This window comes from Bradyrhizobium sp. 186, from assembly GCF_023101685.1.
Lineage (GTDB): Bacteria > Pseudomonadota > Alphaproteobacteria > Rhizobiales > Xanthobacteraceae > Bradyrhizobium.
In genome coordinates this window covers 5,186,064-5,243,002 of sequence record NZ_CP082164.1, presented here as the reverse complement: position 1 = coordinate 5,243,002, position 56,939 = coordinate 5,186,064, and the positions used below count along the sequence as shown (strand labels likewise).

The 56,939-nt window shown below is 63.7% G+C and carries 50 protein-coding genes and 3 tRNA genes (1 of these 53 only partly in view); 14 read left to right on the top strand and 39 right to left on the bottom strand.

What is annotated here, in order from left to right:
• Positions 1-127: 127 nt before the first annotated feature.
• From IVB18_RS25140 to IVB18_RS25095, 10 genes are all read right to left on the bottom strand, one after another.
• Positions 128-790: a protein-L-isoaspartate O-methyltransferase gene (locus IVB18_RS25140; RefSeq protein ID WP_247983123.1), complete on the bottom strand. Its 663-nt coding sequence runs from the start codon at positions 788-790 to the stop codon at positions 128-130.
• A gap of 134 nt (positions 791-924) precedes the next feature.
• A complete protein-coding gene (locus IVB18_RS25135; protein WP_247983122.1) occupies positions 925-1,104 on the bottom strand; it encodes a hypothetical protein in 180 nt (59 codons plus the stop codon).
• 213 nt (positions 1,105-1,317) lie between these two features.
• A tRNA-Asn gene (locus IVB18_RS25130) sits at positions 1,318-1,392 on the bottom strand.
• 299 nt (positions 1,393-1,691) lie between these two features.
• Positions 1,692-1,895 carry a hypothetical protein gene (locus IVB18_RS25125; protein WP_247983121.1) on the bottom strand — a complete coding sequence of 68 codons (204 nt, stop codon included), beginning with the start codon at positions 1,893-1,895 and terminating at the stop codon, positions 1,692-1,694.
• Between the two features lie 263 nt (positions 1,896-2,158).
• Complete coding sequence (locus IVB18_RS25120) at positions 2,159-2,542, bottom strand: RidA family protein (protein WP_247983120.1); 384 nt, start codon at positions 2,540-2,542, stop codon at positions 2,159-2,161.
• 17 nt (positions 2,543-2,559) lie between these two features.
• A complete protein-coding gene (locus IVB18_RS25115; RefSeq protein ID WP_247991727.1) occupies positions 2,560-4,893 on the bottom strand; it encodes an acetamidase/formamidase family protein in 2,334 nt (777 codons plus the stop codon).
• Between the two features lie 134 nt (positions 4,894-5,027).
• Positions 5,028-6,269: an acetamidase/formamidase family protein gene (locus IVB18_RS25110; protein WP_247983119.1), complete on the bottom strand. Its 1,242-nt coding sequence runs from the start codon at positions 6,267-6,269 to the stop codon at positions 5,028-5,030.
• Between the two features lie 78 nt (positions 6,270-6,347).
• Positions 6,348-7,970 (bottom strand): amino acid ABC transporter permease/ATP-binding protein, encoded by a 1,623-nt coding sequence (locus tag IVB18_RS25105; protein ID WP_247983118.1) that lies wholly within the window; start codon positions 7,968-7,970, stop codon positions 6,348-6,350.
• Entirely contained in the window at positions 7,970-8,887 is a 918-nt protein-coding gene (locus tag IVB18_RS25100) for an ABC transporter substrate-binding protein (RefSeq protein WP_247983117.1), read from the bottom strand. Before IVB18_RS25100 ends, IVB18_RS25105 begins: the two co-directional genes overlap by 1 nt.
• 416 nt (positions 8,888-9,303) lie before the next feature.
• Complete coding sequence (locus IVB18_RS25095; RefSeq protein WP_247983116.1) at positions 9,304-9,564, bottom strand: hypothetical protein; 261 nt, start codon at positions 9,562-9,564, stop codon at positions 9,304-9,306.
• 260 nt (positions 9,565-9,824) lie between these two features.
• On the opposite strand from IVB18_RS25095, the gene IVB18_RS25090 reads away from it, so the two are divergent.
• On the top strand, positions 9,825-10,019 hold the full coding sequence (locus tag IVB18_RS25090) for a hypothetical protein (protein WP_247983115.1): 195 nt from the start codon (positions 9,825-9,827) through the stop codon (positions 10,017-10,019).
• Positions 10,020-10,444: 425 nt separating this feature from the next.
• On the opposite strand, the gene IVB18_RS25085 is transcribed toward IVB18_RS25090, so the two are convergent.
• From IVB18_RS25085 to IVB18_RS25050, 8 genes are all read right to left on the bottom strand, one after another.
• Positions 10,445-10,518, bottom strand: a tRNA-Cys gene (locus tag IVB18_RS25085).
• A gap of 53 nt (positions 10,519-10,571) precedes the next feature.
• The gene (locus tag IVB18_RS25080) at positions 10,572-11,333 is read right to left on the bottom strand and encodes an ABC transporter ATP-binding protein (protein WP_247983114.1); all 762 of its coding nucleotides are present in this window, start codon (positions 11,331-11,333) and stop codon (positions 10,572-10,574) included.
• Positions 11,334-11,343: 10 nt separating this feature from the next.
• Positions 11,344-12,060 (bottom strand): ABC transporter permease, encoded by a 717-nt coding sequence (locus IVB18_RS25075; protein WP_346732676.1) that lies wholly within the window; start codon positions 12,058-12,060, stop codon positions 11,344-11,346.
• A 199-nt stretch (positions 12,061-12,259) separates the two neighbouring features.
• Entirely contained in the window at positions 12,260-12,997 is a 738-nt protein-coding gene (locus IVB18_RS25070) for a tRNA-uridine aminocarboxypropyltransferase (RefSeq protein ID WP_247983112.1), read from the bottom strand.
• Between the two features lie 41 nt (positions 12,998-13,038).
• Positions 13,039-16,143, bottom strand: a complete 3,105-nt coding sequence (locus IVB18_RS25065) for an efflux RND transporter permease subunit (RefSeq protein ID WP_247983111.1) — start codon at positions 16,141-16,143, stop codon at positions 13,039-13,041.
• Positions 16,143-19,292, bottom strand: coding sequence for an efflux RND transporter permease subunit (locus IVB18_RS25060; RefSeq protein WP_247983110.1), 3,150 nt, complete (start codon positions 19,290-19,292; stop codon positions 16,143-16,145). Before IVB18_RS25060 ends, IVB18_RS25065 begins: the two co-directional genes overlap by 1 nt.
• Positions 19,293-19,328: 36 nt before the next feature.
• The gene (locus IVB18_RS25055) at positions 19,329-20,756 is read right to left on the bottom strand and encodes an efflux RND transporter periplasmic adaptor subunit (protein WP_247983109.1); all 1,428 of its coding nucleotides are present in this window, start codon (positions 20,754-20,756) and stop codon (positions 19,329-19,331) included.
• Positions 20,746-22,230 carry an efflux transporter outer membrane subunit gene (locus IVB18_RS25050; protein ID WP_247983108.1) on the bottom strand — a complete coding sequence of 495 codons (1,485 nt, stop codon included), beginning with the start codon at positions 22,228-22,230 and terminating at the stop codon, positions 20,746-20,748. Before IVB18_RS25050 ends, IVB18_RS25055 begins: the two co-directional genes overlap by 11 nt.
• Before the next feature lie 707 nt (positions 22,231-22,937).
• Between IVB18_RS25050 and IVB18_RS25045 the strand changes: the two genes are divergently transcribed.
• Both IVB18_RS25045 and IVB18_RS25040 read left to right on the top strand, forming a co-directional pair.
• Positions 22,938-24,167 carry a cyclopropane-fatty-acyl-phospholipid synthase family protein gene (locus IVB18_RS25045; RefSeq protein WP_247983107.1) on the top strand — a complete coding sequence of 410 codons (1,230 nt, stop codon included), beginning with the start codon at positions 22,938-22,940 and terminating at the stop codon, positions 24,165-24,167.
• An 83-nt stretch (positions 24,168-24,250) separates the two neighbouring features.
• Positions 24,251-25,285 carry a cysteine synthase A gene (locus IVB18_RS25040; protein ID WP_247983106.1) on the top strand — a complete coding sequence of 345 codons (1,035 nt, stop codon included), beginning with the start codon at positions 24,251-24,253 and terminating at the stop codon, positions 25,283-25,285.
• Positions 25,286-25,313: 28 nt separating this feature from the next.
• Here the strand turns inward: IVB18_RS25040 and IVB18_RS25035 are convergent, their stop codons facing one another.
• The 5 genes from IVB18_RS25035 to IVB18_RS25015 form a co-directional block, all read right to left on the bottom strand.
• On the bottom strand, positions 25,314-25,844 hold the full coding sequence (locus tag IVB18_RS25035) for a DUF805 domain-containing protein (protein WP_247983105.1): 531 nt from the start codon (positions 25,842-25,844) through the stop codon (positions 25,314-25,316).
• 98 nt (positions 25,845-25,942) lie between these two features.
• Positions 25,943-26,683, bottom strand: a complete 741-nt coding sequence (locus IVB18_RS25030; RefSeq protein ID WP_247983104.1) for an amino acid ABC transporter ATP-binding protein — start codon at positions 26,681-26,683, stop codon at positions 25,943-25,945.
• Positions 26,684-26,694: 11 nt separating this feature from the next.
• Positions 26,695-28,215, bottom strand: coding sequence for an amino acid ABC transporter permease (locus IVB18_RS25025; protein ID WP_247983103.1), 1,521 nt, complete (start codon positions 28,213-28,215; stop codon positions 26,695-26,697).
• Positions 28,212-29,417: an ABC transporter permease subunit gene (locus tag IVB18_RS25020; RefSeq protein WP_247983102.1), complete on the bottom strand. Its 1,206-nt coding sequence runs from the start codon at positions 29,415-29,417 to the stop codon at positions 28,212-28,214. The genes IVB18_RS25025 and IVB18_RS25020 overlap by 4 nt, the downstream gene beginning before the upstream one ends.
• Positions 29,418-29,440: 23 nt before the next feature.
• Complete coding sequence (locus IVB18_RS25015) at positions 29,441-30,457, bottom strand: amino acid ABC transporter substrate-binding protein (protein ID WP_247983101.1); 1,017 nt, start codon at positions 30,455-30,457, stop codon at positions 29,441-29,443.
• Between the two features lie 394 nt (positions 30,458-30,851).
• On the opposite strand from IVB18_RS25015, the gene metC reads away from it, so the two are divergent.
• Positions 30,852-32,036, top strand: coding sequence for a cystathionine beta-lyase (gene metC / locus IVB18_RS25010; RefSeq protein WP_247983100.1), 1,185 nt, complete (start codon positions 30,852-30,854; stop codon positions 32,034-32,036).
• A 134-nt stretch (positions 32,037-32,170) separates the two neighbouring features.
• Positions 32,171-33,862: a Na/Pi cotransporter family protein gene (locus IVB18_RS25005; protein ID WP_247983099.1), complete on the top strand. Its 1,692-nt coding sequence runs from the start codon at positions 32,171-32,173 to the stop codon at positions 33,860-33,862.
• 176 nt (positions 33,863-34,038) lie between these two features.
• Here IVB18_RS25005 and IVB18_RS25000 read toward each other — a convergent pair whose 3' ends face one another.
• The 6 genes from IVB18_RS25000 to IVB18_RS24975 all read right to left on the bottom strand — a co-directional run bounded on the left by IVB18_RS25000 (position 34,039) and on the right by IVB18_RS24975 (position 45,229).
• Complete coding sequence (locus IVB18_RS25000; protein ID WP_247983098.1) at positions 34,039-34,377, bottom strand: lipid-A-disaccharide synthase N-terminal domain-containing protein; 339 nt, start codon at positions 34,375-34,377, stop codon at positions 34,039-34,041.
• A complete protein-coding gene (locus IVB18_RS24995; RefSeq protein WP_247983097.1) occupies positions 34,374-35,111 on the bottom strand; it encodes a glycosyltransferase family 2 protein in 738 nt (245 codons plus the stop codon). Before IVB18_RS24995 ends, IVB18_RS25000 begins: the two co-directional genes overlap by 4 nt.
• Positions 35,112-35,174: 63 nt before the next feature.
• A complete protein-coding gene (locus IVB18_RS24990) occupies positions 35,175-36,020 on the bottom strand; it encodes a phosphatase PAP2 family protein (RefSeq protein ID WP_247983096.1) in 846 nt (281 codons plus the stop codon).
• Between the two features lies 1 nt (position 36,021).
• A complete protein-coding gene (locus tag IVB18_RS24985; protein WP_247991549.1) occupies positions 36,022-37,764 on the bottom strand; it encodes a glycosyltransferase family 39 protein in 1,743 nt (580 codons plus the stop codon).
• A gap of 50 nt (positions 37,765-37,814) precedes the next feature.
• A complete protein-coding gene (pbpC, locus tag IVB18_RS24980; RefSeq protein WP_247991726.1) occupies positions 37,815-39,926 on the bottom strand; it encodes a penicillin-binding protein 1C in 2,112 nt (703 codons plus the stop codon).
• A gap of 98 nt (positions 39,927-40,024) precedes the next feature.
• Positions 40,025-45,229 carry an alpha-2-macroglobulin gene (locus IVB18_RS24975; protein WP_247991548.1) on the bottom strand — a complete coding sequence of 1,735 codons (5,205 nt, stop codon included), beginning with the start codon at positions 45,227-45,229 and terminating at the stop codon, positions 40,025-40,027.
• A 373-nt stretch (positions 45,230-45,602) separates the two neighbouring features.
• Between IVB18_RS24975 and IVB18_RS24970 the strand changes: the two genes are divergently transcribed.
• Together IVB18_RS24970 and IVB18_RS24965 are read left to right on the top strand one after the other, a co-directional pair.
• A tRNA-Arg gene (locus IVB18_RS24970) sits at positions 45,603-45,679 on the top strand.
• Between the two features lie 72 nt (positions 45,680-45,751).
• Positions 45,752-46,207 (top strand): hypothetical protein, encoded by a 456-nt coding sequence (locus IVB18_RS24965; protein ID WP_247991547.1) that lies wholly within the window; start codon positions 45,752-45,754, stop codon positions 46,205-46,207.
• Positions 46,208-46,761: 554 nt separating this feature from the next.
• On the opposite strand, the gene IVB18_RS24960 is transcribed toward IVB18_RS24965, so the two are convergent.
• The gene (locus IVB18_RS24960) at positions 46,762-47,022 is read right to left on the bottom strand and encodes a hypothetical protein (protein WP_247991546.1); all 261 of its coding nucleotides are present in this window, start codon (positions 47,020-47,022) and stop codon (positions 46,762-46,764) included.
• Between the two features lie 233 nt (positions 47,023-47,255).
• Positions 47,256-47,687, bottom strand: coding sequence for a hypothetical protein (locus IVB18_RS24955; protein WP_247991545.1), 432 nt, complete (start codon positions 47,685-47,687; stop codon positions 47,256-47,258).
• Positions 47,688-47,785: 98 nt separating this feature from the next.
• Here IVB18_RS24955 and IVB18_RS24950 point away from each other — a divergent pair, with 98 nt between their 5' ends.
• From IVB18_RS24950 to IVB18_RS24940, 3 genes are all read left to right on the top strand, one after another.
• Complete coding sequence (locus tag IVB18_RS24950; protein WP_247991544.1) at positions 47,786-48,025, top strand: helix-turn-helix transcriptional regulator; 240 nt, start codon at positions 47,786-47,788, stop codon at positions 48,023-48,025.
• 55 nt (positions 48,026-48,080) lie between these two features.
• Complete coding sequence (locus tag IVB18_RS24945) at positions 48,081-48,392, top strand: hypothetical protein (protein WP_247991543.1); 312 nt, start codon at positions 48,081-48,083, stop codon at positions 48,390-48,392.
• Between the two features lie 81 nt (positions 48,393-48,473).
• Complete coding sequence (locus IVB18_RS24940) at positions 48,474-49,331, top strand: three-Cys-motif partner protein TcmP (RefSeq protein ID WP_247991542.1); 858 nt, start codon at positions 48,474-48,476, stop codon at positions 49,329-49,331.
• Here IVB18_RS24940 and IVB18_RS24935 read toward each other — a convergent pair whose 3' ends face one another.
• On the bottom strand, positions 49,332-50,084 hold the full coding sequence (locus IVB18_RS24935; protein ID WP_247991541.1) for a DUF5131 family protein: 753 nt from the start codon (positions 50,082-50,084) through the stop codon (positions 49,332-49,334). It lies immediately after the preceding gene.
• Between the two features lie 230 nt (positions 50,085-50,314).
• Here IVB18_RS24935 and IVB18_RS24930 point away from each other — a divergent pair, with 230 nt between their 5' ends.
• The 3 genes from IVB18_RS24930 (at position 50,315) to IVB18_RS24920 (ending at position 51,697) form a co-directional block, all read left to right on the top strand.
• Positions 50,315-50,536, top strand: coding sequence for a helix-turn-helix domain-containing protein (locus IVB18_RS24930; protein ID WP_247991540.1), 222 nt, complete (start codon positions 50,315-50,317; stop codon positions 50,534-50,536).
• Between the two features lie 439 nt (positions 50,537-50,975).
• Positions 50,976-51,152 (top strand): hypothetical protein, encoded by a 177-nt coding sequence (locus IVB18_RS24925; protein ID WP_247991539.1) that lies wholly within the window; start codon positions 50,976-50,978, stop codon positions 51,150-51,152.
• Positions 51,153-51,508: 356 nt separating this feature from the next.
• Positions 51,509-51,697 carry a cytochrome c oxidase subunit 4 gene (locus tag IVB18_RS24920; protein WP_247991538.1) on the top strand — a complete coding sequence of 63 codons (189 nt, stop codon included), beginning with the start codon at positions 51,509-51,511 and terminating at the stop codon, positions 51,695-51,697.
• Between the two features lie 34 nt (positions 51,698-51,731).
• Here the strand turns inward: IVB18_RS24920 and IVB18_RS24915 are convergent, their stop codons facing one another.
• The 3 genes from IVB18_RS24915 to IVB18_RS24905 form a co-directional block, all read right to left on the bottom strand.
• Positions 51,732-51,935: a cold-shock protein gene (locus tag IVB18_RS24915; RefSeq protein ID WP_028141284.1), complete on the bottom strand. Its 204-nt coding sequence runs from the start codon at positions 51,933-51,935 to the stop codon at positions 51,732-51,734.
• A 317-nt stretch (positions 51,936-52,252) separates the two neighbouring features.
• Positions 52,253-52,561, bottom strand: a complete 309-nt coding sequence (locus tag IVB18_RS24910; protein WP_247991537.1) for an addiction module antidote protein — start codon at positions 52,559-52,561, stop codon at positions 52,253-52,255.
• Between the two features lie 65 nt (positions 52,562-52,626).
• Positions 52,627-53,424 (bottom strand): outer membrane beta-barrel protein, encoded by a 798-nt coding sequence (locus IVB18_RS24905; RefSeq protein WP_247991536.1) that lies wholly within the window; start codon positions 53,422-53,424, stop codon positions 52,627-52,629.
• Between the two features lie 1,092 nt (positions 53,425-54,516).
• On the opposite strand from IVB18_RS24905, the gene IVB18_RS24900 reads away from it, so the two are divergent.
• The gene (locus IVB18_RS24900) at positions 54,517-55,119 is read left to right on the top strand and encodes a hypothetical protein (RefSeq protein WP_247991535.1); all 603 of its coding nucleotides are present in this window, start codon (positions 54,517-54,519) and stop codon (positions 55,117-55,119) included.
• A gap of 357 nt (positions 55,120-55,476) precedes the next feature.
• Here the strand turns inward: IVB18_RS24900 and IVB18_RS24895 are convergent, their stop codons facing one another.
• From IVB18_RS24895 to IVB18_RS24880, 4 genes are all read right to left on the bottom strand, one after another.
• Complete coding sequence (locus IVB18_RS24895; RefSeq protein WP_247991534.1) at positions 55,477-55,680, bottom strand: hypothetical protein; 204 nt, start codon at positions 55,678-55,680, stop codon at positions 55,477-55,479.
• 71 nt (positions 55,681-55,751) lie between these two features.
• Entirely contained in the window at positions 55,752-56,261 is a 510-nt protein-coding gene (locus IVB18_RS24890; protein WP_247991533.1) for an HK97 family phage prohead protease, read from the bottom strand.
• The gene (locus IVB18_RS24885; RefSeq protein WP_247991532.1) at positions 56,254-56,433 is read right to left on the bottom strand and encodes a hypothetical protein; all 180 of its coding nucleotides are present in this window, start codon (positions 56,431-56,433) and stop codon (positions 56,254-56,256) included. Before IVB18_RS24885 ends, IVB18_RS24890 begins: the two co-directional genes overlap by 8 nt.
• A gap of 7 nt (positions 56,434-56,440) precedes the next feature.
• Positions 56,441-56,939, bottom strand: partial view of a hypothetical protein gene (locus IVB18_RS24880; RefSeq protein WP_247991531.1) — the 3' portion only. The gene runs 86 nt beyond the window's last position; only the last 499 of its 585 coding nucleotides appear in the window; the start codon falls outside the window, past its right edge — the gene reads right to left on this strand; it ends in the stop codon at positions 56,441-56,443.

Sequence of the window (56,939 nt, the reverse complement as noted above, 5' to 3'; positions counted from 1 at the left end):
GGGGCAACATAGGACGCGGTCAAGCGCAACGGAACTACCTGAGGGTAGTTAATGGTGGAAACTCTTCACGTGCAGCATCCCGGCCACACTTCTGATTCAGAACGGGATTTTAACGGGCTCCAAGCCGTCAGAAGACGAAGGCAGCGGCCTGTTCCAGCCCGGGAAGGACCGGGGCTGCGGCATCGAACAGCGCCCGATGGCCGAATTCGCCGTGGGTGCGGGTCACGATCATGGCCCGCGGCGGGTTGGATTCGGCAGAGACCCCGACCAGACGCCCGCCCTCCCTAAGCTGCCCGAGCAGCCCTTCCGGCGTCACCTCGGCAGCGCCGTTGAGGACGATCACGTCATAGGGACCAGCAGCGGGATACCCCTCGGTGCAGGCCGCCGCCTTGCACGCGACGTTGGCGAGCCCAAGGCTGGCGAAAGCATCCCTGGCCTTCGCGGCCAGCGCCGAATCGCATTCGGTCGCGGTGACCTGGTGCGCAAGCCTGGCTACCAGCGCGGCGAGATAGCCCGTGGCGCAGCCGACGACCAGCACGTTGTCGCCCTCGCCGATCTCTGCGGCCTGGAGCAGCTTGCCGGTCAGGGCCGGCTTGATCAGGAACCGCTTGGCGGCCCCCTCGCTTACGTCAAGATCGAGGTCGAGATAGGCCAAGGCCTGCCTGGTCGCCGGCACGAAAGCCTCGCGCGGAACCGTGAGCATGCCATCGAGAATGCGGCGATCGGTGACATCAGTAGTGCGCACCTGGCCATCGACCATTTTTTGGCGCGCGATCGAGAAACCGGACATTTGCAGACCCTGGAATGCGGACGATGCCGCGGACGAATTGGCGGCATCTTTGGAACATGCCCGGCGAAAACGCAACATGGCCGGCGGCCCCTAGGACCGGGGCTGCGCACTCACCGCATCAGGGGTTTACACGGCTATTCGATCGCGACCGCGAGGCGGCCGATCAGTGCTGCGACTTCGTCCAGCCGTGCCGAATCGGGTGCCTCGACGGCACGCACAAGGCGCGCGAGGCATTCATCGTCGCTGAGCTCGGGAATGTCGGACGGCAGAATCGAGGGAGCCATCTGGGAACGGTCGACGTGGATGTCTGGCATGGGAATCAGCTCCGTAAGGCCCGGCATCCCGAAGCTTGATTTGAATTGAGTCGATTTGGCGCCGGCCTCATGGCGCGATGGCGCCACCACACACGTCTGCTTGAACGCGATTCCGCACTGGATTCGGCATTGGGCGCTGCTCAGAAACCGCTCAAGCGGCATCACACATCGTGTCAGGATGCGGCAACAACCTACTGAAATAGCGGTGAAATTTGGCTCCCCGGGCTGGATTCGAACCAGCGACCATCCGATTAACAGTCGGATGCTCTACCGCTGAGCTACCGAGGAAAGGGCGAACCGACGTTCGCGCGCGGCTGCGTATAACAAAGCCGCTTGCGCTTGCAAAGGACGAATTCGTCATCTTCCGCAACGCGTCGAGGAAGGGCCTGTGCGGCCCCTCCTCCCGGCCATCAAGGACAAACTACTCGGCGATGAAGGACGTGGTCTTGGTGCCGGAGTCGTAGCGCAGCCTCAGCGCGTTGAACTTGCAGAGGTTGACGTTCTTCCAAAGGACCGACTCGTCGTAGTTCTGCCAGTCGACGCGGATGTTCCAGACGCAGCCCTCATCGTCATCGTCGAACTCGATATTAGGTAGTCGCCTGGTTCTGGAGCACCTTGTCGAGCTCGTTGTCCCATTCGTCCATGCCATCATCCGGTGCGTTGAAGCCGAGGAATTTGATGGCATAGCCGGTTTCGTTGATGACGGAGACATTGCGGGCATCGGCCGCGAACGACGGCGCGGCGGCAATGGATAGACCGATGGCGATCAGTGCAGACAGAAAATACTTCATTTGAAATCCTTCGATCGAAACAGCTTCCGGCCCCTGACGTCGATCCGCGCAGATGCCGCGGCAACCGATGGCGTTGCCTCAGAGATCCGTCCGGAGCGAGATCGAAAGGTTCAACACGCGATCGGCCCGCACTCCAGAGCCGTGCGCGACGCGAGACGCGCACGGGCAGTTCATACCGATTCGAATTCTCCGCAGCAATGAACGGGCATTCATAGATCGGCGACGTTTGGTTTCTCCGCGGCGGTCGCAGGCAGGCGCCGCTCTCACGGCCGCCGGCACACCAGATCGATTTCGATCAGCGCGTCATAAGCGAGCCCGGTGACACCGACACAGGTGCGGGCCGGGAGCCGGCCGGGTGCGAAGAACGTGCGGTAGGTCTCATTCATCAGCGCGTAGTCTTCCTTGAAGCGCGTCAGATACACGCGTGCCATCACGACGTGCTCGAGGCCGAGATCGAGACCTCTGAGAACCACCTTCAGGTTCTCCATCACCGCGTTTGTCTGTGCGACGATACCCTCGGGCAGCACGCCCGGCGTCTGCGGCGTATCCGGCATCTGACCGGTGACGAAAACAAAACCGTCGGTCTCGACCGCGTGGCTGAAGGGCGCGACCGGCTTCGGTCCGCCGCTGATCATGTGGAATTTCACTTCGGTTATCCTTGGTTTTAAGGCGCGTCCTGAAACAGACGCTTGCTGATAATCGCGTGCACGCCCCAATTGCCATCGACCACCTGGGTGACGCCGAAATCAACGGCTGCCGACATCAGCGCGATCGCTTCGTCCTCACTCAGTCCTTTGACGTTCATCAGGAAGCGCCGCATCTTGCGGAAAGCGTCCTTCATGGCGAGGTCGAGCGAAGACTTTGCGTAGACCTCGCTCTGGCCCTGCGCTCCGAACTCGGCGAGGTAGTTGGGATGGCTGAAGCCGGTCAGCACCCAGTCGGTCGCTGTTTCGATCAGGGGATAAGAGAGATCGGCGAAGGGCTGGCCGGCGAGGTCGGCCTTCTTGTGCAGGATCACCTCGAAGGTCCCGGTCATCGAGCATTCGATCGCGGTGCCGCTCAACTCGCCGTCACCCTGCGCCGCATGGGGATCGCCGACCGAGAGCAATGCGCCGGGGACGGAGACCGGAAGATAGACAGCGGCCCCCTTCCCCAGCCGCCAATTGTCGAGATTGCCGCCGAAATAGGACGGCGGCACGGAGTCGATGAAATCGACCTCGCGCGGCGCCACCGCGATCACACCGAAATGCGGACGCAGGGGAATGCGGATGCCGTCGAGCACGGCATGGCGGCGCTTCACCGTGCCGGGCGCGACGGGAACGCCGGGATAGTCGTAGGTCATGTGTACGACGCCGAAGGGATCGGTCTGCGGCTCCCAGCGGTAGGAATAGAGCGCGCGGGCATGCGGCGCGTCGGCGCCGTCGAATATCTCGTAGATCGTCACGACCTCGCGCGGCTTCGGTCCTGAAAGGAACTCGTCGTAATGATAGCCCCACCAGGCCGCTACCGAGGAGCCGAACACGCGGCCTGAATGTTTCGGATGCCGGCTTGCGCGCGGCACGATGTCGAGGATCCGCACTTCCAGCACGTCGCCGGGCTGGGCGTCCTTCACCGCCACGGGCCCCGTGCAGATGTGCACGCCAAACCCCTCGCCGGCGCCGCGACCGAACACGCTGGCGTCCATCGGGCCGGCGCCGCGGCGGTCCACGTTCTTCTTCTCGCGGGTCCAGCCGAACACGCTTTCGGCGGCGGCATCGCCCGCGATCATCAGCTCAGAATCGTCAGAGGCATGCTGCGTCAGCGTTTCGATGGTGATGGTGTCGCCGGAGGTGATCTCGAGCTGCGGCGACAGCGAGCGGCTGAAATACCCCCAATGAACACGGTTGGCCTCGATCGGAAGATGATGGTGCTTGCGTCCCGCCGTTCTCGGCTCATCGGCGTCAGCGCGGGAGACATTGCTGCGCGCCTCCGCACCCGCCTGATGCGCCCGGAGTTGCGCCAGCGCGTCCTGCGGCCAGCCGCGCTGACCGGTGATCCCGTGCTGCGACATCGCCCGCTCCGCCTCCTGCTGGCGAAACTCGCGCGGCGGCAGTCCGAAGCGGTGGCGGAAGGCGCGGCTGAAATGCGCGGAGTCGCCAAAACCATAGGCGTAGGCGATCTCCGAGATCGAGCGATGCGCTTCCGTGGGGTTGGACAGGTCGGCCCAGGCGCGCTGGAGCCGACGTTCGCGGACGTAGTGGGTAAAATTGTCGCCGACCGTCTCGAACAGCTTTTGCAAGTAACGCTCGGAAATCCCCTCGGCCTGCGCGACCCGCGCCGGCACCAGCTCGGGATCGTCGAGCCGGCGCTCGATGGTCTGACAGATCCGGTGCAGAAGTGCGGCCTGCGTCGCGCTCGATCCGGCATCGGACGTCGAGGCCGCCAGTTGATGCGCGAGCGTCAGAAGCAGATCGACGAGACTTTGCGCGACCGAATTCCATTCGGCATCGCTCAAGTTATCGAGCGTGCGCGCGGTAGCGTCGAGCAGGCGCGCGAACACATCTGCGAAACCACTGGGCGGAACGACGCGCGGCTCGCCGAGCCGCGGCTTGCCCGAGAGGCGGCCGTGTAATGCCTCCGAGGTCACCGACAGCACGATCGCGCGCATGTCGCGCTGGAACACGATGCTCCAGTCCCTGCTCCGCGGCAGCAGCACGAGATGGCCGACGGGGACGATGCGATGGCCGCCGGCGCTCCTCAGCACCATGCCGTCCTCGACCGGCATTAGCGCGATCGGAAGGTCTTCATGCGATTTCGTGAGCGGACCGACGCTCTGCGCGCCCGCGGCCATGCGTGTCATCGCGACGCCCGAGGCGTGGCGATGCGACGCCGTTGCGTGCCCATCGAGGAAGGAATGGCCGCCGACGGGTTGCAGGCCGACGGCAGCCAGCACGTCCCGCCAGGCTTCGGGGCGGTCGTCTTGCGCGTAGGACTCGCTCGTGAACGGCCGGAAGCTCATCGGATCGACCCAGATTGCGGTCGATCGAAGCAACCTCTGTGCCAGACGCACGCGGTCATCCGTCGCGGCGACGGGTCGCAAATGACGATCTCTGCTCACCCTCTCATCCCGAAAAAAGACTGCCGTTCAACGCATTAGTCACACCGGAAGATGTTCTTGCGGATCGTGCCGTGGACGCCCCAATTGGCGTCGACCACCTGGGTGACGCCGAAATCGGCGCCGACCGACAGCAGCGAGATCGCCTCGTCCTCGCTCAGGCGATGCACGGTCATCAGGAACCGCCGGAGCTTGCGGAACGCATCGCGCATCGCTCGGTCGAGACTTGAGTGATTGGCAATCTCGGTTTGTGCGTCGGCGCCGAGCGCGGCGAGATAGTTCGGATAGGTGAAGCCGTAGAACGACCAGGCCTGATCGGTCTCCAGCATCGGATGGTCGAGGCCTTCGAGGCTGGTGCCGGCGAGATCGGCCTTCTTGTGCAGGATGAATTCGAACTCGCCGGTGAGCGAGGTCTCGATCGCGGTGCCGCCGAGCTCGCTGTCACCTTGCGCGGCGTGGGGATCGCCGACCGAGAAATAGGCGCCGGGGACGGCGACCGGATAGAACATCCGTGCGCCCTTGCCGATGCGCCAATCGTCGATGTTGCCGCCGGTGTAGCTGGGGGGGATCGAGCTGACGAAGTCGGCCTCGGATGGTGCGAGCCCCATGGTGCCGAAATGCAGGCGCGCTGGCACTTTCACGCTTGCCAGGATGTTCTCGCGCTTCTTGATGGTGGCGTGGTCGACGCGCACGCCGGGATAGTCGATGGTCGGATGCACGATGCCATCGGGATCGGTCTGCGGCGCCCACACGTAATTATAGACGGCCTTCGCATAGGGCTCGCCCGAGGTGTCGAGCTCGAAGATGGTGACGACCTCGCGCGGCTTCGGCTCCTCGATCAGATCGTGATAGTGAAAGCCCCAGTTCGCCGCGACGTTGGAGCCGAAGCAGCGGCCGGCATGGCAGGCGCTGCAGCTCGGCCGCGGCCGGACGTCGAGGATTCGCACCTCCAGAATGTCGCCGGGCTCGGCCCCTTCGATCGCCACCGGTCCGGTCAACAGATGCACGCCGATCCCCTCGCCTGCGCCACGGATGAAGGGGCCTTCGACCGGACCCGAGCCACGGCGCGCCACCGCCTTGTGCTCGCGCGTCCACTGGAACACACTCTCGGCGCCGGGATCGCCCGCGATCATGCGTTCGTAATCGTCATTGGCATGGTGGGTCAGCGTCTCGATGGTGGCGCGATCTCCGGAGCGCAGCGTCAGGGCCGGCGCGACCTTCTTCGAGAAATAACCCCAGTGGACGGTTTTCGGCGAAACCGGCAACGAAAAATGCTTCATGACGTGGTCTCTTCTGACTTGGTCTCTTTTAACTTGGCCTCTTAAGGGAACGCGGTCTTGAACCTGCGGACGCAGCGCTCATCGCACCGCCTCCGGAGTCTTGTCGGCTTCCATCACGCTGAGGAAACGCGCCGTCAGCGGATTGCGCGGGTTGGAGAGAACCTCATGCGCGGGCCCCTCCTCGATGATCGCACCGGCGCTCAGGAAAGCGACGCGGTCGGCGACTTCATCCGCAAACCGGATCTGGTGCGTCGAGATGATCATGGTGAGGCCGTCGTCGATGGCGAGGCGCCGGATCACCTCCAGCACCTCGTTGACCAGTTCGGGATCGAGCGCGGAGGTCGGCTCGTCGAGCAACAGCACGCTCGGATTCGGCGCTAGCGCGCGCGCAATAGCCACGCGCTGCTGCTGACCGCCGGAGAGATGCCGCGGCAGCGCGTCGGCGCGATGCGACAGCCCGACGCGGTCGAGCAACTCGGCGGCGCGGCGGTCGGCATCGATCCTGGTCATGCCATGGACCCAGCGCAAGGGACCGGCGATGTTTTCCTTGGCCGAGAGATGGGCAAACAGGTTGAACTGCTGGAACACCATGCCGACGCCGACGGTGGCCCGTTCGTTGGCGATCGCCCGCGGTGACAGCAGCTTGCCGTCGTCATCAAAACCGAGGCGGCGGCCGCCGACGCGAACGATGCCTCCGTCCCAGCTTTCGAGATGATTGATGCAGCGGAGCAGCGTGCTCTTGCCGGAGCCGCTGGGACCGAGCAGCGCGACCACCTCGCCGATGCGAACAGTGAGATCGAGGCCTCCGAGGACCTTTTGCGCGCCGTAGTTCTTGGTGAGGTCCTTGGTCTCGACGGCGATGTTGTTGCGCGCGATCGTCGCCGCGCGCCGCGTGCGCTCTTCGCGGGTCAGGGCCAGCGGCGGTGTGTCGGTGAGCTCCGGTTGTGCCGCCTCGGGGTCATTGGCCGTAGCTTCGGCGAGCTCAAGCTTGGTGCCGAGATCGACGCGGCGCCAGGGCAGATAGTCGGCAAGCTTGCGCTGACGGCCCTTAACGCGGTCGAGATCAAGCAGCCGTTCGACGAACAGCTGGATGACGCTGATGGCAAAGGTCAGCACGAGGTACAGGAGGCCCGAGGCAAAGAAGATCGAGAAGAAATCGAAGGTCGAGGACGCCAGCTGGGTCGAGCGCAGCGTCAGTTCCTGGACCGCGACCACGGAAGCGAGCGAGGAATTCTTCAGCGCGCTGACGGCCTCGTTGCCGAAGGCCGGAATCATGGTGCGGATCGCCTGCGGCGCGATTACGCGGCGCATCAGAACCGATGGGGTCATGCCGAGTGCCTGGCCCGCCGTCACCTGCCCGCGATCGACGCCGAGCACGCCGGCGCGCAGCATCTCCGCAATGAACGGCGCCTCGTTGCAGGCGAGCGCCAGGCCGGCGGCAAGAACCGCCGGCAGCTTGATGCCGATATGCGGCAGCGCGTCGTAGGCGAACACCATTTGCAGGATCAGCGGCGTGCCGCGGAAGATCACGGTGTAGCCCCGTGCAATCGCAGCCAGCACCCAGAAGCGGCTGAGCTGCATGCCGGCCAGGATCAATCCGAGGATCAATCCGCCGCCGAGCCCGAGGGCAGTCACCTCAAGGGTGAGCTCGATGCCCTCGAGCAGATACGGCATGCTCAAGTAGTGGAGGAACAGAGACATCAGTCAGCCGTCAGGATGTCCGGCTCCTTGAAATTGTTCACATCGAGCTCCCACTTCTTCAGGAGCGCCATGTGCGTTCCGGCCTTCTGCACCTCGATCAGCGCGGCAAGCACGGCGTCGCGGAATTTCGGCTTGTCCTTCGGCACGGCGATGCCGACCGAATACGGGATCGTCACCGCGGTCGCCTTCTCCAGCTTGTCCGGATAGGCCTTCACCGCGCTGTCGACGGTGTTGACGTCGTTGACATAGGTGTCGGCGCGGCCGGCGAGGATCGCCTGGATGCAGTTGGCGTTGTTGTCATAGAGCTGGACGGTCGGCTCGGGCTTGCCGGCCTTCTTGCACTCGGGCATCAGCGCCTGGATCAGGGGCACCTCGACATAGCCGGTGTTTTCGGCGGCAGCCGCGCCGCACATCGACATGTTGATGCCGTTGATGCCCTTGGGATTGCCTTTGGCGACCAGCACGCCGTCGAACACCTTCGAATAGGTGATGAAGTCGGCGGCCTTGGCGCGCTCCTTGGTGGCGTAGATGTCGGAGATGACGATGTCGGCTTGTCCCGCGGCGAGCGTGGTCAGCAGTGCCGCGAACGTCACCGGCTTGTAGGTCAGCTTGAAGCCGAGGCATTCGCCGATGGCTTCGCCGAGATCGATGTCGAAGCCGATATATTTGCTGGGATCCTTCGGATCGATCGTCTCGTAGCCCGGCGTGTGCGGGTTGATGGCGTTGACGAGCGTCTTGCCCTTCCAGTCCGGATATTTTTCCAGGAGCGCGGCGCAGGCCGCAGGTGCCGCCTGCGCGCTCAACGGTGCAGCGGCGACCATGCCGAAAGCGATGGCGGCGCCGAGCGCGACCTTGCGCCATGGCAACGATGCGCGCGCCGTCCCCCGCCGTGCCTGGGGCAAAACCCGTCTGTCCATGTCCAGCTCCTTCGAATTGTCATGGCGCCTGCCATGTTCCAAAACTCGGGAGCTAGCCTAGGAGGAAGGCGGACGGGAAAGCTTGTCCGCGGGCGTACAAAAAATTGGATGGGGTTGGCCTGTGAATTGGGCAGCCCGCTGCACAAAATCTGTTCGCAGGCGTGGGACAGCTACGATCCAGGATTCCGAATTCGGCAGAACCACATCATTTCGATGTTTGCCATGATCTGCACGATTGGCGAATCATTCGGTCGGTTTATTTGACAGAGACGTGACGCCTGGAAGATAGATCCTGGCGCCCGCGTCCGCGAGCACGCCGCCCTCTATCAACAGCCTGTCCGCAGCATATCCACAGGCCGGCTACAGCGGATTCGCAAACAGCTGCCAGCCACTTGCTGCGCACAAACCCACAGGGCCTACCCGCCGGCCTGATCGAACACTGAGCGACAGGCTTCGCTCAGGCTGGCCCGGTTGCGCCGCAGGCACGCCGTGATGGCGCGGACGTTGGGGATCTCGCCGGCGCAGAGCCGGTAGACGTCGGGCGTGCAGACCCGGCGCTGCTCCGATGTTCCCTGTGCATGGGCGGTGGAGGCAAAGAGCGTCAGGAACAGCCCGAGCGTCGAAGCGCGACGCGCCCGGCTTTTCATGCCCGCAAACCGCAAGAACCTCGCCTTCATGACCAAGTCTCCTGTCTGCCTTGCCCCGGCCGGCGCTGGCCGGTCGGGTGTCCAAAGCAGTACGAGGAATAAACCGCGGGGAATGTGATCTCTTTCACACCGGCGGCCGGCCGGGAACGCCTAAGTTCCCGCGGGGATTTTTCAGGAATCGCTAACCAATCGGGCCATGGTCGCCGGATCGATAAAATTCGAACGATCGGCTCAATTGGGAGACAAACCGGTTTTGCGACATTGCGCTATCCGACGTTCCGGAGGGTGTGATGAGCGAAGCCGAATTCAACTTGCTGCTGGATGTCGTCCGGGATGCCATGGTCCATGAAGAATTGGCGCCCGCGGCGGAGGAGGAATTCGTGCCCCGATCGTGGAGCTTCGACGCGACGCCCAAGGCCGCCAATGACAACGAGGGCGCCTGGCCCATTCTGCCGTTTCCGGATGGCTGGTACGCCGCCTGCTGAGACCGCCGCAGCCGCCGCGAACGGATGCGCTCGCATTGCGAGCCCGTCGACATAAGCCGCGCCGAGGCCCGGCGCGGCCACGATCAAGTCTTGACGCGCTCCTCGCCTTGCTGCGACGCCCGTTCGGGTGCGGCCGGCGGAAAGATGCTGTCATAGATCTCTCGCGCCTCGCGAATGAGGCGGGCCCTCTCCAGCTCAGATTTCGGGACTAATCGGACGACGTCGCCCACGTGCTCTCCAGCTCTCGCTTGTTCGGGGATGCATCACCCGGACGCGATGCGAACTCTATGCCAAGCGAGCTGAATCGAGGGTTTCCGGCAAGCCCCGGGCAAACCCGGTGAGCGCCCCTCGGCAGGCCGTATCCGCGCGATTGACGGGGGCCTGCACCGAAGTCGAATTTGTGATGTGAAATCAGAGGCTTGCGATGGAGGCCACGTCGGGACTCGAACCCGAGTAAACGGTTTTGCAGACCGGCGCGTAACCACTCCGCCACGTGGCCCCAACGAGGGCGGAGCAATATAGGGGATCAAGGTTTTAGGCAACCCCGAGCGGCTAGGCCTTTACCTCTGCCGTTCCGGCGAGGTACCGCCCGAGAATCTCCTCGGTCGGACCTGCCGCGGCGATCCGCCCCTCCTCCAGCAGGATCGCGCGGTTGCAGGTGCTCTTGATGAGCTCGATGTCGTGCGAGGCCAGCACCAGGATGCCGGCGCGCGCGACGATCTCGTCGAGCCGCTGCCTCGCCTTGTTGCGGAACTGTTGATCGCCGACGCCGATCCATTCGTCGAGCAGCACGATCTCGCCCTCGACCGCGGTCGCGACCGCGAAGATCAGCCGCAGCATCATGCCGCTGGAATAGGTGCGCAGCGGCAGGTCGAGCCGGTCGCCGAGCTCGGTGAATTCGGCAATCTCCGCGCGCCGCGCGTCGATCTCGGCGCGTCGCGCGCCGATCACGAGCCCTCGCCGCATGATGTTCTCGTAGCCGGTGGCCTCCTCGTCGAAGCCGGCTGACAGGTCGAACAGCGACAGGCAGCGGCCGAGCACGTCGACGCTACCCATCGTGGGATGATAGATTCCGGCGAGCACCCGCAGCAGCGTGGTCTTGCCGGCGCCGTTGGCGCCGATGAGACCAACGCGGTCCCCCGCGCGGATATCGAGACTGACGTCATTCAACGCTCTGACGATGTGTGCGATCGCAGCCTTCCGGCGTAGCGTCACCGCGCTGACGAAGCGGCTGCGCAGCGAGCGGTCGCGAAACGACAGCACCGGAAAGATGACCGAGACGTTGCGAAGCGCGATATGAGCTGCGGGGGTCATATCTCGCGCCTCACAGCCAATACGCCACGCGATGGCGATATCTTGCGTAACAGCCGAGGCCGATGACGGCGACAACGATCGCATAGACCAAGCCGAGCAGCCATTGCTCGGCATCCGTCGGCTGCGACAGAAGCGGCCTGCGCACGAGATCGAGCAGCGTCGCGAACGGATTGGCCCGTATCAGCCAGTGAAACGCAGTGCCGCGCACGGCATCCTCGGTCCAGATGATCGGCGTCAGGAAGAAGATGAATTGCAGGCCGCTGACGATCGCCGAGCCGATGTCGCGGAACCGCGCGCAGAGCATGCCGAGCGCGACAGAGCCGCCGAGGAGCACGGCGAGCAGGATCGCAAAGCCGGGCACCGCGAGCAGCATGCTCCATTGCAGCGGCCATGGCATCACGGCATAGAGCAGGACGATGATCACCAGATGATGCGTGAAGATGAGGACGTTGCGCGCGATCATCTGCAAGACGTGCACGATCAGCGGCGCTGGTACCGCCTTGATCAGGTGGCCGGACGCCACGAAGATGTTGGAGCCCTCCTGGAGCGTCGTGGCGATCAGGGTCCAGACGATCAGGCCGACGGCGAAGTGCGGCAGGAAGACGGCGATGTCCTGCTTGAACAACGCCGCGTAGACCGTTCCGACGCTGGCGATCGTCGCCGCCAGCGTCAGCGTGATCCAGAGCGGACCGATCACGGTGCGCCGGTAGCGCAGCGAGATGTCCATCAGGGCGAGCGTGCCCCAACGATCGAACTGCGCCGCCTGCGCAAGGATCTCCTTCGCTGCGCGATGAATTCGACCGCCCCTTTCGGCTTCCGGCATTCCAATGCCGCGACAGGATAGCAGATCGCGACCTGTCGGCCGAGGGTCTCTATCCGCCGGGTCCTTGCGGGGCAATCGACCGTACGGATGATATGGGCTGGAGTCAGGCTCGTTTGCGCCGGAAATCGCGACGGCGGCCCTTTGGTGCCGGTTTTGGCGCCAAATCCGGCATCTCAGCCTGAACCTCGCGATACCGTGTTAACAGCCGTTCAAAACTGGCGTGCAGCGTCTCGGCGATATCGGCGCGCCGCTCCAGGCCGGCCAGAACCGTCGCGGCGGCCTCGATGGTCGAGAGTCCGTCTTTCCGCGGCTCGCGGCGCAGGCGCCCGTAGCGCGAGGGGTGCACCGGGTTGAGGATGACGCGCTGGCATTTCAGCATCCAGGGATTGCGCCACCACAGCGCCTTGGCCTGGCTCCAGGTGCCGTCGAGCAGCACCACGCCTTCGAGCTTGCCCAGGATGGCGCGCTGGTTCTCCGCGACCTCGCCCTTGCGGGTGAGTGCCAGGATCTCGCCTTCGGCCTCGAGATCGGCCGCGCGCGCCGAGCCCAGATAGAGCACGGCCCAGCGCGCGGCATTTTCGACAGGCTGGCCCAGCGCCTTGGAAAGGCTCGGCCAGGATAGACCAACCCGAACCGTCGCCTTGGGAAAGTGTCTCGCCGTCAGCCGGGCGGTGCCGAGCGCCCTGTCCTGCTCCTGCGGATGCTGGAGGATCAGGAGCCCAAGGCGGTTCGCAATCGGCGTGACGCTGTCGCAGATGCACAGCGGCATCGGCTTCTGGCAATGCGGGCATTCGGGGATCGGCTCGGGCGCTGTGGCGGCCGTCTCTGCTGGGTTCGACATGGCCGCCGCTATACGCTTGAAGCGGCGCTTCAACAACCCGGCTATTCCGCCGGCGCGGTCAGCGGGCGCGGCTCGGAGCGGCGCCGCAGGCGGTCGATCAGGAGATAGATTACGGGCGTGGTGTAGAGCGTCAGGATCTGCGAGACGAACAGGCCGCCGATGATGGTGATGCCGAGCGGGCGCCGCAGCTCCGTGCCGGGGCCGGTCGCGACGACCAGCGGAATGCCGGCGAACAGCGCCGCCATGGTCGTCATCAGGATGGGACGGAAGCGCGCCTGGCAGGCCTCGAAGATCGCCTCCGCCGAGGACAGGCCGCGCTGGCGCTCGGCGTCGAGTGCGAAGTCGACCATCATGATGCCGTTCTTCTTGACGATGCCGATCAACAGGATGATGCCGACGAAGGCAATCACCGTCAGCGGCGTATTTGTAAGCTGAAGCGCAAGGAGAGCGCCGAGCCCGGCCGAAGGCAGCGTCGAGATGATGGTGAGCGGATGGGCGAGGCTCTCATAGAGCACGCCGAGCACGATATACATCGCCACCAGCGCGCCGAGGATCAGCAGCGGCTGGCGGCCGCTGGTCCGGGCGAAATCGCCGGCATTGCCGTCAAAGCTGCCGCGGATGCCCTCGGGCATGTGCAACTCCTCGACCGCACGCTGGATGTTTTGGGTGGCGGCCTGAAGCGCCACGTCCGGCAGCAGGTTGAACGACACCGTGGTCGAGGGGAATGACTGCGAGTGATAGACCGCGAGCGCGGCGAGCCCGCGCGTCGCATGCACCACGGCCGACAGCGGTACCTGTGCGTCGTTGGCGCCGGCGACATAGATGCGCTCGAGATTGGAGGGATCGACCTGAAATTTCGGGTCGATCTCCAGCACGATCATGTACTGGTTACGCTGGGTGTAGATGATCGAGATCTGCCGCTGCGAAAATGCGTTGTTCAGCGCATTGTCGATGTCCTGGACGCGGACGCCAAGCGCCGACGCCTTCTGGCGATCGATGCTCAGCGTCAGCTGAAGCCCGCCGGGATCGCGATCGCTGGAGATGTCGGTGATCCCCTCGACTGTCTCCATGCGTTTGGCCACGATCGGCGCCCATTGCTGCAACAGGCCGAGATCGGTGCTGGAGAGCGTGTATTGGTAGTCGGAATCGCTCTGCCGTCCGCCGGCGCGCACGTCCTGGGCCGCGAACATGAAGAGGCGGATTCCGGGAACGGGGTACAAAGCGCGCCGCAGCCGGTCGATCACGAGCTGCGTCGAGACGTGGTCGCGCTCCTCCGGCGGCTTCAGGCTGATGAACATTGTGCCGCGATTGGAGGTCGCACCGCCCGGCCCGCCGCCGCTGCCGACCGTCGAGCCGATGCCGGCCACAGCCGGATCCTGCATCACGATGTCGGCAAGCCGCTGCTGGAGGCTTAGCATCGACTGAAACGAGATGTCGGCCGAAGCACGCGTCGCCCCGATGACGAAGCCGGAATCGTCCGTCGGGAAATAGCCCTTGGGCACCTTGATGTAGAGCGTCACCGTCAGGGCGATGGTGGCGAAGAACACCAGAAGCGTCAGCAGCGGGAATTCCAGCACCGTGCGCAAGGTGCGGGTGTAGAAGGCGACGATTCGCGACAGCGAGCCCTCGATGATCCGATCGAACAGCGTCGCGGTTCCGGAGGGTGTTTGCCGGACATAGTGGGCGCAGATCATCGGCGTCACCGTGAGCGACACCAGCGTCGACACCAGGATTGCGAAGGTGAGCGTCAGCGAGAATTCGCGCAGCAGGCGGCCGACAATGCCGTCCATGAAGATCAGCGGCGTGAAGGCCGCGATCAGCGACAGGCTGATCGAGACCACGGTGAAGCCGATCTGCCGGGCGCCCTCCAGCGCCGCCTGGAACGGCCGCATGCCATGCTCGAGATTGCGAAACATGTTCTCGATCATGACGATGGCGTCGTCGACAACGAAGCCGACCGAGATCGCGAGCGCCATCAGCGACAGATTGTCGATGGAGAAGCCCGCGACCCACATGCCGGCGCAGGTTCCGGCCAGCGCTAGCGGCACCGAGATGCCGGCCGCGATCGTCGGCGTCAGCCGCCGCAGGAACACGAACACCACGACCATCACCAATATGGCGGTCGCCAGCAGCGTCCACTGCATGTCCAGCACGCTGGCGCGGATCGTGCTGGTACGATCGACCAGGGTGGAGATATCGACGCCAGCCGGAATCCATTGCTTCAGCACGGGGATCAACGCCTTGACCCTGTCGACGGTGTCGATGACGTTGGCATCGCCTTGCTTGGTGATCTGGATCAGCACCGCCGGCTGCTTGTTGAACCAGGCGATCGAGCGCGCGTTGCGGACGCCGTCCTCGATGTCGGCGACGTCGGCGAGCCGCACGAAATTGCCGTTGGAGCTCTTGATGACGATGTCGCGGAACTCTTTCGCCGTGCGCATCTGCCGATTGAGCGAGAGCGTCTCGCTCTGGCGCTCGCCGTTGAAGATGCCGACAGGACCGAGCGGGTTGGCGTTGATGATCGCGGTCCGCACGTCGTCGGTGGCAATGCCCGCGTTCGACAGCGCCACGGGGTTGAGCTGGATCCGCACCGCCGGCTGATCGGCGCCGCTCACCGTCACGTCGCCGACACCAGGCACTTGTGAGATGCGCTGCGCCAGCACGGTATCGGCGACATCGTAGATTGCGCTTGCCGATAGCGTCTTCGATGTGAGCGCCAGCACGAAGACGGGAGCGCCGGCCGTGTTGGCCTTGCGGAAACGCGGCAGCGTCGGCAGGTCGCTCGGCAGGTCGACCAGCGACGCGTTGATGGCCGCCTGGACGTCACGCGCGGCCTTGTCGATGTTGCGGCCGATGTCGAACTGAAGCTGGATGCTGGTCATCCCCAGCGAGCTGGTCGAGGTAATCTGGTTGATGCCGGCGATTTCGCCGAGCCGCCGCTCCAGCGGCGAGGCCACGGTCGCCGCCATCACGGAAGGATCGGCGCCGGGCCTACTCGCCGAGACGAAGATGGCGGGGAAGTCGACGTTCGGGACCGAGGCGACGGGCAGGAACTCGTAGGCCACGACACCCAGCAGGAACAGCCCGATCGACAGCAGCGTGGTCGCGACCGGGCGGCGGATGAAGGGCTCCGAGATCGATGCCATCACTGCATCCCCTCGGTAGCACCCGCGACCGGCGGTCCACCAGGCTCGACCGGCGGCAGCGCGCGCTCGAGGCGGCGGTTGATGCGGTCGAGCGCCAGGTAGATCACGGGGGTGGTGTAGAGCGTCAGGAGCTGGCTGAGCAGCAGGCCGCCGATGATGGAGATGCCGAGCGGGAAGCGCAGCTCGGCGCCGGTGCCGCTCTCGATCGCGAGCGGCAGCGCGCCGAACAGCGCCGCCAGCGTCGTCATCATGATCGGGCGGAAGCGCAGCAGACAGGCCTGCACGATCGCTTCGGTCGCCGGCATGCCCTGGTTGCGCTCCGCGTCGAGCGCGAAGTCGATCATCATGATCGCGTTCTTCTTGACGATGCCCATCAGCAGGATGATGCCGATCAGGCCGATCACCGAGAGGTCCTGACCGCACAGCATCAGCGCCAGGATCGCGCCGACGCCGGCCGAGGGCAGCGTCGAGAGGATGGTGATCGGGTGGATGTAGCTCTCATAGAGCACGCCGAGCACGATGTAGATCGTGATCACGGCGGCGAGCAGCAGCCAGGGCTGGCCGGCGAGCGCCTTGGCGAATTCGGCGGCGTCACCTGCATAGACGCCGACGATGCTGTTGGGCATCTCGATGCGGGTCTCGATCGTCTTCACCGCCTCGACGGCATCGCCGAGCGCCGCGCCCGGCGCGAGGTTGAAGCTGAGCGAGATCGCAGGGAATTGCGCCTGGTGCGAGATCGCGAGCGGCGCCGTGGTGCGCGTCAGCGTCGCCACCGCAGACAGCGGCACCTGGGCGTTAGGCGCTCCGACGGTGGTGCTCGCACCACCCGGCAGATAGAGTTTTGACAGGATCGAGGGATCGCGCTGGTACATCGGCAGCGCTTCCAGCACCACGCGATACTGGTTGGCCTGGCCGTAGATGGTCGAGATCTGGCGCTGCGCGAACGCGTCGTTCAGCGTGTCGGTGACGCCCTGGAGGCTGACGCCGAGCTGGCCGGCGCGGGTGCGGTCGACATCGAGCTGCGCCCGCAGGCCGCCTTCCTCCGCCTCGGAGGACACGTCCCTGAACAAGGGATCGCGCCGCATCTCCGCGACAAGCTTCCTTGCCCATTCAGAGACCAATGTCGCGTCGGTGCCGGTCAGGGTATACTGGTATTGCGAACGGCTGGACTGGGTCGATATCTGCACGTCCTGCACCGGCTGGAAATAGACGGTCATGCCGGGGATGCCGGCCACCCTCTCCTTCAGCCGCGTGATGACCACACTGACATCGTCGCGCCGCTCGCCGCGGGGTTTCAGCGTCATGACGAGGCGCCCGACATTGGTGGTCGGGTTGACCGAGCCGGCGCCAATGACCGAGACCACGCCGGTCACGTCCGGGTCAGCCTTGATGGAATCGGCGGCCTCGCCCTGCCGCTTCTGCATCTCCGCGAACGACACGTCGGCCCCGGCTTCCGTCACCGCCGTGATCGAGGCGGTGTCCTGGAGCGGCAGGAAGCCTTTTGGCGCGACCACGTACAGGACGAGGGTCGCAATCAGCGTGGCGAAGGTCACGACCAGCGTGGCGCGCTGGCGCTCCAGCACCCAGAGCAGCGTCCGGTGATAGACCTCGACGGTGCGGTCGATGAAGCGGCTGATCGCCGCGAGACCCGGCACCGCCAGCTCCTCATGGGCGTGCTTAAGCAGCCGCGAGCACATCATCGGCGTCAGCGTCAGCGAGACCACCGCCGAGGTCACGACCGCGATCGTCAGCGTCAGCGCGAATTCGCGGAACATGCGCCCGACCAGGCCCGACATGAACAGCAGCGGGATGAACACCGCGATCAACGACACCGTCAGCGAGATCACGGTGAAGCCGATTTCACTGGCGCCCTTCAGCGAGGCCTCCATCGCGCTCTCGCCGTTCTCCATGTGGCGGACGATGTTCTCGATCATGACAATGGCGTCGTCGACAACGAAGCCGGTGCCGATGGTGAGCGCCATCAGCGACAGATTGTCGAGGCTGAAGCCGGCAAAATACATGATGCCGAAGCTCGTGATCAGCGACAGCGGCAGCGCCACGCCCGCGATCAGCGTGGCCCGCAGCGAGCGCAGGAACAGCAGCACCACCAGCGTCACCAGCACCACACTGAGGATCAGCGTGAACTGCACGTCATGGACGGAAGCGCGAATGGTGACGGTGCGGTCGGAGACGATGGTGAGATTCACGCCGGCCGGAATCGCGCGCTGGACCTTGGGGATCTCCGCCCGGATCTGGCTGACGACGTCGATCATGTTGGCGCCGGGCTGGCGCTGAATATCGATGATCACGGCCGGTATGCCCTGATACCAGCCGCCGGTGCGGTCGTTCTCGAGGCCGTCGACGATCTGCGCGACGTCGCCGATCGTGACCGGCGAGCCGTTGCGGTAGGCGATGATGATCGGCCTGTAGGCGTCGGCCGCGGCGATCTGGTCGTTGGCGGCGATGATGTAGGCCTGCTGCGCGCCGTCGAGCGATCCCTTCGGCCCGGAGACGTTGGCGTTGGCGATCGCGGTGCGCAGATCCTCCATGGCGATGCCATAGGCCGCTAGGCGCGCGAGGTCGGCCTGGATGCGCACGGCCGGCTTCAGCCCGCCGAGCACCGAGACCCGTCCGACGCCGGAAATCTGGCTCAGCCGCTGCGCCAGCAGCGTGTCGGCGATGTCGCTCATCGCCCGGAGCGAGATCGTGTCGGAGCGCAGCGCCAGCGTCATCACCGGCGCATCGGCCGGGTTCACCTTGGCGTAGGTCGGCGGATAGGGCAGCGTTTTTGGCAGAACGCCCGCCGCGGCGTTGATGGCGGCCTGCACGTCCTGGGTCGCGCCATCGATGTCGCGGTTGAGATCGAACTGGAGCGAGATCTGGCTGACGCCGAACGAGCTCGTCGAGTTCATCGCCGACAGCGACGGAATCTGGCCGAGCTGCCGCTCCAGGGGCGCGGTGATCAGCGAGGCGATCACGTCGGGGCTCGCGCCGGGCAGCTGCGTCGTCACCTGCACGGTCGGGAAGTCGACCTGCGGCAGCGCGGAGACCGGCAGCGCGAAATAGCCGAGCGCACCGCCGATCAGCAGAGCGATGCCGAGCAGCGAGGTCGCGATCGGCCGGCGGATGAAGGGTTCGGAGACGCCCATGAGACGCGCCTGCCGCTCAAGCGGCTGTTGTCGGGATCATGGCTGCTTGGCTCCACTTCCCGATGGTTCAGTCCCCTGCGCCGGTGCCGGTCCGGTTTGGCCCTTCTGGTCGCCCTCGCCGTTGATGCGCTTGGCGCGGCGTTCCTGCCCGTCCTTGGCGCCGTCCTTCGATTGGCCATCCTTGGTCTGACCGTCCTTGGCCTGACCGCCCTTCTGTGCGTCATTGCCCTGCGGCCCGCGCGAGCGCTTGCGTGGCGCCAGATCGGCCGATGGCGTCTGGTCGTCGCGGCCCACAATCACCTTGGAACCGTCGGACAGATTGGCAAACCCGGTGGTGACGACCCGGTCATTCGGCGACAGGCCGCTCGCGATCACCGCGTCATGTTCGTTCTGCTGCGTCACCGTGACGGGCTTGGCCGAGGCGATGTCGCCCTCACCGATGACGTAGCTGAAGGTCCCGATCGGGCCGCGCTGCACTGCCGACGTCGGCACCACCAGCGCCTGCGCCAGTGTCTCGACCTTGAGCCGAACATTGACGAACTGGCCGGGCCAGAGCTGGTAATTGGCGTTGGGAAATTCCGCCTTGAGCTTGAGCGTGCCGGTGGTCTGATCGACCTGGTTGTCGATTCCGGTCAGCTTGCCGGTGTCGATCACGGTGACGCCGTCGTTGCCGAATACGTCCACCGCAAGCGCCCCCTTGGCGGCCGCGGCGTTGACCCGCATGATCTGCTGCTGCGGCAGGCTGAACCACACTGCGATCGGCCGCAACTGCGTGATCACCACGAGTCCCGTGGTGTCGGAGGCGTGGATGATGTTGCCCTGGTCGACCTGGCGCAGGCCGGCGCGACCCGAGATCGGCGCCACGATCTTGGTGTAGCTCAGCGTCGCCGCCGCATTGTCGATCGCGGCCTGGTCGGCCTTGACCAGCGCCTCGGTCTGCGCGACCAGCGCGCGCTGCGTATCGGCCTGCTGCTTGGAGCCGGCATTGGTAGCCGCGAGCTGCTCGTAGCGGGTGAGGTCGATGCGTTGGTTGGCGAGCTGGGCCTGGTCCTGCGCCTTCTTGGCGACAGCCTGGTCATAGGCCGCCTGGTAGATCGCAGGATCGATCTCGCCGACGACGTCACCCTTCTTGACGTCCTGGCCTTCGGTAAAGTTTACCGCGATCAGCTTGCCGTCGACCTGCGAGCGCACGGTCACGGTGTTGAGCGCGCGGATCGCGCCGACGCCGTCGAGATAGACCGGAACGTCCTGGATGCGCGGCGTCGCCGCCAGCACCGGCACCGGCAGATCGGGCCGCTGGTTGCGATTGTTGGCCTGCGGCTGCTGATGCATGACGGTCCAGCCGAGATAGCCGAGGCCGCCGAGGATCGCGAGCGTGATCAGGGTCATGACGAAGCCGCGGCCGCGCGACTTTTTCGCCGTCCCTTCCTTCGCGCCTTCTTTCGTGTCCGGCTTAAAGAGCATTGACCGGTTTCTCCATTCGCGGCTCCCAGCCGCCGCCGAGCGCCTGATACAGGCTGACGATCGCAAGCAAGCGGGCCAGCTGCGCCTGCGACAGCGCGTCCTCGGCCTGGAACAGGGTGAGTTGCGTGTTGAGCACGGTGACGATGTCGGCGGTGCCGGCGCGCAATTGCTGCTCGGAGAGATCGAAGGCGCGGCGCGAGGAGGTGAGGACATCACGCTGCAATTGCAGTTTGATCGTGGTCTGCTTGATCGAGAACAGCGCATTGTCGACGTCGGCAAAGGACTGGACGATGGTCTTGCGGTAGGTCTGGAGCAGTTCGTCCTGTCGCGCCTTGGCAAATTCGAAATTGCCGAGGATCTTGCCGCCGTCGAAAATCGGCTGCGTCGCGCTGCCGACGAGCTGGAAGAACGCCGCATGCGGCTGGAACAGCGACACCAGCGCCGAGCTTTGATAACCGCCATTGCCGGTCAACTGGATGGTCGGAAAGAACTGCGCACGGGCATTGCCGATGTTCGCAGTGGCGGAGGCGAGTTGCGCCTCCTGCCTGCGAATGTCGGGCCGCTGCGTCAGCAACTCTGACGGCAGGCCGGGCGTCACGCGCGGGATCGCGATCCGGTTCAGCGAGCCGCCGAGCACGCGCACGCTCTCCGGCGGCCGCGACACCAGCACGGCGAGCGCATTGACGTTCTGGTCGAGCGTCTGGCGCAGCGGCGGCACCAGCGCCTTCTGGTTGGCGAGTACGCTTTCCTGCTGTGCGACGTCGAGATCGGTGCCGGTGCCGGCCTTGCGGCGCTCGCGGATGGCATCGAGGATGCGCTGCGCGCTGGCGATGTTGCGCTGTGCTGTCTTCAGGCGATCCTGCGAGGCCAAAACCTGGAAATAGGCATTGGCGACGCCTGCAAGCGTCGTCAGCGCGACGACGTCACGGTCGAAGCGATTGGCATTCGCCGTCTCCTCCGCCGTTTGCAACGCATCGCGGTTCTGGCCCCAGAAATCGAGCTGGTAGCTTGCGCTGAGCGAAGCCGAATAGTTGACGACCTCCCGGCCGCCGATGGACAGGCCCGACGCGCTCGCGCCGGAGGTGCGCGAATAGGTCTCCGATCCGCTGCCCGACAGGCTCGGCAGCAACGCCGCGCCGGCCTGCCGCGCCTGGGCGTCGGCCTCGACGATACGTGAGACGGCGGCGGCGATGTCGAGGTTGACGGTCTGTGCCTCTTCCACCAGTTGCGTCAGCTCCGCCGAGCGGAAGCCGCGCCACCAATCCATGGTGGGCGGCGCATCCGGCTTGCCGGCGTACTTGTATTGCGCGGGAACGTCGAGCGCGGGATCGGGGAGATCCTGGGTCAGGACGCAAGCCCCCGAGCTTGTCGCCAGGCACAGCACCGCGACCCAGCGCGCCGCACGCAGCGTCCGGGAAGCAGGACCAACGGATCGCCGAATGGCGATCGCCGGAACTCGCTGTGTCACATCCACCCCCTGCCGGGCAGACCGAACCGCCGCCGCGCAACCGGATTAACCGATTCGCGGCAGGACAGTCGGGGGGCTTTGGGCAACTCGTTCACACCGTTGATGCTTTCTGCGGAACCTGAACCCGATACTAGCCGGGCGCGGAAGTACGGGACAGTCCCGCACCTGCGAAGCAAACGGCCATTAGCGTCGTCACTTGGACCTCAAGAATACAAAATGTTCCTGTCTGGCAATGGTTTTTCGCATTCTCGCGCCATTCCGAAGCGTGTTCAAGCTTACCAAGATTTCATGTGATATTGCCGCCACACTCCAGCTGAAGCCACCGAACCCGGTCCGCGCTCCACTGAAATGCTCGCTGCGGCGCACCGTAGCTTGCCAAACACAAAGGCGGGGGCACACCTACGCATGCGCATCACGGTCATCGCAACGGGATTGGTCGGCGACGGGCACGGGCCTGCTTGCCCAGCCCAGCAACCTGCTCTCGCCGTCACCTTCTTCGACCTTGCGGCTCTGGCTGAAGGGCCCCCGGCTGGTGCCAAGACCTGTTGTGGCAGGGCAGCGCCGCGATGAAACCATCTTGGCGGCCGGCAAAACCCGTAGATATATTATCCGTCGCTGACCGTATGCGGGGCGCGCCGGGGTTTGGCGAAATGGAGAGTTGGGCGCGCCTGGCTCGCGGTCGGACCGTACCCGTTCAGGTGATGGATCCGCCGATGTCGAATGTCGTTTCGGTGACGCCCGACAACATCGAAACAGTGCTTGCCGACCTGCCGCGCATGGTTCGCCTTGCGCTCGCCTTCGGCTCGCGGCTAAGGCGCGGGACGCTCGACGTCATTCTGCCCGATGAGCGCGTGATCCGGCTCGGCGGGCAGGAGCCGGGCCCGAATGCGGTGATGCGGCTGCATAATTACGGCTTTGCCTCGCGCCTGATCAACGGCGGCGACATCGGCATTGCGGAAGCCTATCTCGCCGGCGACTGGGATACGCCGGACCTCACGCAATTCCTCTATCTGTTCTGCGTCAACCACGATTTGATCCAGGCCATGCTGCGCGACAAGCCGCTGATGCGGCTTGTCCAGGTGGTGCAGCACTGGTTCAACCGCAACACTCGGAGCCAGGCGCGGCGCAACATCCACGCCCATTACGACATCGGCAACGCGTTCTATTCGGCCTGGCTCGATCCCAGCATGACCTATTCCTCGGCCCTGTTCGAGGAGAGCACTGCCGATCTCACGGCCGCGCAGACCAACAAATACCGCAAGCTCGCCGAGGCGCTCGACTTGAAGCCCGACCAGAAGCTGCTCGAGATCGGCTGCGGCTGGGGCGGCTTTGCCGAATTCGCCGCAAAGACGTTCGGCACAAGCGTGGTCGGCCTGACGATCTCGACTGAGCAGCGCGATTTCGCCCGCAAGCGCATTTACGAAGCGGGCCTTGCCGAGAAAGTCGAGATACGGCTCCAGGATTATCGCGACGAGCGCGACCGTTACGACCGGATCGCCTCGATCGAGATGATCGAGGCCGTCGGCGAGCGGTTCTGGCCGAAATATTTCGCACAGTTGCGGGACCGGCTGCTGCCTGATGGCCTCGCCGGCATCCAGGCCATCACCATCCAGGACAAGCTGTTCCAGAGCTACCGGCGCGAGGTCGACTTCATCCAGCGCTACGTCTTTCCCGGCGGCATGCTGCCTTCGCCCGCCGTGCTCAAGTCGCTCGGGGACCGCTTCGGCGTTCCCGTCATCCGCGAGCGCATCTTCGGACAAGATTATGCCAAGACGCTTGCCACTTGGCGAAATAACTTCCGCACCGCCTGGCCGGGCCTCGTCCCGCTCGGTTTCGACGACCGGTTCCGGCGGCTGTGGGAGTACTACCTCTCCTATTGCGAGGCCGGATTCCTATCGGGAAATATCGACGTCCGACAGGTCATCTTCGCAAAGCAGCAATAAGAGTTGACGGGGTCGGCTTGTATGCCCGGCGACCCTCCTTTAGGGTCGGCGCCCACGTCATAACCAGCCGGTAATTGCCTGACATGACCATCAAAAACGACGTTGTCGAAGCCATCGGCAACACCCCGCTGATCAAGCTCGAGCGCGCCTCGGAAGCGACCGGCTGCACCATTCTCGGCAAGGCCGAGTTCATGAATCCCGGCCAGTCCGTGAAGGACCGCGCGGGGAAATGGATGATCATCGAGGCGGAGAAGCGCGGCGAGCTCAAGCCCGGCGGACTCGTGGTGGAATCGACCGCCGGCAATACCGGTATCGGGCTTGCGGTCGTGGCCAGCGCCCGCGGCTACCGGACGCTGATCGTGATCCCGGAGACGCAGAGCCAGGAGAAGAAGGATTTTCTGAAGCTGTGCGGCGCCGAGCTGATCGAAGTGCCGGCCCTGCCCTATGCCAATCCCAACAGCTATCAGCATGTCGGCCGCCGGCTCGCCGACGAGCTGCGCAAGACCGAGCCCAATGGCGTGCTGTTCGCAGACCAGTGGAACAATCTCGACAATGCGAAGGCGCATTACGAATCCACAGGTCCCGAGATCTGGGAGCAGACCAGCGGCAAGGTCGACGGCTTCGTCTGCTCGGTCGGCAGCGGCGGCACGCTCGCCGGCATCAGCCGCTTCCTGAAGGAGAAGAACAAGAATGTCAGGATTGCCTGCGCCGACCCGCATGGCGCGGGCATGTACGAATATTTCAGGACCGGCGACCCCAAGGCCACACCGGGCGGCTCGATCACCGAGGGCATCGGCCTCAACCGAGCGACCGCAATCGTGGAGACCGCCAAGGTCGATGATGCCTATCTCATCCCCGACGCCGAAGCCGTCACCGTGATCTACGAGCTGCTCCAGCACGAAGGCCTGTGCCTCGGCGGCTCGACCGGCATCAATATCGCCGGCGCCATGCGCCTCGCCAAGCAACTTGGGCCGGGCAAGACGATCGTGACCGTGCTCTGCGATTCCGGCAGCCGCTATCAGTCGAAACTCTTCAATGCGGACTTCATGCGCGCCAAGAACCTCCCGGTGCCGGAGTGGCTGGAGAAGCGCAGCAACATCAAGCCGCCGTTCGTCTAGCGCCTGATCCGTCTAGCTCCAGATCCGTCTAGCCCCAGGTCGGACGCGGCGTTCCCTGGGAGATGCGCGCCAGACGGTCATGCGAAGCCGAGGATCTGGCGCTGGAGCGCGGCGGCTCAGGATTGCCATAGGAGTCTTCGCGGTCGCCGCTCGGCCAGAACATAAGCGCGAGCAGCAGCGCGAGGTTGACCAGCCCGCCGACAATCGTGCCCTGATGCTCGTGGCCGATGGCCCAGGTCGGAAACCGGGTCGCGACGAGGTGATCGACGATCACGAGCGCGAGCCATGCCGGAATCACGCACACCGGATCCCAACCTATATCGCGGATTCGCATCGATTGCAGTGTGAGGGTCGCAAGTCCGAAGAAGGCGATGGCGGCTATGGTCGCCCAGCTCTTCATGAGGTCTTCCGGACGCATCATGCCGGGCGAGGTATCGCGCAGCACGGCCGTCGCGATCGCAAAGCAGATCGCGGTCATCACGATCGCAAGCGCGACCGTGGCCAGAAAGAAATGCAAACGCCCGAGGCGGGCATTGAGGCCGAACACGAAACCAAGCATTGGCGCCCCTTTTTCGCGCCACATGCGCAGAAAGAGCTTTCGGACGCGTGAAGCGGACAGGATGCAACCGCAGCTATGGTTTCGGAGAGCTTACAAGATCACCGCAAAATCTGGCTCAGGAACAGCTTCGAGCGCGCATGCTGCGGATTGGCGAAGAATTCATTCGGCGTGTTGGCTTCGATGATCTGGCCGGCATCCATGAACACCACGCGGTTGGCGACCTCGCGCGCAAAGCCCATCTCGTGGGTGACGACCAGCATGGTCATGCCCTCGTTGGCGAGGTCGACCATGGTATCGAGCACCTCCTTGACCATTTCGGGGTCGAGCGCCGAGGTTGGCTCGTCGAACAGCATCACCTTCGGGTTCATGGTCAGCGCGCGTGCGATGGCGACACGCTGCTGCTGGCCGCCGGACATCTGTCCCGGAAACTTGTTGGCCTGGTGCGGGATCTTGACCCGCTCCAGGAATTTCATCGCGTTGATTTCGGCGTCCTTCTTCGGGATGTTGCGCACCCAGATCGGCGCCAGCGTGCAGTTCTCCAGCACGGTCAGATGCGGGAAGAGGTTGAAGCTCTGGAACACCATGCCGACCTCGCGGCGCACCGCGTCGACGTGCTTGAGGTTCGGCCCGAGCTCGATGCCGTCGACGACGATCTCGCCCTCCTGGAATTCTTCCAGCGCGTTGATGCAGCGGATCAGCGTCGACTTGCCTGAGCCCGAGGGGCCGCAGATCACGATGCGCTCGCCCTTCTCGACCTCGAGGTCGATGTCGCGCAGCACGTGAAATTCTCCGTACCATTTGTTGAGGCCGGAAATCTTGACGATGGGACTATCGGTCATGGTGAGCTCGATCAGTTGCGGCGGTGGGCGTTGAGACGGTGCTCGACGAACAGCGAGTAGCGCGACATTCCAAAGCAGAAGATGAAGTAAATGATGCCGGCGAAGGCGAAGCCGGTGAACGCGGTCGACGGCGTCGACCATTTCGGATCCGAAAACGACGCCCGCAACGAACCCAACAGGTCGAACAGCGCCACGATCGAGACCAGCGAGGTGTCCTTGAACAGCGAGATGAAGCTGTTGACGAGGTTCGGGATGACGTGCCGCAGCGCCTGCGGCAACACGATCAGCGAGGTCGTCTTCCACCAGGACAGCCCCAATGCTGCCGCGGCCTCACCCTGCCCGCGCGGAATCGCCGCGAGCCCGCCGCGGACGTTTTCGGCCTGATAGGCCCCTGTAAACAGCGAGATTCCAATCAGCGCGCGCACGAGACCGTCGACCGTAAAATTGCCCGGCAGGAACAAGGGTAGCATGTAGGTTGCGAAGAACAGCACGGTGATCAGCGGCACGCCTCGCCAGAACTCGATGAAGGCGATCGAGAATATCCGGATCAGTGGAATGGTGGAGCGGCGTCCAAGGGCGAGCGCGATGCCGATCGGCAGCGAGGTGACGATGCCGGTGACGGAGACCACCAGCGTCACCAGCAGGCCACCCCACAGATTGGTCTGCACGATGGGCAGCCCGCCGTGATCGAGCCCCATCAACTTGACCACGATCGCGATGACGACGAAGGTTGCGATGCTCGATGCCAGAGCCCGCCCGCCGGTACGCACGCCGCCACGGAGGAAGAAGGCGATCAGGGAGACGACTGCGGCTGTGATGGCGAAATCGACCCAGACCGACTGGCCCGTCCCCTGGAGCTGGTCACGGAGCCAGGTCAGCGGAAAGATCACCCAGTAGATCGCGGTGCCGACCAGCACGATCAGGTTACCAACGATCCATAGCAACGGTGCGATGGCCGAGGTCTTGCTGAGATTGAGCAGGGCCTGCCCAGCACCGATGATGCTGTCATCAAACAATTGCAGCAGGCCGGCCGTCCAGCTCAGGCCGAAGCCGGTGAAGCCACCGCCATGCAACAGGAAGAACGCGACCACCGGGAAGGCGAAGAAAAACAGGCCGGCGTTGACTCCCTTCGCCGGCAGGCGCGGAATCAGCAGCGGCAACAGCAGAACCACCGCCAGCACGAGCGTGAGGTTGACACGCCAGCGCTCGGCCTCGGGATAGAAGCCGTAGATCAATTGCGGCAGCTTGGCCTGGATGTAAGGCCAGCAGGCGCCGACCACAAATCCCGCATTCTCGGGCAGGCAGGCCGCACGATCCTTGCCGGTCCAGACCGCATCGACCAGCAGAAACCTGACGGACGGAATGATGGTGAACCAAAGCAGCAACGTGCCGACGATCGTGAGCAGAATGTTGGTCGGCGAATTGAACAGGCGGGTGCGCACCAGGCCGATGAAGCCCGTGGTCTTCACCGGCGCAGGACGCTCGGCGACCAGGTCGTCGCGGACGAAGGCGGACGAGGTGACATCGGTCATGCGCCGAGACTCCGGCTGACGCGCCAACCGTACACGCTCATGACGGCACTGGTGATGAGCGAAATCAAGAGGTAGACGCCCATCGTCATCGCGATGATCTCGATCGCCTGCCCGGTCTGGCTCAACGACGTGCCGGCGAACACCGACACCAGGTCGGGATACCCGATCGCGACCGCCAGCGAGGAGTTCTTGGTGAGGTTGAGGTACTGGTTGGTCAGCGGCGGTACGATGACGCGCATCGCCTGCGGCACGACGATCAGCCGGAGCGTGGCGCCGCGGCTCAGGCCCAGCGACGATCCCGCCTCCATCTGTCCCTTGTGGACGGACAGGATGCCGGCGCGCACGATCTCGGCGATGAAGGCGGCGGTATAGGTCGACAAGGCCAATGTCAGCGCCACGAATTCGGGGATGATGCGCGCGCCGCCGGCGAAATTGAAACCCTTGAGCTGCGGCAGCTCAAAGGTGAAGGGCAGACCGAACACCGCAATCGCGACCAGTGGGAGCCCGAACAGGAGGCCCAGCACATAAGGCCAGATGCGGATCACCTGGCCTCGCTGAAACAGCGCCCGCCGCGCATAGAAGCGCAACGCAAGCGAGACGACGATGCCGAACGCAAGCGTCGCCAGAAATGGCTCGAACCCGGCTTCGCCGATCGGTTGGGGGATGACCAGCCCGCGGTTGCTGACAAAGGAGATGCCCAGAAGGGATATGCTCTGCCGCGGGTTGGGCAAGGCCGCGAGCACTGCCAGGTACCAGAACAGGATCTGGAACAGGAGCGGCAGGTTGCGGATGGTCTCGACATAGATTTCGCCGACGCGTGCCAGCAGCCAATTGGGCGAAAGCCTGGACAATGCGACGACGAAGCCGATCACGGTGGCGAAGACAATGCCCACCACCGAGACCACGAGCGTGTTCAGGAGCCCGACCACGAACACGCGCAAGAACGTGTCCGAGCCGGTATACGAGATCAGCGTCTGATTGACGTCGAAGCCTGCATTGTTCCTGAGGAAGCCGAAGCCGGCGGCAATGTGCTGGTTCTCGAGGTTGGCGCGGGCGTTGGAGACGATCTCATAGGCAATCCAGCCCAGGATCGCCGCGAACGCAAACTGGACGGCGATGCCGTTCCAGCCGGTCTTGCCGCCCAGCACGCGCCTGATCTTCAGCGCGATCTGGGCTGGCGGTTTGCGGGCCTCGGTGCTCATCGCCGCGGGCGCGTGCGCGCGGATCAGCGGATCGGCGGCGCGTACTGGAGACCCCCCTTGTTCCAGAGATTGTTGAGACCGCGATTGATGGCGAGCGGCGAGCCGGCACCGACGTTGCGATCGAACACCTCGCCATAATTGCCGACGGCCTTCACGATGCGCACCACCCAGTCCTTGGTGAGGCCGAGCTGTTCACCGAAATTGCCGTCGGTGCCGAGGACGCGCTTCAGCTCCGGATTCTCCAGTTTCGCCTTCTCGTCGACGTTCTTCGAGGTCACGCCGAGCTCTTCGGTGGTGATCAGCGCAAACAGCGTCCATTTCACGATGTCGAACCACTGGTCGTCGCCGTGGCGCACCATCGGCCCGAGCGGCTCCTTCGAGATGATTTCCGGGAGCACCATGTGGTCGCCGGGATTGGCAAGCTTCAGGCGATTGGCATACAGGCCCGACTGGTCGGTGGTGAAGACGTCGCAACGCCCGGCTTCATAGGCCTTGACCGTTTCGTCGTTGGTGCCGAACGCGATCACCTCGTACTTCATGTTGTTGGCCTTGAAGTAGTCGGCGAGATTTTGCTCGGTGGTGGTGCCGGTCTGCACGCAGACCGAGGCGCTGTTGAGTTCGAGCGCCGAATTCACCTTGAGCGACTTCTTCACCATGAAGCCCTGCCCGTCATAGTAGGTCACGCCGGTGAAGTTGGCGCCGAGCGAGGTATCGCGCGAGACGGTCCAGGTGGTGTTGCGCGAGAGCACGTCGATCTCGCCGGATTGCAGTGCGGTGAAGCGATCCTTGGCGGACAGCGGCACGTACTTGACCTTGGTCGGGTCATTGAAGATCGCCCCGGCGATCGCGCGGCAGACATCGACGTCAAGCCCGGTCCAGTTGCCCTTGTCGTCGGGCGAGGAGAAGCCCGGGAGGCCCTGGCTGACGCCACAGGACAGCATGCCCCGGTCCTTGATGGTCTTGAGCGTTTGCGCATCGGCGGCTTGGGCAGTCAGGCCGGCGGCGAGAGCGAGAGTGAGAGCCAGGGTAACGCGTTTCATGGGCTTAAGGCCTTTCAAAGTCGTCTCAAAGTCAGGAACGTTGTCTCAGGATCATCTCTGCCGGGGCTAGGCCTATCAAGACTAGCCATGCAAGAGTCATGCTGGAAAACCTTGCCGAACACTCGCCCATCCCGGGAGGCCATACCTTCATCCCCGCCGCAGGCGCCCGCCGTTATGGTTCTGGCGCATGGTGCGGTCAGACGATGGATCGAAGGTCGCGGCAGGCCCCTCAACATGCGGCGACTGAATAGCACCTGCGATAACAGAACGACTGGCCTGCCGGGTCAAGGGGTTGACGGGACTCTTCTGTGTTCTGTTATTAACGGACGCGGCCTCCGGCCGGCCCGCAAGGCGCAGTTCGCGTCCGCGGAAACGCGCTTTTGAAAGCAGACGCATGGATTCCTCGCACCCCCTCCAGCAGCACGCCGAGACCCGGCTGGTGACCTCCGGCCGCGACACCAAGGCGCAGAAGGGGTTCGTCAATCCGCCGGTCTTCCACGGCTCGACCGTGCTCTATCCGACCGCCGAGGACCTGCACGCCCATCGCGGCGAGTTCCAGTATGGCCGCCATGGCACCCCCACCACCCGGGCGTTCCAGGAGATGCTGATGGCGCTGGAGGGACCGCAATGCGCCGGCGTCGGCATTGCGCCGTCCGGGCTGGCGGCGATCTCCACCACCCTGCTCTCGGTGCTGAAGGCCGGCGACCATCTGCTGGTCTGCGACAACGCCTACCGGCCCACGCGCAACTTTTGCAACGGCCTGCTCGCCCGCTACGGCATCGAGACCAGCTATTTCGACCCGCTGATCGGCGCGGGGATAGACGCACTGTTCAAGCCCAACACCCGCGCCGTGCTGGTAGAGGCACCGGGGTCGCAGTCGTTCGAGATGCCCGATATTCGCGCCATCGCCGCGGTCGCGCATGCGCACGATGCGCTCGTGATCGACGACAACACCTGGGCGACGCCGCTCTATCACCGCTCGCTCGAACAGGGCGTCGACATCAGCATGCAGGCCGCCACCAAATATATCGGCGGCCATTCGGACATCATGTTCGGCACGATCTCCGCCAACGCCAAGGCGTGGCCGCAGATTGCCGAAGGCATCCGCCTGCTCGGCGTCTGCGCCGGCCCTGACGACGTCTTCCTCGCGCTGCGCGGCCTGCGCACGCTGTCGGTGCGGCTCGCGCAGCACTATCGCTCGGGGCTCGAGATGGCGCGTTGGCTCGCGAGCCGGCCCGAGGTCGCGCGCGTGCTGCATCCGGCGCTCGAAACCGATCCGGGACATGCGATCTGGAAGCGCGACTTCACCGGCGCGTCGGGCCTGTTCAGCATCGTGTTGAAGCCGGCTCCGCAAAAAGCGGTCGACGTCATGCTCGACACCGTCAAGCTGTTCGGCATGGGCTTTTCCTGGGGCGGCTTCGAGAGCCTGGTGATTCCGTTCGATTGCGACAGCTATCGCACCGCGACCAAGTGGGCGCCGGGCGGCCCGACGTTGCGTCTGCATATCGGGCTCGAGAGCGTCGACGACCTCAAGGCCGATCTCGATCGCGGCTTCGCTGCCCTCAAGACGGCAATGTGAGCCTGCTCACAAGGCATCACGCCCTGCGGAACGCGCAGCTGCCGCAAACGTTAACGCCGATGCGCCAACAAATGGTTTGATCCGCTGTCGTTTGGCGCTAGCCTCACCAATCGAATCCAATCCGGACACGGAGCATGGGAACGTTGGTTCTGCTCGATCTGATGGGCGGCGTTGCGCTGTTGCTGTGGGGCCTGCACATGGTCCACAGCGGCATCCTTCGCGCCTTCGGCCCCGACCTCCGGCACATGCTCGGCAAGGCGCTGAGCAACCGCTTCAGCGCCTTCGCCGCCGGCCTCGGGCTGACGGCACTGCTCCAGAGCAGCACGGCGACCGCGCTGCTCACGAGCTCCTTCGCCGCCGAGGGCCTGCTCAGCCTCGTCGCCGCCCTCGCCATCATGCTCGGCGCCAATGTCGGCACGACGCTGATCGTGCAGGTGCTCTCGTTCAACATCGCAGCCATCGCGCCCGTCCTGTTCGTGCTCGGGCTCGTCGCCTTCCGCGCGGGTCCTCGCTCGCGGATCAAGGACGTCGGCCGTGTCCTGATCGGCCTCGGACTGATGCTGCTGTCGCTGCACATCCTGCTCGACACGCTGGCGCCGGCCGAGAACGCGCCCGGCGTGCGCGTCGTGATGTCGACCATCACCGGCGATCCCGTTCTGTGCATCGTCATCGCGGCGCTCGTCACCTGGGCCGTGCATTCGAGTGTCGCCAGCGTGCTCCTGATCATGTCGCTGGCCTATTCGCAGTTCGTCTCGCCTTACGCTGCGCTCGCACTGGTGCTCGGCGCCAATCTCGGCAGCGCCATCAATCCGGTGTTCGAAGGTGCGAGGCGTGACGATCCCGCGAGCTATCGCCTGCCGGTGGGCAATCTCATCAACCGCGTGATCGGGATCGTCCTCGTACTGCCTTTCCTCAGCCCGATCGCCGAGCACATGCACGCCTGGCAGCCCGATCTCGCAAAAATGACGGCGGCCTTCCACATTGCCTTCAATGTCGGCACCGCCGTCCTCTTCATCGGACTGCTCGACGCCATGTCGCGCCTGTTGACCTGGATCCTGCCCGATCGCGTCCGTGAGGCCGATCCGGCCCACCCGCGCTATCTCGACGAGACCGCGTTGGAGTCGCCGTCGCTGGCGCTCGCCGATGCCGCCCGCGAAACTCTACGCATGGGGGACCTCGTCGAGGTCATGCTGCGTAAGGTGATGGCCGCGATGATGACAGGCGACCGTGCGCTGGTCGACCAGGTCTCGAAGATGGACAATGTCGTCGACGGCCTCGATGAGGCCATCAAGCTCTACGTCACGAAACTCATGCGGGGCAGCCTCGACGAGAGCGAGGGCCAGCGCGCGATGGAGATCATCTCCTTCACCATCAACCTCGAACATATCGGCGACATCATCGACAAGAGTCTGAGCGAGCTTGCGACCAAGAAGATCAAGCGCCGCTTCCAGTTCTCGCCCGAGGGCGCCGAGGAGCTCGCCGCCTTCCACAAGCGCACGATGGACTCGCTGCGGATCGCCTTCGGCGTGTTCATGTCGGGCGACGCCAACGAGGCCCGCAAGCTGCTGGTCGAGAAGACGGCGCTGCGCAACACCGAGCTTGCCGCGGTCGAGCGCCACCTCGACCGCCTGCGCGAGGGCCGCCCCGAGACCATCGAGACCACCTCGCTCCATCTCGACGTGCTGCGCGATCTGCGTCGCATCCATTCGCACATCTGCTCGGTTGCCTATCCCGTGCTGGACGCGGCGGGAGAGCCTTACCGCAGGCCCGACGCGGAAGCGGCCGCCCTGCCCGCCTCCGGCGCGGCCTCGGCGTTGCCGCGCTAGCCGGTCCGAGCGGTGCATCCGCCAGACGCGGTTACCCTGCCCGATGATGGCGTCGTGCCACCGTTTTGCCCGACGTGTCAAATCGATTCGAAAATTCCGCAAGGCATTGCAGCCGTCGCCGGCTACTTTGCATGGGGTTGTTTTCGATTTATTTTGGACGGTCGGGGTAGAGGGCGTCAGCGGTCCAGCGACTTCGAGGCGCGGCCGCGGTTTTTCACGATCAGCATGATGTTGCGAACATAGATGATGGTCGCCAGCGCCTGTCCGAGGATGATCACCGGCTCGCGCTTCACGACGCCGTACACCAGCGTCATGAGCCCTCCGCCCATCGAGCAGAACCAGAACGCCATCGGCACCACGCTGTTTCCGGCACGCTCGCTCGCGATCCATTGCACCAGGAAGCGCGCGGTGAAGAACAGCTGCGCCACCAGGCCGAACGCCAGCCAGAAGTCGAACTTGGCGACGAAGACGTCGTAGAGATAGTTGCTCAGCGCCTGACCGAATTGAATGATCATGCCTTCACCTCAGTCACATCCGGTGTCGGCTTCTTGCGGCGGATCAGCCACCACACGCCGGCGAGATCCATGATCCCGATCCACAACCGGTCGAAGAAGCCGTAATTTGACACGCCGGAGCGGCGCGGCCGGTCGATCACGTCGACATAGGCGATCTCGTAGCCTTCACGGCGAACCAGCGCCGGCAGGAAGCGATGCAGCCCGTCGAAATAGGGCATCGTCAGGAAGGCCTCGCGCGGGAACGCCTTCAACCCACAGCCGGTGTCGCGCGTGCCGTCGTTCAGGATCGACCCGCGCACGCCGTTGGCGATGCGCGACTGAAACTTCTTGAAGCCGGTGTCCTTGCGTCCGACGCGTTGCCCGGCGGCGAGACCGACGCGCCCCACGCCCTTCTCGACCGCCGTGATCAGGTCCGGCAGGAAGGCCGGATTGTTCTGGCCGTCGCCGTCGAGCGTCGCCACGATCTCGCCCCGCGCTGCGCGCACGCCGCTGCGCACAGCGGCGGACTGGCCGGTCGATCTGGCGTGGCGAAGCTGACGCAGATTGTCCCGCTGCTTCATGATCGCGGCGAGCCGTTCGCCGGTCGCATCGGTCGAGCCGTCGTTGACGTAGATGATCTCATAGACCCAGCGGCCGTCGAGCGCCGCACTGATCTCCTCGATCAGGGGCGCGATGTTGTCGGCTTCGTTGCGCACGGGAACGACGATGGAAACCGAGGGCTGGGACGACGACAAATCGAAAGCTCGTGGTTGGAATTGGCCTGCCGCGGGAACCGGCGGCCCCGGCAGGAGCCGCTTTTATGGGGCGAAGGCCCCGCGGGCAACCCTTTTGAGGCGGCCCGAGACCGGCTCCGGAAGGGCCGCGACGGTGCCATCGGCATGGATGGCAAAGCCGAGACTTCGGGCTGCAAACCAGTAGCGGACCGCCATGGCGCCGACCATGCCGACCAGGGCGCCGGCCACAACGTCGCTCGGATGGTGCGCGAGCAGCACCAACCGCGTCAGCAGGATCACGATTGCGTAAGTGAACATGAACACGCGCAGGCGCGGCCACAGCGCACCGACCGCAAAAGCCAATGCGAACGCCGTCACCGCATGCCCCGACGGCAGGCTGGCATAGGCTCCCGTTCCTTCGAACGGTATGAAGTTGAACGGATTGGCCTGGCCGCCGACGAACGGACGCCCGCGGCCGATGAGAAATTTCAGGATCTCGGCGACGGACACGGGCACAGCAACGGATAGAAACATGAATTGCAGCCGGGTGCCGAGACCAAGCAGCAACGCGCGGCGGGAGCCATGCAAGCCAGCCGCAACGAGGGCCACGGCCACGAGCGCTATGGCCAGCACCGAGAGCACATACTCATCCTTGCCGAAATCGGTGAGGATGCGGATCGGCCACAGCCCGGGCGTGCCGCGCGCCGGCATCAACTGGATCTCGGTCTGATCGAACGCGACCATGAGCGCGATGACCAACGCCGCGCCCGCCATACTGAGCCACAGCGAATGCCGCGCCAGTTTTCGGGCAGCCTCGGCGCGGCGCGAATGGGAGGGCGCGCGCACGAGCTGCGCCAGGGCACGGCCCGACACCGCGAGCAATTGCGTGGGATAGCTCGCGCGCGGCGCGATGTCAGCGGGCGTCGGCATCCTACTCGGTGCCTTCCGAGCGGAAGATCGAGATCGAGATCGCGCGGCCTTGCGAGAAATTGTAGCCGTCGATGCGCGTACCCACCTTGTAGCGCAGCCCGGTCGCCTCGGCGCGCTGCACGAAGCTGCGCTCGGAACGCTGCTCGATCAGTGCAAAGCGGCAGCTCCCCTGCCGCAGGAAGTCTGCCGCGCCCGAACCATCGGTGAGCAGTGTCGAGGTGCCCGTCAGGAACACGAGGCTCGGCTCATGATAACCAGCCGATGCGGCCTTCGGACCGACGCAGGTGACGTTGCGCAGGGCGCGCGCGATCTCGATGCTCGGAAACAGCGGGATCAACGACGGCAGCACGATGCCGTAGATCGCCACCGCCAGCATCAGCGCGGCGACCAGCGCGTTGAGCAGCGAGCGCTCGGCGCGGTTGTTGTCGTAGAGCCACCAGGCGAACAGGCCGAAGATCAGCGAGGCCGCGATGAACGGCCAGGCCACGAAGGCAGGCTGCCGCGTCAGCATGACCGCGCCGACCACTGCGATGATCGCGCCGGCCGCGGGGATCGCGAACCACCAGGCCGAGCCGCGCATCAGCCAGGACCGCGACAGCACGCGGCGCTCCAGCGCGCCGGCGGTGAGGATCGCGATCGCAGGGTACAGCGGCAGCACGTAATGCGGCAGCTTGGTCAGCACCGCCTCGAACACGATCCAGGACGGGATCAGCCACGCCAGCAGGAATTGCGCGCCGGGCTCGCGCCGCGCGCGCCAGACCGCGGGCGCCGCCATCGCCGCGAGCGGCGCACCCGGCCAGAACGTGATCCAGAACAACGCCAGATAAAGTCCGGGCGGCGCGCCGTGGGATTCCTGGGCGCCGATCTTGCTAAGCATGTCGCCACCGACGGAGTCGGCAAAGAAGGCGTCGCCCGCGCGCCAGAAGATCGCGATGAACCAGGGCAGCACCAGCACCAGCATCCACATCAGGCCCCAGACCGGGCGCAGCCGCCACAGCCAGGAGGCATCGCGATCCTGGATTGCGAGCGCGACCACGGTCAGGCCTGCGAACATCAGGATCAGCGGGCCCTTGATCAGGATGCCAACGGCGAGCGCGGTCCAGAAGATCGCAGGCCAGCTCCAGGGCGGATGCGTCTCGTCCTCTGCGCGCTGCCAGGACAGATAAGCCCGCGCCATCGCCCCCATCGCAGCGACCACGCAGAACAGCAGCATTGCATCGGTCTTGGCGAGCCGCGCTTCGACGCCGAGCAGCACCGAGGCGGACATCATCAGCGCCGCCAGCACGGCGGCGCGCCGCGTGACGAAGCCGAGCGCGGCCCAATAGGTCATGAGCACGGCGCCGGTCGCACCGATCAGCGACGGCATCCGATAGACCCAGATGCGCAATTCGGCCCGCGGCAGCCCGAGCGCCGCCGCGGTTTCGACGGCGGCCGATTGCAGCCAGTAGATGCCGACCGGCTTCTTGTAGCGGACGTCCTCCTGGAAGCGGATGTCGACGTAGTCGCCGCTCTCGACCATCTGCTTGGTGGCCTGCGCAAAGCGCGCCTCGTCGCGGTCGATCGGCGGAATGGTGAAGAAGCCCGGCAAGAACAGCAGCAGCGCACAGAGCACCAGGAAGCCGACGGCGCGGGCATGGCTGGCCGTGACGAAGTCGAGCATGAGCACGAGCCGGCTGCCCGGATTCACGGGCGATTTCGGCTCTCGCGGCGCGCCAAAACGGGGGCTTGGGTAGGTCTCGGCCATTGGTTCCGCTTACGCTGAAACCGCCATCGCCACAACCGCTTGAGGCGGGGTCATTGAATTCGAATGACAACTGTGTCCGCGGCGCCAGTGGCGTCGATCACGGTCAAGCGCGCAAAGCCTGGACCGGGCGGATCGATCAGGCGCTGGCGGCGTCCGTCGATCTCGCCGAGCGCCGTGCCGTTGACCAGAATGGTCATCGGTAAAACCCCGCCGGCGACCTTGACGGGCATGGCCGCCGCCTCGGACCCGCTCGAGCGATCGACATCGATCCGGGAACCATTCAGCGGGAACTGGATGTGCAGGGCCTGCTCTCCCCCGGTCCGGACCAGTTCCCCAACCGGTTGGAACCGTTTCAGAGGCAGCGGCAACTTCGCATTGCCGGCGACCAGAGTTCCCCTCGGCGGCTTCGGCAGCGCGGCCGGCAATTTGCCGGTCCGGGCGAAGGCGTCAAACAGGATGGGTGCGGCAGCCACGCGGCCCACCAGGCCCGCAACGGGCGCGCCATCGGGCCGCCCGACCCAGACGCCGATCGTCATGCGGCCGTCGAACCCGACAGACCAGGCGTCGCGGTAGCCGTAGGAGGTGCCGGTCTTGAAGGCGATGCGGTTATGGGCGGCGTTTTCCGGCGGCGGGGTGCCGAGCAGCACGTTGCCGACCTGCCAGGCCGCGACCTGATCCAGCAGCCGCAGCGGCTCGCGGTCATCCCTGTCCGCCATGACTTCGCGCAGCGGCTTCGTGGTGCCGAGCCGGGCGAAACCCGTATAGAGCTGGACGAGGTCCTGGAGCGTCACGCCGACGCCACCGAGCCCCATGGCAAGCCCCGGCGCTTCGTCCTTCGGCAAGACGAGATTGCCGCCGGCCTGCCGCAGCCGCGATGCCAGCCGGCTCGAGCCGACGCGATCGAGCAGCACGATGGCGGGCACGTTCAGCGACAATTGCAGCGCCTTCCTCACCGGCACCGTGCCCTGGAACGTCATGTCGAAATTTTCCGGGGCGTAGGAGCCGAAGCGGACTGGTCGGTCGTCGATCAGGCTCTCGGGGTGGACAAAGCCGTCCTCGAAGGCGAGCCCGTAAATGAAAGGCTTCAGGGTCGAACCCGGCGAGCGGATGGCGCGGGTCATATCGACCTGCCCTGCCCGGCGCTCGTCGAAATAATCGGCCGAGCCGACGCGGGCGAGCACGTCGCCGCTCTCATTGTCGACGACGATGATGCCGACCGAGATGTTCGGGCCGAGCGCAGTGGCGCGGTCGCGCGCCAGCGGCTCCAGCACCTTCTGGAGATTGGCATCGAGCGTCAGCTTGATGACCGGCGTGTCCTTGACCGTCGCAAGCGCCGCGTCGGAGGCATGCGGCGCCAGGATCGGCATTTGCTTGCGCAGCTTCGGCACCGGCACGAGCTTGGCCTGCTTGGCGTCGTCGATGCTGACCTGGTGCTCCTCGACCATGCGGTCGAGTACGCGATCGCGCGCAACGCGTGCGGCCTCAGGATAGCGGTCGAGCCTGCGCGTCTCCGGCGATTGCGGCAGCGCGACCAGAAGCGCGGCTTCGGCCAACGAGAGCCGCTTCGGCTCCTTGCCGAGATAGGCGATCGAGGCCGCGCGGATGCCTTCGAGATTGCCACCATAGGGCGCGAGCGCGAGATAGAGGTCGAGGATTTCGTTCTTGCTCAAGCTGCGCTCGAGCTCGATCGCGCGCGCGATCTGCCGCAGCTTTGCGTAGAGCGAGCGCTGCCGCCGCGGCTCCATCAGCCGCGCAAGTTGCATGGTGATGGTCGAGCCACCCGAGACGATATGGCCGCGCGTCCCAAGCTGCAATGCGGCGCGTCCGAGCGCCAGCGGGTCGATCCCATCATGGGCGTGGAAGCGCTGATCCTCATAGGCGAGCAGCAGTTTTAGATAGGTCGGATCGACGTTCGCTTTGGCGTCGACCGGCAGCCGCCAGCGGCCGTCCGCCATGGCATAGGCGCGCAGCAGTTTGCCGTTGCGGTCAACGATGGTGGTGGAGACTTGGCGAGCCTCGTCGAGCGGCAGCGGGCCCAGAGAGTAGACCGAGGCGACGGAGGCGCAGATGGCGAGGATGAGAGTAAAAGCACAAACCGAGACGAAGCGAAGAGCGCGCCGCCCTCTCCGCCCGTCATGGCCGGGCTTGTCCCGGCCATCCACGTTCTTGCCCGCGACGCCGAAGTCCGTGGATGCCCGGGACAAGCCCGGGCATGACGACGGTGTGTATGGCACGTCTTTGCTCATACGGCTGTAATCATTCACTTCGCCGCCCGCACCTCGACGTTCCCCGTCCCGGTGCGGCCGTAACGCGAGGGATTGTACATGTCCTCGACATAGGCCTGCGGCAGCACGTATTTGCCGGGTGAGACTGCGCGCACGACATAGGCGACGGTGAAGATCGATTTGGAATCCGAGGCACGGTCGACCGCCGCGGTGAAGCGATCGTCGCGGAACTCGGTATCCTCCGGTTCCTCGCCATCCTCGATCCAGCCCAGCTTGCCGCTGTCGCCCGACGACACCAGCTTTGGATTGTCGATCTCCAGACCCGCCGGCAGATAGTCAGACACCATGATGTGCCCATACTCCGGCTTGGCCTCGGTGATCTTCAGCACCACGGCGAAGCGGTCGTTCTGCTTGACCTTGCTGATGTCGGCGGGCTTGCCGTCGAGCGTGAAATAGCTGCGCTCGATCTTGAAGCCGGCCGAAGCCGCCGGCTCCGGCGTCACCGGCGAGCCCGACACCGAGACCACCGCCTGCACCGGCGCGTCGCCGGTGTTGGTGATCTTCAGCGGCTTGCCGTCCAGCGTCGCGGCCTTGTAGCTCCGGTACAAAGCGGTCTTGACCGGCTGGCCATCGATCTCCATGGACATGTTCTCCTTGGCGAGCGCGCGTGCCGCCAGCACCAGCCACGCATTCTCCTGCGTGGAGGTGTAGGGCGTCAGCCCGCGCGCGGTCTCGACCCGCGACACGGCCTGCGTCAGCGTCGCCTTCGGCGCGTTGCCTTCGCTCGCGAGCGAGACGAGGGCTGCGGCGTCGCGGAGCTGCGAGCCGTAATCGGTGCGGCCGAACTCCAGCACCGGTTTTGGCGCAAGCGAGTCGAGGGCAGCGCCATAGACGCGTTCCGCGCGGTTGCGGTCGCCGACCAGCGCGAGAGCCGCCGCCAGCTGCGACTTCGCAATCGGCGTCGCGAGGTTACTGAGCTTGGTATCGGCGAGATAGCGGAGGTCGCCGATCGGTGCCGCGCCATTGCGGGCGAGCACGTAGAGACCATAGGCGAGATCGCGGCCACCGTCCTTCTCCGGCTCGTTGCCGTTGACGACCGAGTTGCGGATGCGGTCGAGCGCGTTCTTGAACAACACGTCCGGCACCACAAAGCCCTTTTCGCGGGCGCGGGTCAGGAAGTCCGCCACGTACGCGTCGAGCCAGGCGTCGTCGCCGCCGGCCGACCACAGGCCGAACGAGCCGTTCGAGCCCTGGCGCGCCAACAGCCGCTCGATCGCATCGCGGATGCGCTGGTCGACCTCAATGTCCATGGCCAGATGTGCGCCGGCCGCGAGCTCGTTGACATAGAGCAGCGGCATGGCCCGGCTGGTGATCTGCTCCGAACAGCCATAGGGATAGCGGTCGAGAGCCTTGAGGATCGTCGCAGCGTCGAGCGCGGTCGAGAGGCTGGCCGAGACCGAGACGCTGCCGGTGCCCGGCACGAGGTCAGAGAACATGTCCGAGGTCAGCGTCAGGCTCTCGCCCTTTGCCAGCGTCCGGATCGAGCGCCGCGCCAGCACCTGCGTCGCCGCCTTGACGTCGAGCGCATAGTGCCGCGCGAGCGCTAAGCCATTCGGTCCCTTGATATCGACGTCGAGCGTCGCCTGCCCCGCCGCGGTCGCGTCGAGCGCGAGCGAGAACGAGTTGCGCTGCTTGGCGGCGAGCTTGACGGTGGTCGCGGGATTGCCGGTCATCTTCACCGGGCCGCCCGTCTTCACGTTGATGATGTAATCGCCGGCCTGCCCCTCGACATTGTCGATCTCGAGATTGACCGAGCCGTGGTCGCCATTGAGCAGGAAGCGCGGCAAGGTCGCGGTCAGCACCACGGGATCGCGGATCACGACGTCGGTGTGGGCGCGGCCGAGCTTGGTCGCGGTCCAGGCCACTGCCATCACGCGCGCGGTGCCGGCGAACTCCGGAATGTCGAAGCTCACCTCAGCACTGCCGTCAGCGCCGACGGTGACGATGCCCGAATAGAGCGCGAGCGGCTTTTGCGCGGGCGGCGAGCCCTGCAATTCGGCCGCACCTGCATCGCCGCCGGACTTGATCTGGCCGCGCGTGCCCTGCATGCCGTCGATGAGCTGCCCGTAGAGATCGCGGATCTCCGCGGTCAGGCGGCGCTGACCGAGATAATAGTCGTCCGGCGCCGGCGGCTTGTAGTTGGTGAGGTTGAGGATGCCGACATCGACCGCCGCGATGACGATCTTGGCGTCCTCGCCCGGGTTGAGCCCGTCGAGCTTGACCGGGATCTTCAGCATCGCGTTCGGCCGGATCAGCGCCGGCGGCGTCAGCTTGACCTGGAGCGTCCGGGTCTGCTTGTCGATGCCGAACCATTTCAGCCCGATCGCCCGGCCCGGCATACGTTGCGCGGCGGCATCGAGCGGACGGCGCAGCGTCGCCACCACATAGGCGCCGGTGCCCCAGTCCTTGCCGACGGGAATCCTCACCTGCGCGGTGCCTTCCTTGACGTCCATGGTCTGCGTCGTGAGCAGACGGTCGCCGAGCACGTTGATGGTGAGCTTGCCGGCGGTGCGGACGTTGACCGACACCGTCATGGTGTCGCCGGAGGTGTATTGCGGCTTGTCGATCGAGGTCTCCAGGAGGTCCGGCGTGTCGGCGCTGCCGTCGGAGTACCAGCCGACGTCGAACTGCACCGAGGTCACCGGACCGTCCGCATCGTTCGACTTGACGTCGAGCCGATAGCGGCCGGGCCGCGGCGCAAGCGAGATGCGCGACGGCTTGTCGGCGGCGATCGTGACGTCGCCATCAGAGACGCGCGAAGTCGACTTGACCGGCTCGTACTCCCAGTAATTGCTCTGGCGATACCACTGGTAGCGCGACTCCATCTTCAGGAGCTCATAGCGCAGGCCGTCGCGGGCGAGCGGCTTGCCTTCAGGCGAAACAAACAGGACGTCGAACTCGGCCTTGTCGCCCTCGGCGACGTTCTTGTCAGCGAATAGCGGCTTGATGCCGATCATGGCGTTGGCGGGCGCGACCGGCAGCACAAGCTTGCGTTCGACGGCGCGGCCGCCCGTCTCCACCATGCGGATGAAGATTTGCGCCTCCTGCGGTCGCGTCGAGGCCGGCTGCTTGTCCAGCGTCACCGGGAAGGTCGCGACGCCGTTGGCATCCGCCTCGGGCAGGTTCTCCAGCGGCGTGCGCTCGTTCGAGGTGGTCTCCTCGTCGGCGACGCCGAACTGATAGCCGGCAAAGCCCGGTCGCTCGGTGGCGGGCGCGATCAGCATGTCGCCTTCGAGCTGGAGACCGGAGGCCGGCGCGCCATAGAGGAAATGACCGTCGGCCTTAAGCTCTACAGGAGCGTTAGCTTTGATCAGCTTGTCCTTGGCAGACAAGTCGAATTCGATCCTATCAGGAACGTAGTCCTCGACCATGAAGGTGGTCTCGCCGACCGACGAGCCCTTCGGATCAGTGAAGGCGCGCACCCGCCAGGTCCCGGTCGGGACAGCAGAATTCAGCGGCACAGCCAGCGTGCGGCCGCCGGCGCCCTGGTCGGAGAGCACGGCGCGGCGGAATTCGACGCCGTCGGGACGCTCGATCACCAGACTCAGCGGCCCGCCGCTAACGGCATTGCCCTGCCCGTCGCGCAGGAGCGCGGTGAGATAGACCGTCTCGCTGGAGCGGTAGACGCCGCGCTCGGCGTAGACGAAGGCATCGGCGCCGGCCGGCACAACGCGGCCCGCCACACCGCGGTCGGACAGGTCGAAGGCGCTCGTCTTCAGGCTGAGGAAGGCATAGTCGGCCTTTTCGCCGGTCACCGTGAGCAGCGCCGGCGACAGGCCGCCCTCGCCGCGCGCCAGCCCTGCCTCGAACAGCACGTGGCCGCTGTCGTCGGTCTTGCGGGTCGCCAGGATCTCGTTGTTGCGCGCGACCAGCCGAACCTCGGCCTTGCCGACCGGATCGGTCGAAGCCAGCGAATTGACGAAGACATGGATGCCATCGTTGCCGGAATAAGCCGACACGCCGAGGTCGGAGACGATGAACCATTGGGTGGCGAGCTGGTAGTCGTCGTCGGAGCCCGGCCCCTTGGCGGCGGCCGTCATCACATAGACGCCTGCCTGGAGATCGCCAAGCGCCTGGTCGACCGGGAATGCGGTGGTGACGTCCTGGTTCAACGTCGTCGCGGTCGCAAGCTCGCCGGACCAGACTTTGACGCCGCGCTCGCCACCCAGATCCGTGAGCTGATACTTGGACAACGTCTTCTGGAAATCGCTGTCGACTACCGTGTTGATCAAATTGCGGTCGCCGATCCGGAACACATTGATGTTGACCGCGGGCGTATTGACGCTGACCACGGGAATGCCGCGCTGGCCGGTCTTCGGCAGCACATAGGCGCGGCTGGTGAAGCGCACGAACGGCTTGCGGTCGCGCACATAGACGTTGAACTCGGCCGATTTGGGCAGCCCCTCCTTGACCGTGGACGGCAGGCCGGCGCGCAGATTGATGTTGTAGCGCTCGCCGTGCTTCAGTCCGTCGACGCAGAGCTGCTTGCCTTCGGCCGACAGCGCCGGCTTGTCCTGGCCCGCGAGTGCCAGGAACGGCGCGAAGTCGGTGCGCTTGGCGAGCTCTTCCGAGAACTGGAAGCAGGCGCGCGGGCTCGCCGAGTCCGAATCCACGGTGTAATCCAGCAGCCGGAAGCCGTGCTCGTCGCGCAGCTTCTCGTAACTCCCGCGGACGTCGGCGACCTCACGCATGTCGAGCGACAGCCGCAGCGCATCCAGCGCCGGCCGCCAGAGCTTGCGCTCGGCGAGCGATTTTCCGAGCACAGCGAGCGCATCGGCCTCCTCGCCCTGATTGCCGGCGCGCTGGTAGGCGATGTAGGCGGCGGTCGAGGCGCGCTCCAGCAGGAAGGTCTGCTCGCTCGAGCTCTTCGGCGTGATCTGGAAGATGACCTTGGCGAGCCGCAGCCAGTTGCCGGCATCCTCAGGCGTGGTCGCGGCGATCTGGCCGAGGACCGACAGGCCGCTGCGGACATCGTTGCGCCGGAAGGCGGCGTCGGCATCCGTGCGCAGCGTCGCGTTGGTCTTCGCAACCGGCCCCGCCTCACTCTTGATCTGGGCCTCCAGCTTGATGGCGGAATCGGCCAGATCGTCGCGCTTGAACGCCTTGTCAGCAGCCTGTGCGGTCGCAAGGCCGAACGCCAGCGTGGCGCAGAGTATGACGGCGCGGATCAGACCGATCATGCTGGACTCCCGGGATCGCGGACGAACGCCGCGGTGGCATGAAGTGCGCGGAAAGGTGACGGACTCAAGGCGATGGAACCAAAGGTGCAAATCGTCGCATTCGCCATGGCAAGGCAAGCCCAAAGCTGCCCAAGGGCCGCCGCAAGGACGCGGCGGCACCGGAGAAGACGTAGGGACGGAGCATGTCTTGGGCGCGACTTTGGACGCGACACGGCTTGCCGCCGTGTCGCAGAGCCGGCCAACCACACTCCGCCGCTCCGCTTTGTCGCTACCAGGGGGAAAACGGTTCGGTTCAGGCTTGGCGGGGCTGAGGATTTTTCATATGTGCCGTGGTAGAAGCCCGCCAGGCCTCGTCAGAGGCCGGCCTAGGGACGGTCCCATAGCTCAACTGGATAGAGTAGCGGATTTCTACTCCGCGGGTTGCAGGTTCGAGTCCTGCTGGGATCGCCAGCCGGCTTTTGTCACCAATGATTTCAATGATTTGCGGGCGCTTTTGCCTAACTGCCTAGGTGGGTTAGGCAATTGGATATCGAAACCGGCTTGCAGCTTCGCCATCGCGGCAACGGCCAAACCCTTGCGCGCAGCCGCGCGGCAATAGCGCTCGATTTCGCGGATATCCGTGTGGCCGGTAATGCTCATAATCTCCAGCGCTGTGCTTCCGGATTCAGCCAAGCGACGGCACGCAGCCTTGCGCACACCATGCGGCGAGGAGCGTGGAGGCAGGCCAGCGTCCGCCGCAGCCTCGCTAATCCAAGCCGAGAATGCTTTCTCGCTGCGCGCTCGGCCGTGCATGGTTGCGATGAAGGCCGGGCCGTCCTTTGGGGAATCAGCAATGTACCGCGCCAAGTCGCTATGCACCGGAATGCAAAGCTCAACGTGGCCTTGGCTCTTCTTGGTAGTGATAACGAAACCGTCCTTGGTCAGGTGCTTCCAGCCAAGCCGCACTGCATCGGAGCGGCGGAGGCCGGTATGCAATAGCACCTCGAAGGCAAGCCGTAGCGGTGTGCCGACTTTATAGCACCCGCGAAACGCGGTGATGTCCTTTTCCGTCCAGGTGCGATGGCCGGTGGTTTTGAGCTTCACCTTTTTGGCAACTACCACCGGATTGTCGGCGCGCAGGCCAGCCGATACCGCATAGTCCATCACGGCCTTAAGCCGCTTGCGAAAGTTGCTGGCCGCTGACGGTGTGTCGGCCATATCGTCGATTAGTTTGTTGATGTGCTTCGGCTGAAGCCCTGCAATCGGTCCATCGCCATGCTTGTCGACGAAACGATTTAGCACGCCCCGATAGGCCGGCTTTGTCGTCTCGGCCAGCGCCTTGAATTCGGCGCTGCTGTAGTAGCCCCGCACAGCAGCGGCAATCGTGCCGGCCTTGATACGCCGCACCTCCGGCGTTGGCTCGTCGGCGCTCATAGCAGCGCGATAGGCCGTCCAGAATTCGGGCGTATAGAGGGGCGCAGGCAAGGCAAGTTGCGGCCTGCCCGGCCGACGCAGATAGACGCGCGGCTGCCCGTGCCTATCCAGATACTCGTTTACGTATTTGGGTTTCCGCTGCCGCATTGCTTATCCCAATAGTCGTCGTTTTCGTTCCCGACCGAAACACCATCGAACAAGCGGTCGAGATCGTTGCGGTCCCATAGCACCACGCCGAGCATCTGCCTCGGCGCCGGAATATTACCAGCCTTGCGCTGGGTATCGAAATAGCTGGGAGAGATCCCGAGGTATCGTGCCGCAGCCGTGCGACGCAGGCCGCGCGGCTGTACGGGTCGGTTGTCGTTGGCGGGATTGGGCAAGAGCGCGCCCCTGAGAAAATGGCTCTGCTTACCTCGCCGGCTAGAGCCGACGCACGAGTCAGTTTATACATGGTGGCTTTCGAACAAATGCGGCACAAACCGACGCTGTAACCGATTTGTAAGAATTCGTTACTTGCATTGGGAAGAAATAGCCCGCCCCAGCTTTGCGGCTGGAGCGGGCCTCAGCGGCGCAGTGAAACTTGGGGGCAACATCACGCCGCCGATGGGCGTTTTTACCCCAAAACCCCAGCACCGACCACCACGCGATTGCCCGTGCGCGATGCCGGCCGCCCCCTTCGCACCGGCCCAACGCCGCCCTCAAGGTCGACGGCGCCAAGGTAGTTTGCCTCCCATCCGGGCGCGGTCTGGTTGGTGGTCGAGGTCCAACCGAGGCTCGGTTCTGAGTCCTCGTGCGGTTCAGCGCCATCGTGTTCATCTTCCATGTCCCGGCCTGCGTCGGCGTTCATGTGCAGAGCAAGGCCCTCCTGAGGCTGATCCTCTGGCCGATAGCCGCCCGTCGAGAAGCCTAGGCTGGGTTCGCTGTCGGCGTCGTCGAGTTGGTCGAGGAGGTCGAGGAGGTCGATTAGCAAGTCGATTTGCGCCTCCACAATCTGGCGGGAAATGGGCAAGCCGACAGCGTCGGCCTGCAAGCGTGCTTGCGGCATTTTGCGTTTGCTCCGAATCTGCAATTAGGCTAACGTTATGCAAATTGACTTATGCTAGGCAAATAGTCAAGCATTCTGACTATGGTTATACAATTTGTATGATTACAGACGCGCAATGTCGAGCTGCTCGGGGGTTATTGGCTTGGTCCCAAACGGATTTGGCAAACCGCTCGGGGCTCTCTCGCGCGACGGTGGCTGAATTTGAGATCGGGAACCGCCGGCCTATTGCGAACAATCTCGCCGCCATCCGCGCCGCCCTCGAATCTGCCGGCGTCATCTTCCTCGACGATGGCCAGACGATCGATGGTGGGTCGGGCGTTCGCCTTGCCCGCAAGTAGGGTTGCCCCCTCCGCTTCCCTCGCCTTATGGTCGTGACGGGTCTAGGGGATTTCAATGGGGCTATTTCAACGCAAAGAAAGCTGGGAGCGCACGTTCCGGCTCCGTAGCCAGCAGGGCACAGGGCGCGGCCTGCTAACATCTCTTTTCTGGCTTTGGGGCGTCGTCGGACTGTTGTTCAACGCCGGCACGCTGTTCGGTCTCACCGGTAGTATCGGCGTTGGGACGTCGGCGCTTCTTGCTGCCTCCGCACTGATTTGGATCGGCGGAATGGTGTTGTTTGGCATTGGCGCCCTACTCGCTCACACAGATTTTGATGGTGAGCGGCCGAGCGAAGAAGCGTGCGGCGACGTTCGTATCAGTCGATAGAATGCCGCTGCATTATGCGGACACGCCGTCGCAGCGTCCTTAAGGCGGCTTAAATCATACCTCGGCTACGGAACCAGACACATGGAAATGACTCCCACTCCTTCCGCGATGAACAACCTTCCAGAGCTTGAATTCGATGAGGTTGGGATCTGGTCTGAGTTGAAACTTGAGATCGTTGAGAATTATGGTGCGGCATATACAAACGCCTTTGCGAACCAGAGCCTGAAAAAATACTACGTCGATGCGTTCAGCGGAGCTGGCGTGCACATCTCGAAAAATACTGGCGATCAGATCGACGGAAGTCCCGCTAGAGCGCTAAAAATTTCTCCGCCATTTGACGGCTTTTATTTTATCGACATGAACGAGCAAAAGACAGCGCACCTCAAATCCATTTGCGCTGGTAGAAGCAATGTGCAGATCAAGACCGGCGATGCGTCTGATTATTTGATCCGCTCACTGCTGCCGACAATCCAATATGAACATTACAATCGCGCGCTTTGTCTTTTTGATCCGTACGGACTTCATTTGGACTGGAGGGCAATGGACATGGCTGGGAAATCTCGGGCCGTCGATATGTTTCTGAATTTCCCGGTGATGGATATGAACCGAAATGCCATTTGGCGCGATCCCAGCGCCGTGCCACAGGACGGCATCGATCGTATGAATCGCTTTTGGGGCGACGAGTCTTGGCGGAGCGTTGCTTACGCCGAGCACCCCCAAGGTAACCTCTTTGGCGGTCCAGATATTGTAAAGCAGAGCAACGATGTAGTTGTAGAAGCTTTTCGAGAGAGGTTGAAGAAGGTAGCAGGATTTAAGTATGTGCCAGATCCGCTACCGATGAAAAACAGCAACAATGCCGTAGTCTACTACTTGATTTTTGCCTCACAGAAGCCCGTCGCACAAAAAATTATCGAAGGGATTTTCAACAAGCATCGCTAATCAGAAAGTCAGTGTTGGCATCTCGTCGTAGGTCCGGCCATTCAACGTGCGACCTGTCACTTTTTTATTCTTGCCGCCCCACTGCTTGAAGAAAAATGCAGTCCCCGCCCGGCGACACATCGACTCGATTTCATCAACCCATTCTGGATTCATTGGCCGCGCGCGCGGCCCACTCTCACCCCCAACTATCGCCCAGTGAATGCCTGTAAGGTCGCCGTCTGCGACCGAGCCGATAAGCGGCTCCAGTGACACAAACCTGACCGCAGCAGGTACCCTCCGAACATCATCAAGCCGGAACAGTACGCGGCCATCTTCAACACTGGTCCCCAGCCAGACATTCGGCAGAATTTCGAACTGCGGTTGGGACAAAACTTCCGCCATACGGTCGGGACGCTTCGTGAGTATCTGATAGGTGTGGCGGGGAGTTTCCTTCATCACCTGCCACACACGGAAAATAAAATCGGCGGACACGTCAGGATGGAACAGATCAGACATTGAATTTACGAAAACCTTGCGCGGTTTCGACCACGCTTTCGGTGTTTCCAACGAGCTTTGATCGAGCCGAATTTTTCCGGTCCACACGGCACGTTTGCCGCTTTTTCGAGTCAGTCCCTTGTACTTAGCAACGCCCATAGCATCCAGCCGCGCAGCCATGCGCATCGCGTAACAGTTAGTGCATCCAGCAGTTAACACCGTGCAGCCAGCTACCGGGTTCCACGTTGCATCAGTCCATTCAATGGAAGTTTCCGCCATAAGGCCCTCATTCAGAACGGATAAAATAGCAGGAATATGGTTAGATTTCGTTACTGCGACAGCATTGCCAGCTCGCCGACTCCATCATGCACTCCTCGCCCTCACCGGCCGCCAGCCTCACCTCCATCGCTTCCTCCTGCCCCTCAACTCCCGCCGCCACTCCGTCCGACGGCAGAACTCATCATTTACCATCTTGCTGTACAATGATGGCTCGCAGCGCTTTTGCTGGCATGAAATCGATGTCCAACAATCGACAAGAGATCCGCCCGTGGTCGCCCGAAGAAGAAGCGCAACTTCTTGCGCTACTCGATCAGGGCATGACTGCAACCGAGCTCGGCGAGCGGTTAGGCCGCACTCGCCAGGCCGTCTACGGTCGGTTGCAACGTTTCCGCAAGCAGCAAGGCCGAGTAAGCCGCACCAGCGGACGCGCCTTCGCGCAATGGTTCGGTTAGCCCAGGCCCCTCAAGCCAACACCCTTCACGCCTTGGCATCCTTCACCGCAGCAACAAGCAAGACTATCAACCCTGTGCCGCGCGATCTCAGCATCGGAGGAGGCGTCAACCACGCTTACGACCGTGCCCGCACCACGGTCGTAGTCGGGGTCGCTGGCGATATCCCGAGCAACACGGGCGCCGTATTGGGCCGCTAGTTCAGCAGAGCCAAATAGTTCCCCCACATGGTCCGCCTGTGTCTCTCCCTTGTGGAAAATCGGGAAGTAGTAACGTCGCATAGCCGCGGCCCTCGTCCTTTAGCCGCGATCATGCCCACGTCTCGGGACGGCCCGCACCTGTCAAAAACGACAGGGTTCGTCAAACAGCGCCATTCACCAGGGATTTTGCGTACCGCGCGCCATGTGTTAGACCGCGCTCCTATCAATGAAGGAGCGCCGAGTTGGCCAAGAAAAAGAAGACTGTTCGTCGCGAGTGGACGAAAGACGACCTGAAGACGCTGAAGTCACTTGCGAAGCAAAAGACTGGTGTCACGAAGATCGCAAAGAAGTTGAAGCGAACGCCGGGCGCGACGGCGGCTAAGGCATTTGTTCTTGGCGTGTCGCTCAGCACGCAATAGGCGGGCACCTACTAGGTCATCCGACAGCGCTCGCTTCCACGGAACCTTGATCTGATAGGATGCCGCGCGATGCGACGCGCTTTTCTGTGCGCCGCTGATCGCGCGCAGCATTCATTAAGTATCTCAAGCTAAGCGGATACCATGTCGCGCGCGTTGGGGCAGTTGCTATTGCGAGGTGCGGTAAGCGTTGCGGGCGCCGCTTTGACTGCCCTCTGCATCGCTGGAGTCCTGTCGTTGGTGGCGACGCACTTTCCGACCAAAAAAGAAGCAGTCGCCGAAACCATTGCGCTCAAGAACGGTTGCGTACCCAGCCGCTGCGGCACGAAGGTGAGCGCTGAGCACTAGCGGGAACAGCGATGCTTTCCAGGGTCGAATATCCCCACTGGTTGATGCTCGCCGGAGCTGTCCTCGTGCTGGCGGGATTGATCGGATGGGCGTTCCAAAGAAACCTACAAAAGCCCAAAGATAGCGTGCGAGAACCCGCAGTACCTAAAACCGATCAACCGGCCGTCGAACCGGAGGCGAATGCCAACAACAAACAATGATTAGCGAGCGCTCGTAGCGACTGGCCGTGCTATATCACCCGATCCGTAGATTTTCCGCCGAATCTTTTCCGCGATTGTTCACGACGTCGAAGCTGACCTTGGCCCCCTCGGCGAGAGAGGTGAAACCAGCTTTCTCAACTGCCGAGATGTGAACAAAGACGTCCTTGCCGCCGTTGTCAGGCTGTATAAATCCATAACCCTTTGTCGGGTTGAACCACTTCACGGTCCCCATCGCCACTTAACTTCTCCCTTTTTCAAAAAACAAACTAGTGCCCAAATTTCGACAAAAGAAAGGCTGGTCTCGACGCGCGCCCGCGCCCCGGACCACCCGACACGATCGAACCGACGCGCGTCTCCATCAGTTCGCTAAGCGTAGGAGCTAGCCTAAGAAAATCGACGGGCGGGTGATTTGGGACAGGCTCCGCGTCGAGGCGGCATTTACCGACCCGCCGGACGTGGAAAACGCGCCGAACCCCGCTAGACCGGATGTTGAACGGGAAACGAGTCGAACTATCCAGACCCACGACGCGCAGTAGCGTAGCTCGCCCGCGTTCTTCAATAGCCGACGGACGCTTCGCGGAAGCGCTTGGTTTCGGCGCCGACGCGTGGAGCCACCTTGAGCTCCAAGCCCATCGCTGTGAGTACAGCAAGAACAGTGGAAAAGTTCGGAAGCTGTTCGTCGCCGAAACCGCGATAGATGCTTGTACGCTGCAGTCCGGTTTTTTTTGAGATTTCTGAAACGTTGAAATCTTTGAGTGATTGCCCGATCGCCCGGCAAACCGTGTGAGGTTCAGCCGAAGCGAATGCTCGGTTTAGATCGGCGGCGAGCTGCGACGGGATGACTGGCCTGTAGGTCTTTGTCATTTCGAGCCTCCCCAAGAAGAAGGCCGGCTCAAAGAGCCGGCCCCCTGTTCTTTTAATGAAGCTACTCAGTACTTCGCGATCATCGGGCCGCCGAAACGGTAGTTCAAGCGGACGAGGCCCATGTCGACGTTCTGATCGATACGCTCGGTGCGCGTAAAGACACCAAGTCCCGCGCCGGCGAAGTTGCCGGAGCCAGTGAAATCGACGTTACGACGTTCGAGGAAGATGTGATTGTACTCGATGCCAACCGACCAATTCGGCGCAAAGCCATATTCGAAGCCGGCGCCGACCGTCCCGCCCCAGCGGGTTTGGTCGTTCGCCCGATCGAATTCAAGGCCGGTTGCAACGTCAAAGGTCCTGTAGCGATCGCCGACGACGGCGGCGCCACCTTTGACGTAGAACAGGGCGTTGTTCCAGGCGTAACCGATTTGGCCCGTGATCAGACCGAAGGCGTCAATTTTCGACTGATTGCGAAGGCCGAATCCCGGGATCGCGCTGATATTGTCGCCCTTGAAATCCGCCCAGTTGCCCTGGCCTTCGACACCGAACACCCAGCTTGCTGACTGCCAGCGATAACCGATCTGACCACCGACCGTGCCCCCGGTCGCATTGTGACAGCCTTCACCGACAAGACTACCCGGAACGCCAGTCACACCGCCAAAAGTGTCGACGAAGTCCCAGCACTTGTGGCTTGAGCCGCCACCGCCGTTGATGCCGATGTAGAAGCCGCTCCAGTCGTAGATCGCGGCGATCGCCGGCGGCGGAGCTTTCACGTAAGGACGCGCTGCGAGGTCCGCCGCGCTCGCGGGAGCCGACAGGCTCATCGCGATCATCCCGGCCGCGGCAACTAAAAGCTTTTTCATGCGAGTCTCCCCAGAAGAAAGAAGTACAACAAAAAGGTACGCCCACCTGCCAATCAAATGGTACGTCGTTCGCCTGTACGTTGCTGTAGCTGGCTTGCAACACTCGCTGTCAAAAATGGCCAGGAATTCTTCATATTTGTCCGATAGTTGCGGGAACTAAAAGCCCGGTGGCGTGCACACGGCGTGGACGACGCGCCCGCCAGCGTGAACCGGCGGGCTCTGGTGTATCTTGTGGCGCTTGACGACTAGCAGGCCGAAGTCGGCACGATCCGCAACAGGAACCGAATAGTGCGGGCGCTATTAGCTCGTTATGAGCGATCGGGTCCTGTACGAAAGCAGCAACGGCGACGTCTGGTCTTTGGCGCGACACCCGGCTTCGAGCACGCCAGTCGTGAAGCATCAGCCGAATGCCGGCTCAGGAGGACGGACCTCGTACATTGAAATCGGCAAATTCCTGCGGGACAGCGCAAATGGTCCGGAGCACCAAGCGTTGCTCAACCTGATCGGGACTTTGATACCAGACTAACGAGGACGCAATGATGCGGTATCCTTGGACTCTAGCGGCAGCCCTTTTCGCATTCGGCGTCATTGCCTGGGTTGTGGTGGCTGAGCGCCCTCCAGAGAACCCGCTCCGGATCAAGCCTTCCCTGACCTTGGCCGCCGACCCCGACCTTCGATTGGTCTCAGAGCGCAGCCCTTACATGCGGACAGAGCGGTGATAACGAACAGGCGCCCAGCCGCCAGCGTGCCTCGGCGGCGGTTCTGAGCGGCTGGGCGGGATGTTGTTGGGTTCGATCATTTGAACCTCAGTATCGGGTTCTCTTCATCAGCTGCGCCCGAATCCCGAGCACGACCTCGATCGGCTCAGCGTCACAGCCGAGTAACGATTGTGGCTCGGGATTACATCCGACGTCGCGTGGTGGTTTGAACAACGTGGGCTGGGTTGCGTGCCGCGCGCGTTTGCAATGGCGGGGACTAGGGCCGACACCTTGAATCAACGTGTGGTCGCCGGATTAGCAATTCAGCAACCGATGTTTGAAAGCCGGCGGTAATCTCTTCCTTGCCAAAATAGTGGGCTCGGAGGGCTGACCAATGATCGATTTTGAAGACCTTACGCCGTTCGACGCCGGGATTATTTTTGCTGCCCTCGTAATGGCGCTGGGAACATTTTGTCCGATTGTCACCCTCCCGGTGGTTGGCTCGGTCAACTACGTCATGAGCGGAAACGGCGATGGCATTTTCATTGCGATCGGCGCGTTGGGTGTTGTTGCGCTCGTCTTGACTGGATATCGGCGAGCCACCGGAATTGTTGCTGGGGCCGGCATGATCTGGATGCTAATAACCTTGGCCAAGATCGTCTCTCTTCTCGCCGAAGCCAGAGCAAAGCTGGACCACTCCATGAAGGGCAATCCCTTCGGGGGCTTGGCTAAAGTGATGGCGAATTCCGTTGGGTTGGGTTGGGGCTGGGTGCTGCTCTTCGGGGGCGCCATTGCTATCATTGTCCTATCGTTCGCGGCGCAGCAGACACGGGCTGTTGACAAGCGCCCTGCCAAAAGCGAGCGCGACACCGCGGATGAAGGAATTTCCAGGGCCGACGCACTGATCGCCGAGTATGTAGCCGGCCTTAGTGCGCAAAGCGAGCGGCCCGCATCATCAACGGCACATCCCGCATCATTTGGAAAACGACTGCGCTAATCGAGCAAATCGTCTTGAAGCTCATCACCCTTCCAACAAACTTTGCTCGCGTCAGCCCGGCGCCTAGGGGGTCATATTCTGATTTGCAGATGCGCGTGAAACGGGGGCCATCCGGTATTTTATGAGCGATTTGTTTGGAAAACTGACCCAGCCCTCCCCCACCCCGGCCTGGTCACCCAAACGGCTCCGGTGTCGGTGCGAGGTGACGAACTTCGCTAACCGTATCAGCATAGGCGATCTGCCCGTCTACTATTACGACGAACCGCAAATCGCTCGGCTCACCGGCAAGCCCGACAACGCGGCAAGATTGCCACCTACCGCCACACTTGAATTCGGCGGCGAATTCTTGAATGGCAATCACGCCGCGATCTTCCGCAACTGCACGGCCTCGCCGTCATTCGCCGCGAGGAATTCAAATGCATCGCCGGCCGAAGGGCGAACGACTCCCGCCTCGCGCAGCGCCTTGCGGGTGATCGCGTGCGCAACACCATGAGCATCAACCAGCCATAGCCGGCCGAAGCCATTGTCGGCGACGATGCGCTGAAGTGTTCCAAATTTCATGGTTCACCAAACTCGCATCACGTCAACAACGCGATAGCGGTCCCACTCGCGGACAGATCCAATTGAATTGTTCATCGTAGAATCCCTCGACGGCGCTGCGCGGCCTCGATGCGTCGCTTGGCTGCCTGGCTGTTGTTAGCTGATCGAATTCCAGCCGATGTGTTTTTGCCAAATGCGCCAAATAAAACAATCGAGACCTCTATAAGGCGGGCCTGCGTAATCAATCTCCGAGGTAGGGAGTCAGTATCTTCCCACTCTTCGATCTCCGATGAGAATCCAACCGATACCTCATTAACGGTGTCGGTCCCAACCATCGCAACCGCTTCCTGCCCGAGCGGAGAGTCGGGGTTCGGTGTGATCGAGTACCAAAGACCGGCCAAATCCGACCGGAGTTTTAGCGTGCCGTTGCTGACGCGTGCCAGCGGCCTTGAGACGTCGTGCGCCCAGAGGGCTACGACGTCTGGCTTTTCCTGCAAGTGAACGTCAAATGCTCCTCGCGCGAAACGTTCTTCCCAGGAGCCCGCAATGACCGCGGGCTGATTCCACGAAATCGCGTACCCCGTGATAGCTGGCTCACCCATTGCGGGACGCCGCCCTCGTTCGTCGCTCGCGCTTGTCGATCTCAAGTTTACGCGCGAAGTAGATCGCGGAATCGGATCGCTCAACATGGCGCTTTTCGCCGGGGAGTTTGACAAGCCGGCGGCGGGACGAGGCCGGGCGCTTCGTTGCGCTGGTCTTCTCGTAATCGCGCATCTCATAATCAATCGACATAACCCGCCTCCCTTACGTCCCGCATAAACCGCGGAATCTGGCCGCCGTCGCCGCTCGGATCGCCAAGGAAGCCAAGCGACAACGGGATCAACGAGCCCCATGCGACGTCCTCGACGTCGAACTGATTGCGCAAGTCGTCGTACCCAGTTCGCGCCTCGGCGAGCGCTTCGAGCGCTTTCGCTACCGCAGCAACGCGCTTACCGTATTCCGGCTTGACGAGCCGGCAGACAGCCTGGCTCGCCGGCCCTTTCGCATCGCTCAACCGGCGACGGACGATTTCAATAGCGGTCTCGACGTCGGCCAGCTTTGCGCGGATGTCCGCCGCTTGCTTGCCCAACATCGGCGCGCTATCGGCCTCATCGCCGAGCAATTCCGCCACCCGCACCGGTACCCTTGGCCCAGCCCCGCCCGCCGCGTCGATCTGCTTCTGAATATCCCGCAGCTCGCCGTTCAGCTTCGATTGTAGCGCATACAAATCAGCCTGTTTC

Excerpts from the sequence above, each read along its gene's own strand:
- IVB18_RS24990 (WP_247983096.1), bottom strand. The coding sequence starts at position 36,020 with ATGCCGACGCCCGCTGACATCGCGCCGCGCGCGAGCTATCCCACGCAA.
- IVB18_RS25020 (WP_247983102.1), bottom strand. The coding sequence starts at position 29,417 with ATGAGCACCGAGGCCCGCAAACCGCCAGCCCAGATCGCGCTGAAGATC.
- IVB18_RS25135 (WP_247983122.1), bottom strand. The coding sequence starts at position 1,104 with ATGCCAGACATCCACGTCGACCGTTCCCAGATGGCTCCCTCGATTCTG.
- IVB18_RS25090 (WP_247983115.1), top strand. The coding sequence starts at position 9,825 with ATGAGCGAAGCCGAATTCAACTTGCTGCTGGATGTCGTCCGGGATGCC.
- IVB18_RS24985 (WP_247991549.1), bottom strand. The coding sequence starts at position 37,764 with ATGGCCGAGACCTACCCAAGCCCCCGTTTTGGCGCGCCGCGAGAGCCG.
- IVB18_RS24935 (WP_247991541.1), bottom strand. The coding sequence starts at position 50,084 with ATGGCGGAAACTTCCATTGAATGGACTGATGCAACGTGGAACCCGGTA.
- IVB18_RS25075 (WP_346732676.1), bottom strand. The coding sequence starts at position 12,060 with ATGGACATCTCGCTGCGCTACCGGCGCACCGTGATCGGTCCGCTCTGG.
- IVB18_RS25035 (WP_247983105.1), bottom strand. The coding sequence starts at position 25,844 with ATGCTTGGTTTCGTGTTCGGCCTCAATGCCCGCCTCGGGCGTTTGCAT.
- IVB18_RS24955 (WP_247991545.1), bottom strand. The coding sequence starts at position 47,687 with ATGCCGCAAGCACGCTTGCAGGCCGACGCTGTCGGCTTGCCCATTTCC.
- IVB18_RS24905 (WP_247991536.1), bottom strand. The coding sequence starts at position 53,424 with ATGAAAAAGCTTTTAGTTGCCGCGGCCGGGATGATCGCGATGAGCCTG.
- IVB18_RS24950 (WP_247991544.1), top strand. The coding sequence starts at position 47,786 with ATGATTACAGACGCGCAATGTCGAGCTGCTCGGGGGTTATTGGCTTGG.
- IVB18_RS24975 (WP_247991548.1), bottom strand. The coding sequence starts at position 45,229 with ATGATCGGTCTGATCCGCGCCGTCATACTCTGCGCCACGCTGGCGTTC.
- IVB18_RS24885 (WP_247991532.1), bottom strand. The coding sequence starts at position 56,433 with ATGCGCGATTACGAGAAGACCAGCGCAACGAAGCGCCCGGCCTCGTCC.
- IVB18_RS25015 (WP_247983101.1), bottom strand. The coding sequence starts at position 30,457 with ATGAAACGCGTTACCCTGGCTCTCACTCTCGCTCTCGCCGCCGGCCTG.
- IVB18_RS25100 (WP_247983117.1), bottom strand. The coding sequence starts at position 8,887 with ATGGACAGACGGGTTTTGCCCCAGGCACGGCGGGGGACGGCGCGCGCA.
- IVB18_RS24940 (WP_247991542.1), top strand. The coding sequence starts at position 48,474 with ATGGAAATGACTCCCACTCCTTCCGCGATGAACAACCTTCCAGAGCTT.
- IVB18_RS24900 (WP_247991535.1), top strand. The coding sequence starts at position 54,517 with ATGATCGATTTTGAAGACCTTACGCCGTTCGACGCCGGGATTATTTTT.
- IVB18_RS24920 (WP_247991538.1), top strand. The coding sequence starts at position 51,509 with ATGCTTTCCAGGGTCGAATATCCCCACTGGTTGATGCTCGCCGGAGCT.
- IVB18_RS25060 (WP_247983110.1), bottom strand. The coding sequence starts at position 19,292 with ATGGGCGTCTCCGAACCCTTCATCCGCCGGCCGATCGCGACCTCGCTG.
- IVB18_RS25005 (WP_247983099.1), top strand. The coding sequence starts at position 32,171 with ATGGGAACGTTGGTTCTGCTCGATCTGATGGGCGGCGTTGCGCTGTTG.
- IVB18_RS25040 (WP_247983106.1), top strand. The coding sequence starts at position 24,251 with ATGACCATCAAAAACGACGTTGTCGAAGCCATCGGCAACACCCCGCTG.
- IVB18_RS24890 (WP_247991533.1), bottom strand. The coding sequence starts at position 56,261 with ATGGGTGAGCCAGCTATCACGGGGTACGCGATTTCGTGGAATCAGCCC.
- IVB18_RS25025 (WP_247983103.1), bottom strand. The coding sequence starts at position 28,215 with ATGACCGATGTCACCTCGTCCGCCTTCGTCCGCGACGACCTGGTCGCC.
- IVB18_RS25030 (WP_247983104.1), bottom strand. The coding sequence starts at position 26,683 with ATGACCGATAGTCCCATCGTCAAGATTTCCGGCCTCAACAAATGGTAC.
- IVB18_RS25110 (WP_247983119.1), bottom strand. The coding sequence starts at position 6,269 with ATGAAGCATTTTTCGTTGCCGGTTTCGCCGAAAACCGTCCACTGGGGT.
- IVB18_RS24945 (WP_247991543.1), top strand. The coding sequence starts at position 48,081 with ATGGGGCTATTTCAACGCAAAGAAAGCTGGGAGCGCACGTTCCGGCTC.
- IVB18_RS25095 (WP_247983116.1), bottom strand. The coding sequence starts at position 9,564 with ATGAAGGCGAGGTTCTTGCGGTTTGCGGGCATGAAAAGCCGGGCGCGT.
- IVB18_RS24930 (WP_247991540.1), top strand. The coding sequence starts at position 50,315 with ATGAAATCGATGTCCAACAATCGACAAGAGATCCGCCCGTGGTCGCCC.
- IVB18_RS24895 (WP_247991534.1), bottom strand. The coding sequence starts at position 55,680 with ATGAAATTTGGAACACTTCAGCGCATCGTCGCCGACAATGGCTTCGGC.
- IVB18_RS25105 (WP_247983118.1), bottom strand. The coding sequence starts at position 7,970 with ATGTCTCTGTTCCTCCACTACTTGAGCATGCCGTATCTGCTCGAGGGC.
- IVB18_RS25070 (WP_247983112.1), bottom strand. The coding sequence starts at position 12,997 with ATGTCGAACCCAGCAGAGACGGCCGCCACAGCGCCCGAGCCGATCCCC.
- metC (WP_247983100.1), top strand. The coding sequence starts at position 30,852 with ATGGATTCCTCGCACCCCCTCCAGCAGCACGCCGAGACCCGGCTGGTG.
- IVB18_RS25055 (WP_247983109.1), bottom strand. The coding sequence starts at position 20,756 with ATGCTCTTTAAGCCGGACACGAAAGAAGGCGCGAAGGAAGGGACGGCG.
- IVB18_RS25045 (WP_247983107.1), top strand. The coding sequence starts at position 22,938 with ATGTCGAATGTCGTTTCGGTGACGCCCGACAACATCGAAACAGTGCTT.
- IVB18_RS25125 (WP_247983121.1), bottom strand. The coding sequence starts at position 1,895 with ATGAAGTATTTTCTGTCTGCACTGATCGCCATCGGTCTATCCATTGCC.
- IVB18_RS25115 (WP_247991727.1), bottom strand. The coding sequence starts at position 4,893 with ATGAGCTTCCGGCCGTTCACGAGCGAGTCCTACGCGCAAGACGACCGC.
- IVB18_RS25080 (WP_247983114.1), bottom strand. The coding sequence starts at position 11,333 with ATGACCCCCGCAGCTCATATCGCGCTTCGCAACGTCTCGGTCATCTTT.
- IVB18_RS25000 (WP_247983098.1), bottom strand. The coding sequence starts at position 34,377 with ATGATCATTCAATTCGGTCAGGCGCTGAGCAACTATCTCTACGACGTC.
- IVB18_RS24910 (WP_247991537.1), bottom strand. The coding sequence starts at position 52,561 with ATGACAAAGACCTACAGGCCAGTCATCCCGTCGCAGCTCGCCGCCGAT.
- IVB18_RS25140 (WP_247983123.1), bottom strand. The coding sequence starts at position 790 with ATGTCCGGTTTCTCGATCGCGCGCCAAAAAATGGTCGATGGCCAGGTG.
- IVB18_RS25065 (WP_247983111.1), bottom strand. The coding sequence starts at position 16,143 with ATGGCATCGATCTCGGAGCCCTTCATCCGCCGCCCGGTCGCGACCACG.